Source organism: Sphingorhabdus sp. (assembly GCF_023910635.1).
In the GTDB taxonomy this organism is placed as follows: domain Bacteria; phylum Pseudomonadota; class Alphaproteobacteria; order Sphingomonadales; family Sphingomonadaceae; genus Sphingorhabdus_B.
In genome coordinates, this window is the sequence record NZ_JAAVVZ010000003.1 from 112841 (window position 1) to 170042 (window position 57202).

A 57202-nucleotide genomic window follows, 5' to 3' on the forward strand; every position below is an offset into this window, starting at 1 on the left:
ATGATCGCTATGCACGTTTTGTTGCGACGCGCGCCAATACATTGGTCACCCCCATGAACGACAGCTTTGTCGATTTTGACCTGATTGGCCAAGTGGACGCCGAAAACTTCAAAGTGCGCAAATTAAGCTTCTATGCGGAGCTTATCTGGGACGCGCGCAAGGAACGCGCCAAGGCCGATGGCGTCACCATCGACTGGGTCGTGGTCCGCAACCGCCTGCACAATATGGAGGCGCGTAATCAGCAGCGCATGACCGATGCACTTGCCGAATTGTCCAAGCGCGTTGGTTTCCGTTCGGTGCCCGGCCTGAATGAACGCGTCATTTATCGTGAGCTGTTTCCGTCGGGCCTGACGTTGATCGACAAGGGCCATCTTGGCCAGTTGGCCACCGCACATATTGTCGCGCGACAGGAACTGCGTGAACTGGTCACTGGCCTCGCGCTGCCCGAAATACCGCAAGCAGCCTTGGTGTAATGACGTTTCTGGCCATCTTGGTCCTGCTTGCACTTGGCTGGGCCGTGTGGAAGGGCAAGCTGCAAAAGCAGCAATTGCCGCCTGTGTTGCTTGGGCTCGCCGGGGCGTTTCTCGCGTCGCGGGGAAGCCTGTTGATCGGCGTGGGTGCCATCGCCATAGCGGCGGCCTGGTATCACGGCCTGACATTGCGGCTGTTCGGTTCCGACGCCAAGCACGGCAAGACGTCGGATATTGACGATGCCCGCTTCTTGCTGGGCGTGTCGCGTTTCGACAATGCCGAACGCATTCGCGAACGTCATCGCACACTGATTGCACAAAACCATCCGGACACCGGCGGCAGCGCAGAACGCGCCGCCGAATTGAACAAAGCCCGCGATCTTTTGTTAGATGATTTGCATAATAAACGGCTGTAATGGCCAAGCTCTCTCCCGCAGTTACAGGACACTCCATGGCCCATCATTTCCACCCCACTTCGCTTCGTGAATATGACATTCGCGGCATTATCGGTGAAACATTAAGGGAGGCTGATGCCTATGCCATTGGCCGGGGGTTCGGCACCTGCCTTGTCCGCGCTGGCGGTAAAAAGGCGGCGGTAGGCTATGACGGGCGGGAAAGCTCGCCGATGCTTGAGGAAGCCTTGGTCAAGGGGCTAAACGACAGCAATGTGGATGTCGTGCGCATCGGCATGGGGCCAACCCCCATGCTATATTATGCTGAGGCCGTATTGGACGATGTCGATGGCGGCATAGAAATAACCGGCAGCCACAACCCCGCCAATTATAACGGCTTCAAGATGGTCCTTATGGGTAAACCGTTTTTCGGGGCCGATATCCAAAAAATTGGCCGCATGGCGTCGGCCGAGGATTGGGTAAACGGTACTGGCGTTTCGGAACAACTCGACATCCTTGACCAATATGTGGCCCGCGTGGCGCAAGCCGCACCACAAAAGGCATTTCGCATCGGTTGGGATGCAGGTAATGGCGCGGCAGGACCAGCAATTGAAAAGCTGGTCAAGATGTTACCAGGAGAGCACCATCTCTTATTTATGGAAGTGGATGGCCAATTTCCCAATCATCACCCTGATCCCACCGACCCAGCCAATCTGGTCGATTTGCAGCGGCTTGTCGCGGAAAAGAAACTCGATTTTGGAGTAGCTTTTGACGGCGATGGCGACCGCATCGGCGCAATTGATGGCGAAGGCCGCGTAATCTGGGGCGATCAATTGTTGCAAATCTATGCTGCCGATGTGCTGGGCGAAGTCCCCGGAGCGACGATTATCGCCGATGTAAAGGCATCTCAGGCATTGTTCGACCGCGTCAGCGCATTGGGCGGTCAGCCGCTGATGTGGAAAACTGGCCACAGCCTCATTAAGTCCAAAATGAAAGAGACCGGATCGCCGCTCGCAGGTGAAATGAGCGGGCATATTTTCTTCAAGCATGAATATTATGGTTTTGACGATGCCATTTATGCCGCCGTCCGGCTGATGGCGGCGTCGGCCAAGCTGGGCAAAAGCGTGACGGAGTTGCGCAGCGAAATGCCCGAGATGATCAATACCCCCGAAATGCGTTTCCAAGTCGACGAGAGCCGCAAATTCGCCGTGATCGACGAAGTGCTTGCACGGTTGTCGGCAGATGGTGCGGATGTGAACAACACCGACGGTGCACGCGTCAATACGCCTGATGGCTGGTGGCTGTTGCGCGCATCGAACACGCAAGACGTGCTCGTCGCCCGCGCCGAGGCCTCTAGCGAAGAGGGCCTAGAACGGCTGATGGCGCAAATTGATGCGCAATTGGCGGCATCGGGGCTGGAACGCGGGGAAACTGTCGGGCATTAAGTCCGTTGTGAACTTACCCCCTATCATTCTCGACTGGTTCGCCGAACGCGGATGGCAGCCGCGACGGCATCAGTTGGAGATGCTCGACGCGGCGGGTGCTGGACGGCATGCCCTGCTGGTGGCCGCGACGGGTGCGGGTAAGACGCTTGCCGGATTTTTGCCGACTTTGTGCGCGTTGATATCAGAAACGCGTGCCCCGGCGAAGGCCGGGGTCCAGACCCAATCAAAAAACGCCCAGACCCAACCAAAAAACGCTTCGGAGGCTGGATCCCGGCCTGCGCCGGGACACACATTAGAACCCGTGGTGGGCCTGCACACGCTCTACATCTCCCCGCTAAAGGCATTGGCCACTGACGTTCGCCGCAATCTGCTGATCCCGATCGCGGAAATGGGCTTGCCAATCCGCGTTGAGGCCCGGACGGGCGACACGCCGTCCGACCGCAAGGCACGGCAGCGGGTCAAGCCACCACATATATTGTTGACCACACCTGAATCTTTGTCGTTGCTGCTCAGCCATGAAGACAGCGTGCACATGTTCGCCACGCTGAAACGCGTCATCGTCGATGAGGTCCACGCCTTTGCCAATGGCAAGCGCGGTGATTTGCTCAGCCTGTCGCTCGCGCGGTTGCAGACGCTTGCGCCCGCCCTGCAACGCGTTGCCCTCTCTGCCACCGTGGCCGACCCCGATGACTATCGCGCGTGGCTCGCCCCCAATGGCGACATTGATCAGGTGCGCCTGGTGGAAGGGGAAGCAGCAGCCGAGCCTGACCTGACGATCCTGTTGCCACAGGGCCGCGTGCCATGGGCGGGGCATAGCGGGCAGCATGCAATCCCGCAGCTCATCGAAGAAATCGGGCGCAACAAAATCACCCTTATTTTCTGCAACACGCGTTTCCTCGCCGAGTTTATCTTTCAGAAATTATGGGACGCAAATGAACCCAAATATGCCATCGGCATTCACCACGGCTCCCTGTCGGTGGAGGCGCGGCGCAAGGTTGAGGGCGCCATGGCCGAAGGAAAGCTGCGCGCCTTGGTCTGCACCTCAAGCCTCGATTTAGGCGTCGACTGGGGCAATGTCGACTGCGTCATCCAAATGGGTGCACCCAAAGGGTCGTCCCGCTTGCTGCAACGTATTGGCCGGTCGAACCACCGCATGGACGCGCCCAGCAAGGCCATCCTCGTGCCCGGCAATCGTTTTGAATATCTTGAAACACAGGCCGCCTTTGACGCGGTGGCAGAGGGCGTGCGCGACGGCGAGACCTTCCGCCCCGGATGCTATGATGTCTTGGCGCAGCATGTCATGGGGCTAGCCTGCGCGGGGCCGTTTGACGAAGGCGAGCTGCTGGCCGAGGTGCAGTCTGCCTTGCCCTATTCGGCCCTAGACGCCGCGACCTTTGCGCGCGTCATCGCCTTTATCGCCACGGGCGGATATGCTCTGAAGGCTTACGACCGCTTCAAAAAGCTCGTCAAAGACCCCGATGGCCGGTGGCGCCTATCGCACCCGCAATTTGCCGCGCAGCATCGGTTTAATGCGGGCATCATTGTCGATGCGCCCATGCTGCAGGTCCGGTTCCGCAATGGCCGCAAATTGGGCAAGGTTGAGGAGTCCTTTGCCGCCACTTTAAGCCCCGGCAACTGTTTCACTTTTGCCGGCATGGCGCTTGAGGTCGAATCGATCAAAGACCTTGACCTCATCGTCCGCGCCGCGACCAAGCCAGCGGCCAATATCCCAAGCTATATGGGCGCACGGCTGCCGCTGACGACGCATCTGGCTGGGCGTGTGCGGCAGATGCTGACCGACAGGGCGGGCTGGGCGCGCTTTCCGGACGAAGTGCGCGAATGGTTGGAGATGCAGGCCTATCGCAGCCAAATGCCACAGGCCGGGCAGTTACTCGTCGAAACCTTCCCCCACGACAAACGATATTATATGGTCGCCTATCCGTTCGAAGGGTGGAACGCACATCAATCGCTGGGCATGCTCATCACGCGGCGGATGGAGAGCCGGGGCCTGATGCCCATGGGTTTTGTCGCGAGCGATTATGCCTTGGCCGTGTGGAGCCTAAAACCCATCACAGACCCGCGCCCCTTATTTTCTGCCGACATATTGGCGGATGAATTTGTTGACTGGGTGGAGTCGAGCTATTTGCTCAAACGCGCCTTTCGCGAAGTGGCGGTGATCAGCGGGCTTGTCGAACGCCAGCATCCCGGCAAGCGCAAGACGGGCAAGCAAGTTACCTTTTCCACCGACCTGATTTACGATGTCCTGCGCAAATATGAACCCGACCATCTGCTGCTGGAGGCCGCCTGGGCCGATGCGCGGACGCGGTTGACCGATGTCGGGCGGCTTGGCGATTTATTGGACCGCGCCGCCGACAATATGCTGCATGTCGATCTGGAGCGCGTCAGTCCGCTGGCGGTGCCCTTGCTGGTGATGATTGGCCGCGAGAGCGTGGCGCAAGGGTCGGTGGATGACGCGCTGCTGATGGAGGCAGAGAGCCTCGCCAGCGTGGCGATGACGCCTTAGGCCAATCGTTCCGGGGAAAACCGCCGTCGCACCAGCGCAGGCTGGGGGGGTGGAGGGGGCTGTCGGCCTCATGCGACATGGCAAGTGGAGAGCCCCCTCCGTCACTCGCTACGCGAGCGCCACCTCCCCGTTCCGGGGAGGAATTACCCCTCAAATCCTCCCCGTTCCGGGGAGGGGGACCATGCGAAGCATGGGGGAGGGGCACAGGCGAGTCCTCCTGACCTTCTGGCGTGGTGATACCCTGAACGTGCCCCTCCACCGTCTGCGACGGTCCCCCTCCCCATTCTGGGGAGGAAATCAGCGGACCGCAGCCTTGAAGCCACACGAAAAGAAGCGTATTGCTGTGCCACAGGAGAATTTGAAAATGCGTCGCGTTGCTTTTGGGTTCATTGGCTCTTTAACAGCCGCATCCGCGTTCTTAATTGCCGCATCCGCGGTGGCGCAGGACGTGCCGCAAGCCGAAACCAGCGCAGACGTCGCCGCGATCACCGAACAATTTGATATCGACCGCAGCGACCGTATGACCGTTCAAGTCCGCGTTAATGGCAGCGAAGCTGTGCCCTTCATCGTCGACACAGGGGCCGAACGCACCGTCATTGCCAATGACTTTGCCCGAAAGCTGGCGCTGGAGGCTGGCCCTATATTGACGCTGGCAACGATTTCGGGGCGGTATCAGGTCAATAGCTTCTTCATCGATTCGATTTCGACCGCGTCGGTCAATCTCTTGGGCATTGAGGCCCCCGGCCTTGAGCGGTCCAACCTGGGGGCTTTTGGATTGCTGGGTATCGACAGTCTTGAGGACAGCCGCGTCTATCTCGATTTTGCGCAACAGACGATGGATGTGCTGCCGTCGCAGAAATCGCGCGGGAAAACAAAGCTGGAAAACGGCATGATCGTCGTCCGGGCGCGGCGCAAGGCGGGGCGAATGATCCTGTCGAGCGCACAGATTGATGGTGTCAAGGTTGACATCATCTTGGACACTGGCGCGCAAAGCAGCATGGCCAATCTGGCACTGCGCGACAAGCTTCGCCGCCGCCATCGCAATTTTGATTTTATCCCTGTGAAATTGAGAAGCGTCACCGGCACCATATTGGAGGGCGATTATACGCAAATCCGCGAAATCGATATTGGCGGGCTTACCATCCGGGACATGCCCATGACCTTTGCCGATAATTACGCCTTTACCGCGCTGAACCTTGATGACCGGCCTGCGATATTGCTCGGGATGGATGCGCTGAAGCTGTTTGACCGCGTGTTGATTGATTTTGGCAATCGGCGCGTCGGGTTCGATCCGCCCAAGGGCGTGACGCGAGAACAAAAGGCGCGCCTCGCTTTCGCGCAGTAGTTCCTTGCGCACATCGCTTGCAGTGGCCAGCGACAGTGCGCATAGCCTGTGGCAATGGCACAAAGTTTCGAATTTGGTGGCGCGGCGTTTGAGGTGGCTGGACAGGCTGCCTTATATTGGCGCGCGCAAGATGCGTTATTGGTGTCCGACCTGCATCTGGAAAAGGCGAGCGCCTTTGCCTTAGTTGGCCAAATGCTGCCGCCCTATGACAGCGTCTCGACACTTGAGGAGATAGCCACGCTTTGCAGGACATATCGACCTGCCAAAATCATATCCCTTGGTGACAATTTCCACGATGATGACGGGGAACACCGATTGGCGCAAGATGCTGCGGCATTATTGGTCGATTTGGCCTGCAACACCGAATGGATCTGGATTACCGGGAACCATGACCGCGCGGTGTCGGGTATCTGGGGCGGCAAGGCGTTTGACGCATTGACATTGTCGGGCATCACGCTTCGGCATGAGGCGTTAAGTGGCGATCCCAATCCCGAAATCTCCGGCCATTTTCACCCGAAGTTCCGGCAAGTGCTGCGCGGGCGGATGGTAAAGCGGCGGTGCTTTGTGAAAACCCCGCGCAAGTTGATCATGCCTGCCTTTGGCGCGCTGACCGGTGGGCTGGATGTGCAGGATGCTGCTATATTAAAGGCCTGCGACCTTAACCATGGTGAAGGCGTTGAGGCTTTGGTCGCCACGCAAAGCGGCATTGCCCGATTTGCCTTAAATCATGCTGGGTCGTTCGCTAAATAAGGCGGTGCCAACGCGGATATAGGTCGCGCCCAGCATGATGGCGGTTTCAAAATCATCGGACATGCCCATGCTCAATTGTGCCAAGTTATGCCGCGCGGACAATTCGGCCAAAAGCGCAAAGAAAGGCGCGGCTTCGACGTCGGCGGGCGGAATGCACATCAACCCGGCGACCGGAATCCCTGCGTCCTGCGCTGCCTTCAACAGGTCGGGAAGCTCCATGAAGGAACACCCCCCCTTTTGCGCTTCAGCGCCAATATTGACTTGAATGAAGCAAGGCACCGCACGCCCCAGCCTCTGCATCGCCTTGCCCAGCGCCGTCACAAGCGACAGCCGATCAACCGAATGAATGACGTCAAACAACGCGACCGCTTCTTCGGCCTTGTTCGATTGCAACTGGCCAATGAGATGGAGCTCAACGCCGGGATGGCGCTCCTTCAGCGCTGGCCATTTACTGGCGGCCTCCTGAACACGGTTTTCACCGAACAGCCTTTGCCCCGCGAGAATGATTGGCGCGATGTCCTCCACCGACCGCGTTTTCGACACGGCGATAAGGTGGATGTCCTCGGCCGAACGTCGCGCCAATTTGGCGGCGGCGCCCATGCGCGTGCGGATGGCCGTCAAACGGTCGGCGGGTGTTTCTGGTGTCGCTTCCTGCATAGCGCGTCGCTATAGGCAGTTGCATGCCGCGAAGCCACCCCTTGCCGAAAATCTGGCTCATGACCGATGCGCGTTTTGGTGATGACCAGTTGCGCGCTATTCAACACCTACCGGCGCGATCAGGCGTGGTTTTCCGCCATTATGATTTGGCTACTCAGCAACGTCGCATATTGTTCGCCCAGGTGCTGCGCATTTGTCGTCGGCGCGGGCATATACTGCTGTTGGCGGGTGATGCGCGGACCGCTTTGCGCTGGCATGCCGACGGCTTTCATCAACGCAGCCGTGGCCACACAGGCTTGCTACACAGCGCCCCTGTTCATAATGCGCGTGAAATCGCAGACGTTAAACGCAGCCGCCCCGACCTGTTATTCCTCTCCCCGCTTTTCGATACCAACAGCCACCCCGGCGCGCGGCCACTCGGTCCGTTGATGTTTCTGCGGCTCGCAAAGCTTGCTGGCCCAAAACGCATCATCGCCTTGGGCGGCATGACCCGTCAGAGCGCAAACATGCTCGGCCCACGGATGATCCATGGTTGGGCGGCGATTGATGCTTTCAGGAAAAAGCCCGCTTAGAAGCGGATTTTGGTTCCGACATAGACCGCTTCGCTGTCCTTGCGGTTGTCGGGCAAAGGAAGAACGCGATCATTTTCACTGGCGTAACGGACGCCAGCGGTGACGTCGATCTTGCGGCTGATCGAGAAGCTGCCGCCGACATCGAGCTTATAATCGCCCGCAGCCGCGCTACCGCGTGCGGGCGGGGCCATTTCTTTATTCTGGTCGAGTTTAATATTGGTACTGAACTTGCTTGGTTTTTTCGCCGATTCATCCAACCGGAAGCCGCCCTTACCGACATCGCTCAGAGGCGTCTTTGCGGCACGTGCATGCGCCTTAGGCAAAGCAAAATCCTGCCAACCCTTGGAAGCCGTCAAACGATAGTCGGCCGCGGCCAAGCGCAGCCCCTTACCAGCGCCCACTTCGCTTGGTGCGATGACATTGCGAAGGGATACCGCGCCAGCGGTCAGACGTGAGTTCGCCCGCGCAGCGACGGTAATCGTGCGGTTGCGACCTTCATCGGCACTCGCCGGCGTGAAGGGGAACCGCGTATCAGGCGCAATTTGCGTAGCAGAGAATTTTTGGGCAAGCACACTGTCACCGCCAGCAGGCGTGAACATCGCAATCCACGAGGGCGCGGCTTTTTGTTCCGGACCGGATGACCTTGCGGCAAAGGCAGGCACAATCATCGGCGAAAGGGCAAGCGAACCGGTCGCAAGCATCACTGCTGCAAAGGTCGCATATTTTCCTTTCTGTACCCGCATCACGTCCATGGACCTTTTTCAAGCGATTCTTATTTAGAACGGTTGGCATACGCCTTATTTTAGCGATTCAAAAGAGGTGTAATTTCAGAATCATGCCCATAACACGTTTTATCCGCAGTTGTTGCATGATGTCCACAATCGGATAGCGCATGCAGTATGAATTGCGCGCCGTTCAGCCGCCAGAAAGCTTGCCCCCGGCAGCAAGCCACTATAGAGGTTTCCGATATTCTATTGTTCAAGGACATTTTATGCGCAATACTCGCCTGACACTCATCATTGCGACCAGCAGCTTAATTAGCTTAGGCCTGCTTTCCGGCTGCGGCGGCAGGGAACGTCCAAAGGCGGACCTCGCGGCCAGCCAGGTCACCAATATTGGCGTCAACAGCTATTTGTGGCGCGCATCGCTTGATGCCTTGTCGTTCATGCCGTTGGTACAGGCCGACTCGTCGGGCGGCGTCATCGTCACCGATTGGTATGTAAACCCGCAAAGCCCCGGCGAACGCGTGAAGCTTACCGTGTCGATTTTGGATCAAGACCTGCGCGCAGACGCCTTGCGCGTGGCCGGCAGCCGCGAAGTCTCGCAAAATGGCCAGTGGGTCGCGGCGCCATTGCGTGCCGCCACGGTGCAAAAGCTTGAAGCCGTCATCCTCACCAAGGCGCGTGACCTTCGTCGGTCGTCCATCACCGGGTAATTTCTATGTCCAACGAAGAGCGCTTTAACCCGCACGTTGCCGACGCGCGGTGGCAAAATATTTGGGAAGAACGCAGCAGCTTCGTCGCAGATGATAATTCGACTAAGCCGCGCGCTTATGTCCTTGAGATGTTTCCCTATCCGTCGGGCCGCATCCATATTGGCCATGTCCGCAATTACACCATGGGCGACGTGCTGGCGCGCTACAAACGGATGACGGGGCATGAGGTGTTGCATCCCATGGGTTGGGACGCCTTTGGCATGCCTGCCGAAAATGCGGCGATGGAGAAGAACGTCCACCCCGGCGGATGGACCCGCGACAATATCGCAAACATGAAGGCGCAGCTGAAGCGGCTTGGTTTTGCGATTGACTGGACGCGCGAGCTTGCGACCTGCGAGCCGGAATATTATGGCCATGAACAGGCCCTGTTCCTGAAACTATATGCCGCTGGCCTGGTCTATCGCAAGGAATCTGCGGTAAACTGGGACCCGGTTGACATGACCGTGCTCGCCAATGAACAAGTCATCGACGGCAAGGGCTGGCGCTCCGGCGCGCCGGTTGAACGCCGCAAGCTGAGCCAATGGTTTCTCAAAATCACCGACTTTGCAGATGAACTGCTCACCGGCCTTGGTTCGCTTGACCAATGGCCGGACAAGGTGCGCTTGATGCAGGAAAACTGGATCGGCAAATCGCAGGGCTTGAAATGCACCTTCCGTTTCCCCGGGGGGAATGGTGGCATCGACGTGTTTACAACGCGGCCTGATACGATGTTCGGCGCAAGCTTTGTTGCCATTGCCGCCGACCACCCCGTCGCGCAAAAGCTGGCTGCCAATGCCCCCGATTTGCAAGCGTTTATCGAGGAATGTCGCAAGGGCGGCACCACTGCTGCTGACATTGAAACCGCTGAAAAGCGGGGGTTTGATACAGGCTTGACCGTCGAACATCCGCTCGATGCAAGCTGGCATTTGCCGGTCTATGTCGCGAACTTCGTGTTGATGGACTATGGCACTGGCGCCGTCTTTGGCTGCCCCGCGCATGACCAGCGCGATCTTGATTTTGCCCGCAAATATGATTTGCCCGTCACCCGCGTTGTCGGCGATGGCGATTTGACCGATAGCAGCTTTGCCGGCGATATTGCTTTCACAGGCCCCGGCACAATCGTCAATTCGCGCTGGATGAACGGCATGACGATTGATCAGGCGAAGGCCGATGTCATCGCACGCGCACAGGCCGAAGGCTGGGGCATTGGCCAAACGCAATATCGCCTGCGCGACTGGGGCGTTTCGCGTCAGCGTTATTGGGGGACACCCATTCCCATCATCCATTGCCAGACCTGCGGCGCGGTGCCGGTGCCCGATGACCAATTGCCAGTAACCTTACCCGAAGATGTCAGTTTCGACATTCCCGGCAACCCGCTGGATCGGCACCCAAGCTTCAGCAAAGTCGATTGCCCAAGCTGTGGTCAGCCTGCACGGCGCGAAACCGACACGCTCGATACTTTTGTCGATTCAAGCTGGTATTTCATTCGCTTTGCCAGCCAGCCACATGACAAGCCATTTGATCGCACGGTTGCGGAAAAATGGCTTCCGGTGGACCAATATATTGGCGGCGTGGAACATGCCATTTTGCACTTGCTCTATGCCCGGTTCTGGACGCGCGCATTGAGCCATATTGGCTTGATCGATGTGAAGGAGCCATTTGCGTCTTTGTTCACGCAAGGCATGGTCACGCACCAAACCTATCAGGACGCAAAGGGCAGTTGGCTGAGCCCCGATCAGGTGCGACGCGAAGGCGACATCTGGACCATCATCGATAGCGGCGCGCAAGCGGTTGCTGGCCGTATCGAAAAAATGTCCAAGTCGAAAAAGAATGTCGTCGATCCCGATGATATTGTCGATCAATATGGCGCAGATGCCGTACGCTGGTTCATGCTGTCCGACAGCCCGCCCGAACGCGATCTGGAATGGTCCGAAGCAGGCATCGAGGGCTGCTGGCGCTTTGTGCAGCGGCTCTGGCGTCTGACAGCACAAGTCAGCGGTGCGGATGGCGCGGACAAGGCATTGGACCGCAAAACGCATCAGGTGATCGCTGGCGTCGGCGCAGATATCGAGGCGCTGGCCTTTAACAAAGCCGTGGCCAAGATTTACGACCTAGCCAACATTATTGAAAAAGCCGCGCCTTCGGCCAGCCGCGATTCTGCCATCCGCACGATCCTATTGCTGTCATCACCGATGGTCCCGCATTTGGCCGAAGAAGCCTGGACGCAGCTTGGCGCGGAACTGGGTGGTGGTCTCATCGCCGACGCCGCATGGCCCGCGGTTGACCCGGCCCTGCTTGAAGAGGACGAGGTTACCATCGCCATACAGGTCAGGGGCAAATTGCGTGACACGCTAACGGTCGCCAAGGGCTTGCCGCAGGCCGAAATGGAGGCACTTGCACTGGCCAGCCAAAAGGTTCAGATTGCCATCGACGGCAGCGATATTAAAAAAATCATCGTCGTTCCCGACAGGCTGGTCAACATCGTCTTATGAACCGTTTCTTCGCCCCCTTGATGCTTGCTTTCCTGCTGCCCGCGTGCAGTTTGCAGCCATTATATAGCGGTGGGTCAAAAGGGGCGGTGGCGCGCGCATTGGGGACCATCAGCGTCGCGCCAATCGAGGGCAAAAATGGTTGGCTGATGCGCAATGCATTGACCGACCGGCTTGGCGCTCAGAACAGCAATATTGCCCAGTTCCGCTTGGTTGTTGTCCTTGATGACCAAATTGAAGGTTTCGGCGTGCGCGCGGATGATACGGTCACGCGTGAACGTCGGACATTACGTGCGCGCTATCAGCTTATTTCCGTCGAGACGGGTGAGACTGTGCTCGATACGACCGCCGGATCGGACGCTGGCATCGACGTGGTCAGCTCGGAATATGCAACGATCGCTGGCGAAAACAGCGCGCTTGAAAATCTGACGCAAAAGGTTGCGGATCAGATTGTCACGCGGCTTTCCATTTACGCTCGTGGCGAATGAGTAGCGCAAAAGAACGTAGTTTTATCAGTGCTATAAGTGCACGTCCGGATGTCCGGATGTTTTTCATATTCGGGCCGGATGAATCGGCTGTCGCCGATGTCGCCGGGCAAATGTCGGCGCAATTAGCAGGCTCGGAACGCATTGATATCGACAGCGACCGGATCCGCAATGACCCGGCCTTGTTGGCAGATGAGGCGTCTGCACTCTCGCTGTTCGGTGACAAAAGACATATCCGGCTCAATTTCCGCCGCGAAGAGGGCTTAGCCGCAGTCGAAAATTTGCTATCACTGGACGGCGATGTAAACCCGGTTATCGCCACCGCCGGTAACCTGACCAAGGCCAGCAAATTGCGGAAGTTGGTGGAAGCGGATCCGCGCGCCATGGTGCATATCTGTTATGTGCCCGAAGAAGGCGACGCCGCCGCCGCAGTCATGGCCTTTGCGGCCACAACCGGGTTGAAGATCGATCGGCCACTTGCCGCACGTATTGCGCGCTACACTGGACAAGACCGCAAGCTAGCCCAAGCCGAAATTGAAAAGCTCGCGTTATATTATGATGCATCACCGCAGCGTCCCGCCACGGTCGAAATAGCAATATTCGAAGCTTTATCGGCGGAAACTGGTGAGGAAAATATCAACGGCCTCGTCCATGTCGTGATGGGCGGTGACTTGCGCGGTACGGGCCGCGAACTGACCGCTGCGCGCGACATGGGTGTTGATGCCATTCGCATCATCCGCGCCATGCAACGCCGCGCAACATTGCTCGCCGCGATGCGGACAAAAGTCGACAATGGCACAAGTCCCGGCGCAGTGGTTAAGGCAACGCGTTCGATATTCTGGAAAGATGCCGACAGCTACGCACAGCAGCTTATGCGCTGGCCATCGGTTCGGCTTGCAGGGCTAAACAGCCATTTGCTTGAGGTTGAGTCAAAGTTGATGCACGTCCGCGACGGGCTTGCCATGATCATATTGGAAGAAGAGCTCGTCCGCATTGCCCGTGCCGCAGCACGTCGCGGCTGACCACCGCGCGCGACTTGCGCAGATTTCAAGAAATCACGCGTACGCCCGCACCTTGAACCGCTTTGCCGCTGCCCCCACATCATCCTCACGAAAGGTACCTTTTCATGGAAAAAATTATCAAATCCGATGCGGAATGGCGGGCCGTATTGGACCCCGTTCAATATCATGTCCTGCGGGAGGCCGGCACTGAACGCGCCTTTGCGGGCGCGCTGACCGATGAAAAGCGCGAAGGCGAATTTCGCTGCGCCGGCTGTGAGACTGCCCTGTTTGCTTCGGACACGAAATTTGACAGCGGTTCGGGCTGGCCAAGCTTTACCGCGCCCGCAGACAATGATGCTGTTGAAGAGCACCGCGATACATCGCACGGCATGGTCCGCATTGAAGTGCGCTGTGCCGCATGTGAGGGGCATTTGGGCCATGTCTTCCCCGATGGGCCTGGACCGACTGGCCTGCGTTACTGCATCAACAGCGCCGCGCTTGCGTTCGATCCTGAATAACAAGGCGCTTGTCGGCGGTTACGGGACTGGGTAACACTCGGGCCATGGCACGCGCGCGCAAGATTTCGAAAGAACGTGGCCCAATGGGGCCATGGATGCTGCGCATTGTCAAAGCGGGCGTCATCGCGGCGTTGCTGGGCGTCATGGTTCTGGGCATTTTTGTCGCGATTGCACGCAGCGAAATTGACAGTTTTGAAGATCTAAAAGCCTCCCCTAACGGGCAAATGATCCGCATCCGTGCGGCAGACGGTACTGTCATTCAATCGCTTGGCCCGAGTTTCGGACGTTGGCTGACCATCGACCAATTGCCGTCCGAAATGAAGGACGCGATGGTCGCCGTCGAAGACCGCCGTTATTATATGCACCCCGGTGTCGACCCCATTGGGATTACGCGGTCCGTGTATGTGCGGGCCGTTGAAGGTCGCTGGACGCAAGGCGGTTCGACAATCACGCAACAATTGGCACGCAACATATATCTGAACAGCAACAAGGAGTTTGGCCGCAAAATTCGCGAGGTCATTCTTGCTTTGGCCATGGAAACCAAATTCTCCAAGGACCAGATCCTCGAACTCTATCTGAATAAAGTATATTTCGGTGGCGGCGCTTATGGGGTCGATGCCGCAAGTCGCCGTTTCTTTGACCATGGTGCAGAGGATATCAGCCTTGCCGAGGCGGCGATTATCGCAGGTCTTGTGAAGGCCCCCTCACGCTATGCGCCCACTGCCGATGCACAGGCCGCCTTGGACCGGGCAAAGGTGGTGGTTGCAGTCATGCAGGATGCAGGGATGATTACCGCAGCTGAGGCCGCCACCGTCGAACCGGCCGGCGTGCGCTTGGCCGCTGAAGCGCCTCAAGACAGCGTGCGTTACTTCACGGATTGGGTTTTGCCGCAGTTGGACGGCCTTATAGATGAAACTGAAAAGCCAATTGATGTCTGGACGACGCTGGACCTGAAAATGCAGCGCGCCGCGACCTCAGCGATTTCCGCAAATTCCCCGCGCGGCGCACAAGGCGCATTGGTATCGATTGACCGCGACGGCGCGGTGAAGGCCATGGTGGGCGGTACCGATTATGTTACCAGCAATTACAATCGCGCGGTTTCCGCGGTTCGCCAACCGGGCTCGGCTTGGAAGTTATTTGTTTATCTCGCCGCGTTGGAAGCAGGTTACCGCCCTGAAGACATGGTGGAAGACAAGCCCGTCGAAATCGAAGGCTGGCAGCCTAAAAACAGCGGTGGGAATTTTGCTGGCGCGATTTCGCTTCGTACCGCTTTTGCATATTCCAAAAACACCGTCGCTGCCCAAATCGGGCAAGACGTCGGCACCAGCAGTATTGCCAATATGGCGCGCAGGTTCGGGATCACCACCCCTGTCAACACGCTGCCGTCGATGGTGCTGGGCACATCAGACACGCGCGTTATCGATATGACTCAGGCGTTCGCGGCGGTCGCGGCCGGTGGACGCAATGTCACCCCTTATGGCATTAAAAAGGTCACTACGATTGACGGTGAACTTCTATATGCGGCAAAGCCGTCAAGCTCGGTGCAATTGGTTGATGATTGGGTTGCAGGCGCAATGACCGATTTGTTGCAAACCGCCGTCGCCACTGGCACCGGGCGGGCCGCAAATATTGGCCGACCCGTCGCGGGCAAAACGGGGACAACGTCAAGCAACAAGGACGGATGGTTCCTGGGCTTCTCCAGCGGCCTTACAACCGGCGTGTGGATGGGTCGCGACGATGCTAGGTCAATTGGTGGCCTTGAAGGTGGTCGCGCCCCTGCGCAGGCTTGGGCAGCCTATATGCGCGTAGCTGTGGCAGGACGCCCCGTGGAGAAATTCGCCACTGAGGTGACGTTCCCGGAGGCCCTTGAGGGTGAAGAGCCATTAGTTGGCGCAGATGAAATGCTGCTGTTCGATGAAAATGGCATGCCGATTGAAGCCGACCCCGTAATGGATGACCCCAATCTTGCGCCGACGACAGAGCCGGAGCCGCTGGATGATGCATTTATCGAGCGCGCGCTTGGCGGCAGACGCGATCAACGGCCAACGTCAGATGAAGAAGGGCCGCGCGGACAGCCCCGTCCATTTTAGGCCGTGAACGCCTAAAAAAGCCTATAGCGCATGCCCGGTCCGGCTTTTCTTGGTTTCAAGATAATAAGCGTTGTGTGGATTGGCAGCGATCTTAAGCGGTAGCCGCTCCGCAACCATGATGCCGGCATTTTGTAAGCCGTCCACCTTTTCAGGATTGTTGGTCAACAGGCGCACCCGTTCCACACCGAGCAATTCCAGCATCCGTGCCGCGACTGAAAAGTCGCGCGCATCAATGGCGAAACCCAACCGGGTATTGGCATCGACGGTATCAAATCCCTGATCCTGAAGCGCGTAGGCGCGAAGTTTGTTGATCAAGCCAATGCCGCGCCCCTCTTGTCGCAAATATAACAATATCCCCCAATTTGCGTCCGAAATCTGTTGCAGCGCTTCGTGTAATTGCGGGCCGCAATCGCATTTCAGGCTGCCAAGAACATCGCCCGTCAGGCATTCACTGTGCAACCGAACAACTGGCGGGGAGGAATCGCGCGTACCCATCAGCAACGCCACATGGTCGGACGCATCTACGGCTGTCCGGAACGCGACAATTTCGGCATCGGCATTGGCGGCAACGGGAAGCTTGGCCCGCGCGGCAATGCGCAAGGCACCGCTGTCGTCAAAGGCAGCGACATCTTGCGGGCTAAAGAAAGCGGGGTTCTCGCCTGCGCCCTTCAACACCAGAAAGGCAGGAAGCAAACCTGCCAATCGCGCAAGCTCAATAGCCGCCGACGCCGAGGGCCCATCATCCAATGGCAGCGCGGCAAAAGGCCCCTTCATCGGATAAGCAAGGTCAAGGCTAGGGTCGGCCACCGCCAGAGCCAGCCTGAGGTCCAAGTCGGACGGCGCCTTAATGAGCACCGGAAGGTCGCCATCTGCCGCCGCACGCTGGTTGGTTAATTTCAGTGTCGCCGCACGATTTGCCGAGAGCAATATCGCATGCGCGCCGGAAACATCTCGCGCTGTTTCGACCGCCAATAAAGTGAGCGATTGCCCAATATGCTGCACATTAACTGGCCAACCACGACGCAGGGCATCAATCGCCATCGCTGCGCGGCGTGAGTCTCCCAACGCTGCGCTCGCCCCGATCAAAAGGTGAATTCCGTGACGATCGGCGCATGGTCGGATGGCTTGCCCCAGCCGCGCACATGTTTGTGCACGATATGCGCCTTCGCCTTTTCTTTCAGATCAGGGGTGACCCACATATGATCAAGTCGACGTCCGCGGTCGGACGTCTCCCAATCCTGCGCGCGATAGCTCCACCATGTATATAATTTCTTTGACGGCTCGACAAAATGCCGCGCGACATCCACCCAGTCTGCCGCTGCCTGAATTTCCGCCAGATGTTCAATTTCGATGCGGGTATGGCTGACGACATTGACCAATTGTTTGTGGCTCCAGACATCTTGCTCAAGCGGCGCAACGTTGAAGTCCCCCGTGAGGACTGTCGGTTGCGTGACGTTACGCGACCATTCGGCCATACGTTTTAGGAAAGCAAGTTTCTGTCCGAATTTTGAATTGACCTCGCTGTCGGGGACTTCGCCCCCGGCAGGAATGTAGACATTGTCGATCCGCACGCCCTTGGCTGCGTCGATATTTAACTCTGCGCCAACATGGCGCGCCTCGCCATTGGCCTGCCAATCCTCCACCCTGCGGTTGATCAACGGCAGTTTGCTGACGATTGCAACGCCATGATGCATGGGCATGCCGTTGACGACGAAGTGACGGTAACCCAACTGCCGGAACAATCCTTCGGGAAAAAGGCTGTCGATGACTTTGGTTTCCTGAAGGCATAAAACGTCGGGCGCTTCTTCCTTCAAATAGCGTTCGACAATGTCGATACGGGCGCGGACCGAGTTTATATTCCACGAGGCGATGCGAATGGTCTGAGACATAAGACCAAAGCCCTAGATGCCTGAAGCGTCAGGAGCAAGCCGGTGAAGACATTTGCTTCAAAAAAGCAAAGCCCTCATCCCGGGGGCATTTGGGATGAGGGCTAAGCTTGCGTTCGTCACGCGGATATCAGCGATGAGTAAAGTCGTGGGCAACAGGGGGAAAACCACACGAACGTTCAGCCACTGATATAACATTGTATACCGTGCCCTTCCTGTCGTTCAGATGAACAACATTAGCGCACGCCGCAACTTGTCGGTGGTGCGCTTCCGTTCATCGCCGGATGTTAGGATTTTCGCCTGACCGGCCGCGGATCTTTCCATGTGAACGCGTTTTTTGCGATCGTGCCATTATAGGTAATATTGTTGAGTCGAATGGTGGTGCGGTTGTTTTTGGAATCCAGCGCGACCCAGCCATTCAAAGTCAATCCGCCCGGCGCGCCGGGTTTGTCCACAAATATCATCGTGATGGTGCCATATTCGGGGCGCTTGGGATCGCGGACTTCGACACTGACAACGGCGTTAGTTGAGGTGGGCAGTATCTTGCCAAAGCGCGCAAGATCCTGACCGGGGTCAAGGAGGGCAGCCAGGGGACTGTTGCGGATCGGCCAGCGCTGGACTTGCTTCACCTCATAATCCACCATCGTCAGCGCACGCCCGTCGGCGACAATCAACAGGGGCACGTCTTTCTGATACTCAAACCGCACCTGCCCAGGCCGCTTCAACAGCAACTTGCCGGTCAGCGTCCCACCGCTCCGGTCTGTCTGCGTGAAATTCGCGGACATTGTGCCCACAGCCTTCATATGCTGCACAACCCGCGCCATCTGCTCGGACGAAGACTGGGCGGGGCTAGGCGTCGTTGCCACGAGCGCAACTGGCGCGAACAACATGGCGTATTTTGAAAAAGTCATCTTTGTTTCCTTGGGATGGGTGGCGGCGATCACTATCCGGACTGCCTTGAACCCCGTCTTAATGGCTAAACCGGGTCGCCGTTGCGGTCGCGCAGCACTTCGCGGCGGCCAATATGGTTCGGCGTGCTGACGAAGCCGTCTTCTTCCATCCGGTCAATTAACCGTGCCGCGCTGTTGTAACCGATGCGCAATTGCCGTTGAATCCAGCTTGTCGAGGCCTTCTGGCTTTCGAACACGATCTGGCACGCTTTGCGATATTGGGAATCTTCTTCGCTGTCGTCGCCGCCCATCCCGCCAAAGTCAAAACCCCCGTCTTCGGGTTCTTCGGTCACGGCTTGAATATATTCAGGCTGCCCTTGGCCACGCCAATGGTCGGCAACGCGGCGCACTTCATCGTCGGAGACAAAAGGTCCGTGAATACGCGTCAATCCTCGGCCACCTGCCATATAGAGCATGTCGCCCTTGCCCAGAAGCTGTTCTGCGCCTTGTTCCCCAAGAATGGTGCGGCTGTCGATTTTTGACGTAACATGGAAGGAAATCCGGGTGGGCAGGTTTGCCTTGATGACGCCAGTGATAACATCGACCGACGGCCGCTGGGTTGCCATGATCAGGTGAATCCCCGCGGCTCGCGCCTTTTGCGCCAGACGCTGGATCAGGAATTCGACTTCTTTACCCGCCGTCATCATCAAGTCCGCCAACTCATCAACGATGATGACAATCTGCGGCATGGGTTCGTAAGCGAGGCTCTCTTCCTCATATTGTGGCTGGCCAGTCATCGGGTCATAACCGATTTGCACCTTGCGGCCCAATGGCGCACCCTTTGCTTTTGCACCGCGCACCTTTTCGTTGAAGTTCGCAAGGTTACGCACGCCAAGCGAGGACATCATACGGTAGCGCTCCTCCATCTGCTCAACTGCCCATTTTAGCGCACGGATGGCCTTCGCAGGCTCAGTCACCACAGGTGACAGCAGATGCGGAATGTCGTCATAGCTGCTCAATTCCAGCATCTTGGGATCGATCATGATCATCCGGCACTGGTCAGGTGTCAGGCGATAGAGCAGCGACAAGATCATGCAGTTCAGGCCAACCGATTTACCCGACCCGGTTGTCCCTGCGACCAACAGATGTGGCATGGGCGCAAGGTCAGCAATAACGGGATCGCCGGAGATATTCTTACCCAAGATTATCGGCAACGCGCCCTTTTGCTCCGCAAAAGCGTCCGAGCCCACCATCTCCTGAAATACAACAGCCTCCCGATGTGCATTGGGAAGCTCGATGCCCATCACCGTCCGGCCCGGGATGGTCGAGACGCGCGCGGACAGCGCGGACATGTTGCGCGCGATATCTTCGGCCAACTGAACGACGCGGCTGGATTTGATACCCGCCGCCGGCTCAAGCTCGTACATCGTCACGACAGGGCCAGGGCGAACAGCGACAATCTGTCCCTTTACATGGAAGTCATCCAGCACCGACTCCAGCAGCCGTGCATTGGCTTCCAACGCCGCCTTGTCGAGTTTAGGCACTGAAATCGTAGGTGGCGGATCGAGCAACTCAAGCGATGGCAAGGTAAAGCTGCCAAAGAAGTCACCCTGCCGCGCGCCAGTCGAAAAAGCGGCTTTTTTGGGCGCGAGCGTGCGGTCCTCAATCACCGGCGGCTTGCGTTGATCTGGTTCCACGGCCTTGCGTGGCGGCTTGGGCTCGACAATCTGCGGAGCAGGCAAATCGTCGCCCGTAAAGGCCGACAGGCCAATGCTGGCGTTACCAAATTTGGGCAACGTCAGGGTCGGAATGCGTAACAGTGGTCGTTCCAACTGAAGCGATCGAATGACGAACACCACCCCACCTGCCAACGCCCCGAATATTAAGAACACGCGCAGTAAAGTGCCTAAACCACCCTTAATCTGGCTGACAAGGGCGCTGGCGGCATTGTCGAATAGCAAGGCAATCGCCCCACCCCACCCCGCCGGGCGGCCAATGTCGCTGCCATGTTGCCAATAGGCCATGCCAAAGCCAATCAATAGCATGCCGATGAGGCATAAAGACAATTGTCGTTTCCACTGCGGCTGCGGAACACCACGCCACAATCGCCGCGCGAAAACCAAAAGCAGCGGCAACAAGAAATATGCTGGCACGCCGAACACAAACAGCATGGCGTCCGCCACATACGCGCCGCTTTGTCCCATCCAGTTGTGCTGCACATCTGCCGCTGCGCTGTTAAATGCAGCGTCGCCTGCGGAATAGCTGAGCAGCGCCAGTCCGTAGAATATTGCAAACAGGCCCAAAGCCGCCGCGACAAACAGCGCGCCGCTGCGAATCAATGACGCGCGCATCATCTGACGCCAATTGGCGAGGTTCGATTTCGGGCTAAATTTTGAAACGCGCAAGGCCATGTTACGAATGCCGATATGTATGAAGTCGCAAAGGACCGAATGCGACCCTTTTCGGCGTCAGCGGACTCCTCGTCAAGTATTACAGGGCAAAAGGGGAGCCTGAATATTTTTATACGGTCAAAATCCTCCTTTGAATCCCGCGCTGTGTTGCGGCATAAGGACGATATGAAAAACAAGGCAGATGTAATCATCATTGGTGGCGGCCTCATTGGTCTCACGCAAGCTCTGGCGCTCGCGTCACAAGGCATTACGAGCCATGTCATTGACCGCGCAGACCAGGCCAACATGTTAGAGGCGGGCTTTGACGGCAGGACCTTTGCGATCTCAAGCTCCAGCTACAAATTATTTGAAGCGATGGGCCTTGGCGATGCTTTAGCCGGCAAAGGCTGCCTTATTAAAAAGATATGGGTAAGCGACGGGCTAAAACCGGGATCACTCGATTTTGCGCCAGCCGAAAATGATGGGTTTTTAGGCCAAATGTTTGAAAGCCGTTATTTGCGCGCTGTGCTTTACAAGGCGGCGCAACAACATGCCGCAATTCAATTGCACATGCCCGCAAACATCATCAGTAAGTCGCGTGATGCTGGCGCAGCGACCGTAACGCTTGAAGGTGGAACACTGTTGACCGCAGACCTGATGATCGTTGCCGAAGGCCGCAAGAGCGAAACCCGCGAAGAGGCCGGAATCCACATTGCGCATTGGCAATATGCGCATCACGCAATTGTTGGCGCGATTTATCATGAACGGCCGCACAACAATATTGCCTATGAAATTTTTTACCCTACGGGGCCCTTTGCCGTTCTGCCTATGTTGGATGACGAACATGGCCGCCACCGTTCGGCGCTTGTCTGGTCCGTTGAATCGAAAGATGCTGCTGGCTACCTAAAGCTATCGCCACGCGGTTACGCTACTGAACTTGAAAAGGGCATGGGCGGATTGTTAGGCAAGGTCGAATTGTCGGCGCCTTTGTCGTCTTATAAATTGGGTTTCCACCATGCGGCGTCGATTACGGCGGAACGCATGGTGCTGATCGGTGATAGTGCGCACGGCATTCACCCCATTGCGGGGCAAGGGCTGAATTTGGGCCTGCGCGATGTCGCGGCGTTAACTGAGGTGCTCGTGGACGGCATGCGGCTTGGTCTCGACTTTGGCGATGCACAGTTGCTGGATCGTTATGGCCGGTGGCGCAGTATCGACACGTTGTTGATTGCGGTTTCGACAGACGGGCTGAACCGGTTGTTTTCCATACCCGGCAAAACGGCATCGGCGGTCCGGCGTTTCGGGATGGCAATGGTGCAACGCGCGGCCCCGGCCAAGGCCTTTTTCATGGCCGAGGCGCGAGGCGAAAGCGGCGCGTTGCCCAAAATGCTACAAGGTGTTGCGGTCTAAAACTCAAATATACTTACGTTACCGGAACAAGTCGGATTTCAACGCGGCGGTTGGCCGAACGCCCCGCTGCATCAAGGTTGCTCGCCTTTGGCTGGCTCTCGCCATAACCACGGGTTGCCAAGCGCGCGGATTGCACACCGCGTGAAGACAAATAATCGGCAACTGCAGATGCACGGCGTTCGGACAGCGCCTGATTATAGGCGTCCGACCCGGTGGAATCGGTGTGGCCCATGACATCGACATAGGTTTTTTCATATTGTTTCAGTGTCAAAGACACCTGATCAAGCGTATTCCGGAAGCCCGGATCGATGTTCGAGCTATCGACACCAAAGGTAATTTCTGATGGCATATCAAGGACAAGATTGTCGCCGTCACGAATGACATTGACGCCTGTGCCAGCGGTCTGCTGACGCAGCTTTTTTTCTTGTTCGTCCATATAATAGCCGACGCCGGCACCCGCCACTGCGCCAATTCCAGCGCCCACGATCTTTTCCGTGCGGTCACGGCGTCCACCGATCAGGTCACCAAGCAGATAGCCGCCCAATGCCCCACCAACTCCGCCAATAGCGGCTTTAGAAATGGTGCGTTTCCCGGTTTCAGGATCCGTCACACAGGCAGACAATGGAAGCAAAGCCGTCAGCAGTATAAGCGAAATCGTCTGATTCTTTTTCATTATATTCCCTTTCAACTAGGGCACCGTTTAAACAGCACCCATGATGAACCTGCGATGATTATTTCTGTCGGGTGCATCATCTCATCATAACGCATTTTTGCGCATTTTGTTGCCAAACACCCATTTTGGGCATTATGGCACAAACGTCCATATGGAACCTCTTGACCCTTTCCCGTGGTTTGATGCCGCAACGATATTGGCGCTCATCGCCTTAAACGGTGTGTTCGCCATGTCGGAACTCGCCATTGTGTCCGCACGCACAGCCAAGTTAAAAGCCATGGCCGAAGACGGCAAGCGCGGCGCGTCGGCGGCGCTGAGGTTGGGGCGCGACCCCGGAAAATTCCTGTCCACAGTGCAAATCGGTATCACGCTGATCGGCATTATAAATGGCGCATATTCAGGGGCTACCTTGGGCACGCCAATTGCCGAACGCATTGCCTTGTTGGGCATTGACCCTGAATGGTCCGAAACCCTGGGCTTTGGCATTGTTATCAGCATCACAACTTATGCATCCTTGGTTGTGGGCGAGCTGGTGCCAAAGCAATTTGCGCTTATCGCGCCGGAGCGAATCGCCGTTATCATGGCTGGCCCGATGGAGGTGCTTGCGCGAATCACTGCGCCAATAGTGTGGACTCTCGACAAATCGAGCGCGACCATCTTTCGCGCGCTTGGGCTGCGCCGCGATACCCGCGACGCGCTGAGTGCCGAAGAATTGCGCATGGTCTTTGCTGAAGCCACGCATGCAGGCATCATTGAGGAGCATGAGCATAAGGTTATTGCGGGTGTTGTCCGTCTTGCCGACCGGCCGGTGCGTGAAGTGATGACGCCGCGCACCGACGTGGACCGTATTTCCGCTGATGCTTCCGAAGAAGCAGTGCGCGATTCGCTTTTGAATTCGCTTCATACGCGGCTGCCGGTGACGGGCGAAGACGGCGATGACATTATTGGTGTCGTCCAATCACGCGATATCGTCGCAGCGCAAATTCGCGGCGAAGTGCTCGACATCCGCAGTTTGATGCGCCGAGCCGAGATCATTCCGGATCAGTTGGATGCCATGGACGCGCTTGAAATTTTGCGTTCATCCGATGTGCCAATGCTTTTGGTGCATGATGAATATGGTCATTTCGAAGGTATCGTGACGCCAAATGACCTTTTGGCGGCGATTGCGGGCGAATTCGCGTCGGACCAAGCACAGGGCAGTGCACCCAATATCATAACGCTAGATGATGGATCGATGCTGGTATCTGGCTCAATGTCCGCTGACGCAATGGCCGAGGCATTGTCCATCGACCTGCCAGAAGATCGGGATTACGCGACGGCGGCCGGGCACGTTTTGCACATATTGCGGCATTTGCCTTCGGAAGGGGAGGCATTCACCGATCAAGGCTGGCGCTTTGAAGTGGTGGATATGGATGGCCGCAAAATTGACAAGCTGCGCGTGCGACTTGCAGAAAAGGCAACCCGAGAAGACGCAGTTGAGGGCTTGTGATTGCTTAATCGCTTGGTTAGGGCAATTGCTGACACGGATTACTAAGTTGTTAGCGTCCACAGGATATTGATATGGCCGATTTCTTTCTTCCCAAGAACAGCAAAGTCCAGAAGGGCGCTGTGCATGCCGCAAAAACCGGCGGCAAGACCAAAAAATTCAAGGTGTATCGCTATGATCCCGATAGCGGGGAGAACCCACGTTACGACACGTTTGAGGTGGATACCGACAATTGCGGCCCAATGGTGCTCGACGCGCTGATCAAGATGAAGGGTGAGCAGGATTCGTCGCTGACCTTCCGTCGGTCGTGCCGCGAAGGTATTTGCGGTTCCTGCTCAATGAACATCGACGGCAAAAACGGCCTTGCCTGCACCACCGCGATTGAAGATTGCAAAAGCGAGGTTACCATCACCCCGCTGCCGCATATGGAAGTCATCAAGGACCTTGTTCCTGACTTCACGCATTTCTACGCGCAATATGCGTCGATCAAACCTTGGCTGCAAACGGTAACGCCCGAACCATCGGGCAAGGAGCGCCTGCAATCACCAGAGGACCGCGCGAAGCTTGACGGCCTATATGAGTGCATCTTGTGTGCATGTTGCTCGACTAGCTGCCCTTCTTATTGGTGGAATAGCGACAAGTTTTTAGGGCCAGCCATTTTGCTGCAAGCCTATCGCTGGTTGGCCGACAGCCGCGATGAAATGACGGGTGAGCGCCTCGACGAACTGGAAGATCCTTTTCGCCTCTATCGTTGCCACACGATCATGAACTGCGCCAACGCCTGCCCCAAGGGCCTGAACCCGGCAAAGGCCATTGCAGAAACGAAAAAGATGGTAGCTGAACGCCACCTATAAGCGTTTCAATGCACCTCAAGGCTCTTATCGGTTAGGATTGCCGTTGGATACACCCGCTTTTGACAGCAGCCCTGACCCCGATAATCCGGGCTGGCTGAACTGGCAGATGACTGACGCCAGCCGTTACAACGGCACGGTGCTTGGTAAAATGCTTGTCCGCAGCGCGGGTGATAACAAAGCGCGCTTGCGTATGTATCCCGAGCATCGGCACAGCAATTTGCGCAACGCGGTGCATGGCGGGGTCACTCTGGGCTTTATCGACGTAGCCATGTTCGGCGCGTCCCGAATGTTCGGCCTGATTGAGGCTGGCGCAGCGGTCACTTTAGACCTCTCCGTGCAATTCATTGGCGCGGGCGTCATAAACGAACCGCTTGAAGCAGAAGTTGAGCTCCTCAAGGAAACCGGCCGACTATTGTTCATGCGCGGTATCGTGTCGCAAGGCGATTCACGCATCGCCGCATTTTCTGGCACCATCCGCAAACCGACGCAAAGATGATTTTGGATCACGCAGAGGCGCAAAGGACGCGGAGTGGACAGGCTACTCGGAAACTCTGCGTCCTCTGCGTCTCTGCGTGATCCAAAATGGTGCGGCTCATGGTTAATGTCACCGATCAATATCACGCCTTGGTTGCCGCAGGCGAACTAAAGGCGGATGCCGATCAAGCGCGTGCAATCGTCGCGCTTGCCAGGGTGCAAATCGAGCTGGAAGCGGTTCCACCGCGTGGAAGCACGATTTGGCGGTTCTTGAGACGCAAGCCCGATCCGGCACGGGGACTCTATTTATGGGGCGGTGTTGGACGCGGTAAATCGATGCTGATGGACCTGTTTTTCGAAAATGTGGGTATCAACCGAAAACGCCGCGCGCATTTCCACGAATTCATGCTCGACATTCATGCGCGGCTAAAAGCCGAGCGTGCGAAGAAAAAAGGCGACCCGATCCCCCCTATCGTCGCGGCGCTGGCCGACGAAGCGCGGTTGCTGTGCTTTGATGAGATGGTCGTGAACAATATGGCGGACGCGGCGATCATGTCGCGGCTCTTTTCCGGCTTGATTGCGGCTGGTGTTACCGTTGTAACCACGTCGAACCGCCACCCTGATGATCTGTATAAAGATGGCCTGAACCGGCAATTGTTTCTGCCCTTCATCGCGCTGGTGAAGGAAAGCCTCGATATCATCGCGCTGGATGGCCCAACCGATTACCGACGCGATCGATTGGGGAGCGCTCAAATCTGGCTCGTGCCCAATGGTCCTGCGGCAACGGCGGCCTTGTCCGAAACCTTTTTCCGCATGACCGACTATCCACCCGAAGACCGCGCGCATGTGCCGACCTTGGAAATGGACGTCGGCGGTGGACGTATGTTGCATGTGCCCAAGGCGCTTAAAGGCGTGGCGGTATTTTCGTTCAAGCGCCTTTGTGCGCAAGCACGCGGGGCGGCAGATTATCTTGCTATCGCCCGGCGATTTCACACGGTCATCATGGTCGGCATACCCGTTTTGGGACCCCATAATCGAAATGAAGCCGCGCGCTTTGTGACGTTGATCGATGCGTTGTACGAATATCGCGTGAAGTTTCTGGCGAGCGCTGATGCGGAGCCCGACCATTTATACCCGCAAGGCGACGGGCGGTTTGAATTTGACCGCACCGTATCCCGCCTGATGGAAATGCAGTCGGAGGATTATCTGGCGGAAGGGCATGGCCCGCGTTAGCATAGCGCAAAAGGGAGAGAGATGATGGGACCGAAGGCTGTATTATTTGCTGGCTTATTGGCGCTAACCACACCGGCAAACGCGCAAGCGCCAAGTGCGCAGCAGACCGCCGAACGTGATTTGTTCGCTAAGATTGTTGAAATTCCCACTGTGGAAGGACGGCCCGCAGAATTCAAAAAGCTGACAGCCCTGTTATCCTCAGAATTCCGCAAGGCGGGCATCAGTAATGTCATCGTCAAAGATCATGACAATACCCAGACATTGATTGCGCGCTGGCCCGCAGCCAAACCGTCGGGCAAAAAGCCTATATTGCTGATGGCGCATATGGATGTCGTTGCGGCCAAGGCAAGCGATTGGAAATATCCGCCGTTCCAGTTCCGCGAAGAAGGCGGCTATTATCTTGGTCGTGGTTCGAATGATAATAAAGCTGCGCTGACGGGCATTGTCCTTGCCCTGCAATATTTGCACGCGGAAAAATTTGCGCCAACGCGCGACATCATAATCCTTTTTACCGGGGACGAAGAAACGGTCGGCAATGGAGCCCGGCGGGCGGCGGGCGAATGGCGTGACCTGATTGACGCCGAATATGCGTTGAATGGTGATGCAGGCGGCGGGTCAGTATTTCCCGATGGCCGCGTTGAAGGTTTCGGCATTCAGATTGCGGAGAAAACCTATGCCGATTTCCGACTGACCGCCATAAACCGTGGTGGGCACAGCAGCGCGCCGCGTCCTGATAACGCGATCTATGCGCTTGCCAATGCCTTGACGGCGGTTGAACGGCACCGTTTTCCGGCGATGATCAACGACGCCACCCGTGCCAGTTACGAGATGCTGGCTAAGGGCGACAGCGGCCAATATGGTGAACTGGTCCGCCGATTTCTGGCCGACCCCCAAGACCGCGAAACGGCGGATCACTTGGAGGCAATGGACCCCGGCAGCACACGCACCCGCTGCGTCGCGACCATGCTGTCGGGCGGGCATGCGTCAAATGCCTTGCCGCAAAAGGCCGAAGCCAATGTGAACTGCCGCATTTTTCCCAGTGTGAAGATCGAAGACGTCCGGCAGCAATTGCAGGCGCTATCGGGACCTGACGTCACTGTTACTGCAGTCGAAGGATCACAAACCCCCGAAACCGCCCCGTCGCCCATGCGCGACGACATAACGCAGGCCTATCGGGCGGCGGTTGCCACACGCTTCCCCGATGCGCCCGTTCTGCCGTTCCAGTCCGCTGGCGCAACCGATGGCGCATTTTTGCGCGCCGCCGGTATCCCCGTTTATGGCTTTGGCGGCCTATGGGGCATAGTCGGTCAGCGGGAAGGCGCACATGGGTTGGATGAACGCGTCTGGGCGGAGGGTTTTCACGGTCAAGTGCCCATCTGGATGGAGATGTTGCGGCGGGTAGCTGGCACCTGACGGCGGCACTTTTATTCACTAACGCTATTGCGAACTGTTATCACAAAAACCCTTTGCTTTGACCCTTTATTGGGTTGTTATCCACAACGATTCGGCGTAACGCGGCGATAATTCCGCTATAAAGCCCTAAGGGAAGGACAGTTTTTTCATGGCTCGCAAGAAAATTGCACTCATTGGCGCCGGTAATATCGGCGGCACCCTCGCCCATCTCGCAGCATTAAAGGGCCTTGGCGACATCGTCCTTTTCGACGTTGTTGAAGGCGTTCCCCAAGGCAAGGCGCTGGATCTGTCGCAATGCGGCCCGGTTGAAGGTTTTGACGCCACAATCACTGGCACCAATGACTATGCCGATATCGCAGGCGCTGACGTCATCATCGTAACCGCTGGCGTCGCGCGCAAGCCTGGCATGAGCCGCGACGATCTGCTCGGCATCAACCTGAAGGTGATGAAGGCCGTGGGCGAAGGCATTGCGGCCAACGCGCCGAACGCTTTTGTGATCTGCATCACCAACCCGCTCGACGCGATGGTATGGGCCTTGCGCGAATTTTCGGGCCTGCCGCACCATATGGTCGTCGGAATGGCCGGCGTTCTCGATTCGTCACGCTTCAGCCATTTCCTGGCCGATGAATTCAACGTGTCGGTGAAGGACGTAACGAGCTTCGTGCTCGGTGGTCATGGCGACACGATGGTGCCTGTCATTCAATATTCAACCGTCTCCGGCATTCCGGTGCCTGACCTGATCGCTATGGGCATGTCGACGCAAGAACGCATTGACGCCATCGTCCAACGCACCCGCAGCGGCGGCGGTGAAATCGTTGCCTTGCTGAAAACCGGATCGGCTTATTACGCACCCGCCACCAGCGGCATCGCAATGGCCGAAGCCTATCTCTACGACCAAAAACGCGTCCTTCCTGCGGCAGTCCATTTGACTGGCCAATATGGCGTCGACAATCTCTATGTCGGTGTTCCGGTCATGATCGGCGCAGGTGGCGTTGAGAAGATTGTCGAGATTGCTCTGGATGACGAAGCCAAATCCAACCTTGCCGTAAGCGTGGATGCCGTGAAAGAATTGCTGGTGGCGTGTAAAGCCATCGACCCGTCGCTGAACTAAGCGCAACCCAAGATTTCAGGAGACGTTTGTGAGCATCCTCGTCAATAAACACACCAAGATCATCACGCAGGGCATGACCGGCGCGACGGGTACATTCCATACCGAACAGGCGCTGGCTTATGGATCGCAGATGGTTGGTGGCGTGACCCCCGGCAAGGGCGGAACGACGCATATAGGACTGCCGATGTTCGATACGGTGCTTGAGGCGAAGCAAGCGACCGGAGCGGATGCGTCGGTTGTGTATGTACCGCCGCCCTTTGCTGCCGACTCGATCCTTGAAGCCATCGACGCGGAAATCCCGCTGATCGTCTGCATCACTGAAGGCATTCCGGTGCTCGACATGGTGAAGGTAAAGCGCGCGCTTTCGGGTTCAAAATCGCGCCTGATCGGTCCAAACTGCCCCGGCGTTTTGACACCTGGCGAGTGCAAAATCGGCATCATGCCCGGCAGCATTTTCTCGGCAGGGTCGGTGGGCGTTGTGTCGCGTTCGGGCACATTAACCTATGAAGCCGTGTTCCAGACCACAGCCGAAGGGCTTGGCCAGACCACTGCGGTCGGCATTGGCGGCGACCCTGTCAATGGCACCAACTTCATTGATTGCCTTGAATTGTTCTTGGCTGATGATGCCACCAAGTCGATCATCATGATCGGTGAAATCGGCGGCAGCGCAGAAGAAGAAGCAGCGCAATTCTTGATCGACGAAGCCAAGAAGGGCCGTAAAAAGCCAATGGCGGGCTTTATCGCCGGACGCACTGCGCCTCCAGGCCGCCGTATGGGCCATGCAGGCGCAATCGTTTCGGGTGGCAAGGGCGACGCCGAAAGCAAGATTGCAGCAATGGAGGCCGCGGGCATCCGCGTGTCGCCATCGCCATCCTTGCTCGGCAAGACATTGGTCGAAGTGTTGAAGGGTTAAGAATTAATGCGCCTAACGAAACTCTCCTGTGTTCCCCGGCGCAGGCCGGGGTCCAGCCGAGTAGAGAAGGCGATGTTGTTTGGTTTTTGTAGTTTTGGCTCTGGGCCCCAGCCTTCGCTGGGGCACGCAGGGGTTTAACAAAAGATGGATCAGCCGGGTTATGTTTACATCATGGCCAACAAGCGGAACGGCACGATCTATCTCGGTGCCACGAGCCAGTTACAACAAAGGTGCTTTCAGCATCGCAACGGCTTGATTGATGGCTTTACCAAGCAATATGGGTGCAAAATACTTGTTTGGTATCAGCGGTTTGAAAATTTGCACGATGCACGGCGGCGCGAAGTGCAGATGAAAAGTTGGAAGCGGCTCTGGAAGCTGCATGAAATTGAAAAGATGAAACCCGATTGGGCTGATCTGTACGAGTCATTAGTTTAAGGCTGGACCCCGGCATTCGCCGGGGCACACGAGGTGTTTTATGGGCGTAGAAAACCAGGATTTCGAAATAGAGCGCGGGCCGAGCTGGGAACGTGCCAACTGGCCATTGTCGGCGACCGACGATTTGACCGCGTCGCTTGACCCCACGCAGATGGCGGTCGAAGTAAAGGCGGCGGCAAAGGCGGCGGGCAAGCCGATGGCGGAGGCCGATGCAGTGGCTGCTGCGAGCGATTCCATCCGCGCAATGATGTTGGTGCGCACGTACCGCGTCCGTGGTCATCTGGCCGCCAATCTTGACCCGCTTGGCCTGTCGAAGCAGGAAATACCTGCTGATCTGACGCCCGAATATCATGGCTTTTCCGGCGCCGACCTCGACAAGCGTGTCTATGTTGGCGGCACACTTGGCCTTGAATGGACCACGGTCCGCGAGCTCGTCGATACGCTGCGCGCCAATTATTGTGGACCGGTCGGCCTTGAATATATGCATATTTCCGATGTCGAAGAGCGCCGGTTTCTGCAAGAACGGATGGAAGGCAAGGATGCCGCTATCCAGTTCACGCCAGAGGGCAAGAAGGCCATTCTCGGCAAGGTCATCGAAGCCGAGCAATATGAGAAATTCCTTGGCCGCAAATATGTCGGCACGAAGCGTTTCGGTCTTGATGGCGGCGAATCGATGATACCGGCGCTGGAAGCTGTTATCAAATATGGCGGTCAGCTTGGCGTGCGTGAAATCGTCTATGGTATGCCACATCGTGGCCGCTTGAACGTGCTCGCCAATGTGCTGGCCAAGCCATATCGCATCATCTTCCACGAATTTTCGGGCGGCAGCGCCAACCCCGATGATGTCGGTGGCTCGGGCGATGTAAAATACCATCTTGGCACCAGCACCGACCGCGAATTTGACGGTATCAAGGTGCATATGAGCCTTGTGCCGAACCCGTCGCACCTTGAGGCCGTAAACCCCGTCGTCTTGGGCAAAGTGCGCGCCAACCAGACGGCGCGCGACGACTTGGGCAAGCATGAGCAAGTGTTGCCCGTACTGCTGCACGGCGATGCCGCCTTTGCTGGGCAGGGCATTGTGTGGGAATGCCTGGGCTTCTCCGGCATTCGTGGTTATAATACCGGTGGTTGCTTGCACTTCATCGTCAACAACCAGGTCGGCTTTACCACTAGCCCGCAATATGCGCGGTCGTCGCCTTACCCTTCCGACGTTGCAAAGGGTGTTCAGGCGCCGATTTTCCACGTCAATGGCGATGATCCCGAAGCGGTGACGTTCGCGTGCAAGATTGCCATCGAATTCCGCCAAACATTCCACCGCGACATCGTGATCGACATGTGGTGCTATCGCCGCTTTGGCCATAATGAAGGCGATGAGCCCAGTTTCACGCAGCCATTGATGTACAAAGTCATCAAGAACCACCCGGCCGTAAGTGCTCTTTACGCGCAGCGCCTTCAAGCCGAAGGCGTAATCGACGCCAATTGGTCAAATGAACATGCGATGCGCTTTGTCCAGGCGCTTGAGCAGGAATTTGCCAGTGCAGTAGACTATAAGGCGAATGCTGCCGATTGGTTTGGTGGCCGTTGGTCAGGCCTATCCAAGCCCGCTGATCCCGAAACGGCTCGGCGTAACGTGCCAACGGGCATGACGCGCAAATTGTTCGACAGCCTTGGCCGCACGCTTACGACCGTGCCCGAAGGCCACAACATCCACCCGACGTTGAACCGTGTGCTGGATGCCAAGAAAACGATGTTCACCTCTGGCGAAAATTTCGATTGGGCAACGGGCGAAGCGCTTGCGTTCGGGTCGCTGCTTTCCGAAGGTTACGGCGTGCGTTTGTCGGGCCAGGATTCAGGCCGCGGCACATTCAGCCAGCGGCACGGTGTTTGGGTCGATCAGACAACCGAAGAAAAATATGTGCCGCTTTCGACCTTACCACATGGGCGGTTTGAAATTCTCGACAGCCCCTTGTCCGAATTTGGCGTGTTGGGCTTCGAATATGGCTATGCCGGTGCGGAGCCCAAAACTTTGGTCCTTTGGGAAGCGCAGTTTGGCGATTTCGTGAATGGCGCACAGACGATGATCGACCAGTTTATTGCGTCGGGTGAAGCCAAATGGCTCCGCGCCAATGGTCTGGTGATGCTGTTGCCGCATGGGTATGAAGGCCAAGGCCCAGAGCATAGCTCCGCACGGTTGGAGCGTTTCCTGCAATTATGTGCAGAGGACAATATCCAGGTCGCCAATTGCACCACGCCAGCCAATTATTTCCACTTGCTGCGCCGTCAAATGGTGCGGCCATTCCGCAAGCCGCTTATCGTCATGACGCCAAAGTCGCTTTTGCGGCATAAGCTCGCGGTTTCCAAGGCAGAGGATTTCCAGGGCGAAAGCCACTTCATGCGGATATTGTCCGATACGCATGCCCCTGCCGACACGGACGTGAAGCGACTGATATTATGCTCAGGAAAGGTCGCCTATGACCTGATGGAAGCCCGCGACGCATCAGGTGACAAGAATACCAGCATCGTGCGGATTGAACAGCTGTATCCGTTTCCGACAGAGCCGTTGATCGTGCGCCTGAAGCGTATGACCAATTTGGAAGAACTGGTTTGGGCACAGGAAGAACCGCGCAACGCCGGAAGCTGGTCGTTCGTCGATCCTTATCTGGAAGAATGCCTTGCCGAAGCCGATGTTGGCCCCACCCGCGCACGTTACGCCGGACGCAGGGCCGCGGCCGCGACAGCGACCGGTCTTGCAAAGCGCCACCAGGCCGAACAAGCCGCATTGGTTGCTGAAGCGTTAGGTCATAATGTCCGCGAAGAAATCCGCCGCCAGCGTTCAGGCGGCACCAAACCAATCACCCCTCCATCCGCGTGAGGATTAGATTATGAGCACACAAGTTAAAGTCCCCGTATTGGGCGAGTCCATCACTGAAGCGACGCTTGGTCAATGGTTGAAGAAACCGGGCGAAGCGGTAGCTATCGATGAACCGATTGCCAGCCTTGAAACTGACAAGGTTGCGGTCGAAGTGCCGTCGCCCGTTGCAGGCATCATGGGTGCCTATGCCGTCGAAGAAGGCGCGACCGTTAATGTAGGCGCAGTGATCGGATCAATCGATGCCGGAACCGCCGTTGCGGCCGCGCCTGTTGCCGCCCCTGCCCCCAGTGCGGCTGCAGCAGCAGTCGCGCCAGCGGTGACAACCACTGCTGCGCCTGCAGCCGAAGCAGAAAATAGCGACCTACCGCTTTCGCCCGCTGTGCGCCGCCTTGTGTTGGAACTTGGCATTGATCCAAGCAAGATCAAAGGCACGGGCAAAGACGGTCGCCTGACAAAGGAAGATGTTGTGGCCGCCGCCAAGGGCGCGCCTGCCCCCTCTGCCGACGCAACCGTTACAGCTGCGCCAACAACACAAGCAACAGGCGCCCGTCAGGAAGAGCGCGTGAAGATGACGCGTCTACGCCAGACAATCGCCAAGCGCCTGAAGTCCGCGCAAGACACAGCCGCCCTGCTGACGACGTTCAACGATGTCGATATGTCAGCGGTGATGGAAGCGCGTGCGACCTACAAAGATCTGTTTGAAAAGAAGCATGGAGTCCGCTTGGGCTTCATGGGCTTCTTCACCAAAGCCGTAGCCTTGGCCGCACGCGATGTCCCGTCGGTCAATGCGAAGATTGAAGGCGATGAAATCGTCTATCACAATTACCTCGATGTATCGGTCGCAGTCAGCGCACCCAACGGGCTTGTGGTACCTGTCGTGCGCAATGCCGACGCCATGAGCTTCGCGCAAATTGAAAAGGCCATCGGCGACTTTGGCGCAAAGGCGAAGGCCGGCACCTTGACGATGGACGATATGTCCGGCGGCACCTTCACCATTTCAAATGGCGGTGTATTCGGCAGCCTGATGTCGACGCCGATCATCAACCCCCCGCAATCGGCAGTGCTTGGCCTACACCGTATTGAAGACCGCGCCGTTGTGCGCGACGGACAGGTCGTGGTGCGCCCCATGATGTATGTGGCGTTAAGCTATGACCACCGCCTCATCGATGGCCGCGAAGCTGTTACCTTCCTAAAGATCGTCAAAGAGGCGATCGAAGACCCGACCCGGTTGTTGATCGACCTTTAAGGAGCCTGAGCCATGGCAGAACATGATTATGACCTGATCGTTATTGGCGCAGGCCCGGGCGGCTATATCGCCGCAATCCGCGCTGCACAATTGGGGCTGAAGACCGCATGCGTGGAAAGCCGCGAAACATTGGGCGGCACTTGCCTGAACGTCGGATGCATTCCATCCAAGGCGTTGCTGCATGCCTCCGAAATGTTTCATGCGGCGCAATCGGGCTCGCTAGCGAAATTCGGTATCGATTTTTCGGGCGTATCGCTCAACCTCGACCAAATGCATGCCGAAAAGGCGAAGGCGGTTGGCGAGCTGACCGGCGGCATCGAATTTCTGTTCAAGAAAAACAAGGTCGATTGGCTGAAGGGCCATGCGACGTTTAATTCCGCTAACAGCGTGGACGTTGCGGGCAAAAGCTACACCGCGAAGAATATCATGATCGCAACGGGTTCCTCGGTAACGCCATTACCAGGCGTCAAGATTGACCACAAAGTCATCGTCGATTCCACTGGCGCGCTTGCCTTGCCGAAGGTGCCGAAACATTTGGTGGTGATCGGCGGCGGAGTTATTGGCCTTGAGCTTGGCAGCGTATGGCTGCGCCTTGGCGCACAAGTCACCGTGGTTGAATATCTTGACCAGATTTTGCCCGGCATGGACGGCGAGGTCCGCAAGGAAGCGGCCAAGATTTTCAAGAAGCAGGGCTTCAACATCCGCACGGGTACAAAGGTGACTGGCGCGACCGTTAAGGGCAACACGGCCACGCTGACCGTTGAACCCGCTGCGGGCGGTGCCAGTGAAACCATCGAAGCCGATTGCGTCCTAGTCGCCATTGGTCGCCGCGCAAATACCGATGGCCTTGCACTGGACAAGGCAGGGCTCACCGTTAACGCGCGCGGCCAGATTGAGATCGGCCATGATTTCCAGACACATGTTCCGGGCATCTATGCCGTGGGCGATGTTTGCCCCGGCCCAATGCTTGCGCACAAGGCGGAGGACGAAGGCATTGCGGCAGCGGAATTTGTCGCTGGCCTAACCGGCATCATCAACCATGACGTCATTCCGGGCGTGGTCTATACCTATCCTGAAATCGCGAGCGTTGGCTTGACCGAAGAAGAAGCTAAGGAAAAAGCGGCTGCGTCGGGCGGAGAGGTTAAAGTTGGCAAATTCCCAATGATGGCAAATAGCCGGGCAAAGACCAACCGCGACACCGACGGTTTTGTGAAGGTCATTGCAGATGCGAAGACCGACCGTGTTTTGGGCGTCCACATCATTGCGTCGATTGCTGGAGCCATGATTGCCGAAGCGTGCACTGCGATGGAATTTGGCGCAACGTCGGAAGATATTGCTTATACATGCCACGCGCACCCGACGCATGCCGAGGCATTGAAGGAAGCGGCCATGGCGGTGACTGGCAAGCCGATCCATATGTAATGGTGACGCAAACGGTCCAGATTGCGCCCGCCTTGATTTCAGGGCTCGACCTATTTGGTATCGCGGTTTTTGCGGCATCTGGTGCGCTGGCAGCGGCGCAGCGGCAACAGACGTTGGTGACTTTTTCATTCTTCGCACTCATTACGGGTGTGGGTGGGGGAACCGTGCGCGACTTGTTAATAGGCGCGCCGGTATTTTGGGTACAGGATTGGCGCTTTGCCGCCACCTGTCTCATCACCGCAGGGCTGGTCTGGGTCACACCGCGCACTGTCTGGAACGCCCGCGCGCTCGACTGGTTCGACGCTGTTGGTATCGCGATTTACGCTGTGTTTGGCACTTGGAAATCGCTTACTCTTGGCGTGCCTTTGTTGCCCGCAATGATGATGGGCGTCATCACCGCTTGTGTTGGCGGCATCATCCGTGATGTCTTGGCGGGTGAGCCTTCCATTCTGCTTAAGCCTGAAATTTACGTGACTGCTGCCGCTTTGGCGGCGGGGTTGTTCGGCTCGCTGTTATGGGTCGGCCTGCCTATTTTGCCTGCTGCAATCATCAGCGCCTGTGCTGGATTTACGCTTCGCGCCATGGCGATTTTAAAGGGTTGGGCGATACCGGCTTACAAGAACTAAGCCCGTTCGTCCTTAGACGAATCCATGACGATATAGGATATGATGCTCGACACTTGCGGAAGCGTGCCCAGCACTTCGGTGTGAAAATATTTATACGCCGCCAAATCCCGCGCCTCAATGCGCAACAGATATTCGACGGTGCCTGTGATGTTGTGGCATTCCCGCACTTCGGGCGCGGAGGCGATTGCGGTTTCAAAGCCCAGTTGTGAATCTTTGGTATGTTTCGACAAGCCAACGAGCACATATGCGATAAAATGGATACCCATTGCTTGCGGGGACAGCACCGCGCGGTAACCGCTAATTACCCCTGCCCGCTCCAGCTCTTGCACACGCCGTAAACAAGCCGAGGGCGAGAGCCCGACTTCATGCGCAAGGTCAACATTACTCATTCGGCCGTCGCGGGTCAAAGCACGCAATATTTTTGCGCTTATGATGTCAATATCCGTCATTTGTTGCAAATTTTGGCGAAATACGCGCAATAACGCAAGGACATTCGGCCCATATTTCGCTATTTTGCCGATTATGATGACAACCGAAATTTTCACCGCACTTGCAATTTTTGCGCTTGTATCCTCGATTACCCCGGGACCGAACAACCTGATGTTAATGACATCGGGTATCAATTTCGGTTTGCGCCGGACGGCGCCGCACATGCTTGGCGTCGCTGGCGGTTTCACAGTTATGATCATTTTGATCGGACTTGGCATCATGCAGGTTATCGAAGCCGTGCCGGGATCTATGACCTTTATCACGATCCTAAGCGGACTGTACCTGCTGTATATGGCATGGAAAATCGCAACGACGGATACGTCGCTAGCCCGAGATTACGCCGCGACAGCAAAGTCAAAACCGTTCACCTTTTTGCAGGCTGCGCTGTTTCAATGGGTGAACCCAAAAGCATGGACAATGGCGCTGACGGCTATCTCGGCGTATGCGCCAAAATCGCAGGGCTGGATTGGCGTGTTGATGGTGGCCGCTGTGTTTGGAGCGATCAACTTACCGGCCACAGGCACTTGGGCCGTCATGGGTGCAAAAATGCGCAGGTTTTTTGGCGATCCCGTGCGATTGAAAACATTCAACATCATCGCCGCTATTTTACTGGTTGCGTCGCTCTATCCAATGGTCGCTGGACTGCTGGCAAAATAGTTAGCGATAATATTCCGGAAACAGCTTTTTAAGATTGGTGATTTTTGGCTTATCCCATTGGACAATATAGGGATGCCTCGGATTTTTCGCCATGAAGTCCTGATGATAGTTTTCGGCAGGAAAGAAGCTGAAAGGCTCAAGCGTTGTGACGATAGGCTTCTGCCAATACGCCGCCTTATCCAATTGCGCGATGTAGGCGCGCGCCGCATTTCGCTGCGCAGCATTGGCGGGGAAGATGGCCGTGCGATATTGTGTGCCTCGGTCCGGCCCCTGGCGGTTCAATTGCGTTGGATCATGCGCCACCGAAAAGAATATATGCAGCAAATCATTATAGCTCACGCGCGCCGGGTCATAATAAATCCGCACTGACTCCGCGTGTTTCGTCTGCCCTGCACTGACCAGATCATAATCGGCTGTCGCTTTGGTGTCACCTGAATAGCCGGACTCAACGCGGGTGACGCCCTTCACACGCTCAAATACAGCCTCAATGCCCCAAAAGCAGCCACCAGCAAATATAGCGACCTGTTGGGTTTTAGGCTCGACAATGCGGGCGGCAGGTGCAGCTATACGAATGCCCTCAGCGGCAACTGCGCTGCCAATTGGTGTTCCAACGTCGGATCCACATGCAGTGACAAGGCCAAGCAGCAGCGCCGCATTCAGCATGTGCATTATGCGTTTAGCGGTGCGGTGCTGGCTTTTCATGATGCGCCGATGGTAATGGAATGCGTGGTTTCAACCGCCTTATGGCTGGCGATGGCAGGCTTTACCAACGTCAGCCCCGCCACACCAAGGGCAAATCCACCCAAGAGGCTCAGGAACAGGTCCGACCGCAGAAAGTTGAAAATGCCGTCCATCTCTTATCTCTCTTTTCAGGTGCCCAATTTAGAAACTGCAGCAGATACGCACTAGAGCTCGCAAAGGTTTCAAGCAGAGGGCGGATTAAACGCAGCTTAACGCGTTCCATTTCCCCTATTTGGCGCGCTTAGGTCAGGGCGGCGCAGGCGGTTTGAATACGCAGACATGCTTCCTTCAAAATGTCCGCCGATGTGGCATAAGAAATCCGGAAACCTGGGGACAAACCAAAGGCCCCACCATGCACCGCCGCAACGCGATATTCGTCGAGGAAATAATCGATGAGATCAGCGTCGGTTTGAATGATTTTACCCTGCGGTGTTTTCTTACCCATCACGCCCGTTGCGTCTGGATAGACGTAGAAGGCACCTTCGGGGGTAGGGCAGCTGAGCCCTGGCGCATCGTTCAACATCGCCACCACAAGGTCCCTGCGTTCGCGGAAGGCGATGTTACGTTCGCGCAGGAAATCTTGTGGGCCGTTCAACGCCGCCAACACGGCATATTGGCTGATCGAGCAAGGGTTGCTGGTCGACTGCGACTGCAAATCGGCCATGGCTTTAATGAGCCACGCTGGCCCCCCTGCATAGCCAATCCGCCAACCCGTCATCGCATAAGATTTGGATGCGCCATTCATGGTCAGCGTGCGGTCATACAAGTCTGGACAGACTTGAAGCATCGTCGCAAACGGCTTGGGCGCGTACCAGATATGCTCATACATATCGTCGGACAGCAGCATGACATGTGGATGTTTCAGCAGCACTTCACCAAGCGCTTTGAGTTCCTCCGCATCATAAGCCGCACCGGTCGGGTTCGATGGCGAATTCAAGATGAGCCAGCGCGTTTTTGGCGTGATTGCAGCATCAAGCTGCTCCGGCGTGATTTTGTAATCCTGCGCGGCCGTTGCCATGACGATAACAGGCGTACCGCCGGCAAATTGCACAATGTCGGGATAGCTCACCCAATATGGCGCGGGGATGATGACTTCGTCACCGACATCAATGGTGGCGACAAGTGCGTTGAACAAGGTGTGCTTACCGCCTGAGTTTACGGTGATTTGCTTTGGCGTATAATCGATATCGTTGTCGCGCTTGAACTTGGCGATGATCGCCTGCTTAAGCGGCGCGATGCCGTCGACGGCAGTATATTTCGTCATGCCGTCACGGATCGCCTGAATGGCGGCATCCTTGACGAAGTCTGGCGTGTCAAAATCGGGCTCTCCTGCGGACAGGCCGATGACATCAATACCTTGCGATTTCAGGTCAATCACGCGACCCGACATGGCTAGCGTCGCAGATGGAGCAATCCGCCCGAGGGCAGCCGACAGATGGTCAATCATCATCATACTTTCGCGGAATTATTGAGCTGAAACTGCGTGACTGCCCCTAATGGCTCGTCAAAATTTACGCAACCCTATTAGGGTCAGGACCACTAGCTCTTATCAATCCGCGCACGCTGTTACCGACCCAGAATCCATCAGACAGGTCCTCTATCCTCAGGTCGGCTTCTTCCGCCTTGCCAGCCTCAAGCAGTTCACGACGCAATATGGAGGGTAGCAGCCCGGTTTCCAGTCGCGGGGTCAGCAACTTACCATCGCGCTCGACAAATATAGCGGTAATGCTCCCTTCGGTCAGCAAGCCGTCGCGGCGCACAAAAACCACTTCATCGCAATCTGGCCGTGATGTGCGCGCATCATCGTAAAAGGCGCGGTCGGAAATTTTATGCCGCAGCCGGAAATCACCCGCATCGACGGGCAACGGCACCACAGCAACCCGCCACTCAGTTACATCTTCCAACGGCCGAATCTCAACTGCCTGTGCGCCATGCCGCGATACCATCAGGCGGATTTTGGAGAGACGGTCGAGATAGAAAATACTTGCATGTAAGCGGTTACGCAGTTCGTGCCGGTCAAATTCGAAGCCAAAGGACGCCGCGCTGGATTTCATCCGTTCAAGATGATCCTCTAGCCGCAAGATACCCGCCATGGGTTCAAACCGCATCGTTTCGATAAGGTCAAAACCATGATTCTCCACTTTGGCGAAATCCCCCTTGGCCAAACACTCGGCCCATTCATCTGCTTCTATGGAATCGGCTACCACGCCAGATCCTAAGCCAAGCGAGAGGGACTGCGCTTCTTCACACACCGTAAAAGTACGAATAGCAACGTTGAATGCGGCGTCGCCATTGTCATCTATCCGGCCAATGGAGCCGCAATATATGCCACGTGGCGCAGCTTCGACCTCTTCGACCACTTGCATGGCGCGGATTTTCGGTGCCCCGGTGATGGAGCCACAGGGAAATAACGCCTGTATGACGTCAACGGCATCATGGCCCTCGGCTAGAGCGCCGGTGACCGTAGAGGTCATCTGGTGCACCGTGGGATAGCTTTCAACGTGGAAAAGTTCCGGTACCTTTACGCTGCCCGCCGTGCAGACGCGCGATAAGTCATTACGCAACAGATCAACAATCATCAGATTCTCGGCCCGTTGCTTTGGGTCCATACGCAAATGCGCGGCGGCCCGTGTATCGGCCATCGGATCGGTCGACCGCTGCGCCGTCCCCTTCATGGGCTTGGTCGTTATCCGGTTGTCTTTCAACGCAAAAAACAGCTCCGGAGAGAAAGACAGATAATGTGTCTGCCCGGTCCAGATCACGCCCCCATAGCCAGCGCGGGCCCGCGCGCGCAACGCGGCGTATAAAGCCAAGGGATCGCCAGCGTAATCAGCCGTCAGCGGGAATGTCAGATTGGCCTGATAGATATCGCCGGCGCGGATATATTCCTGCACCGTGGTAAAGGCCCGGCTATAGTCGTCGCGCGATATGCTCGGACGCAGTTCAGACAGCCATGTGCCAACAGGGTCGGGTAACAGTGACGTCACGACGTCTGTGTCTATAGTACTGACATTATTGAATAATCCAAACCATGCCCGCAATCCCGATGGCGCAGGCGTCAGGCCAGGCAAGAGGTGAGCGCCAGCCTCATAGCCGAAAAATCCGGCCGCATGCAGGCCGTCTTGCTGCGCTTGCCGAAGCGAAACGAGGAGCGCGCTGAACCCGTCAGCATCATGGGCTGTCAGGACTGCAACCGGATTTATATAAAGCCTTGCAGGTGATGCACCTTGGGTCCGCGCATCGTCAAGCAGAACAAAAGGCCCCTGCGTAGGGATCATGCGGTGATTGTCGTTGGAGCGGGTGAGGGGAATCGAACCCCCGTATTCAGCTTGGGAAGCTGCTGCTCTACCATTGAGCTACACCCGCGCAACATTCGGCATTTTACCCTGCCAGATAGGATTTTGCCAATGCCCAAAATCCTAGCCTTTCAAGCGCTCAGCATGCCAAGTAAGATGTTGGCCCATGAAGGTCGAGATGAAATAATAGCTGTGGTCATATCCTAGCTGCATGCGGATGGTCGCTGGCTGCCCCACGGCGGCACACTGCTCGGTAAGCAAATGCGTTTTGAGTTGTGCCTCCAAGAAATTGTCATCACTCCCTTGGTCAACCAGAAGGTCAGGTAAGCGCGCGCCGTCTGCAATCAACGCAACGCTGTCATAGGCGCGCCATTGGGCCCGGTCTTGCCCGATATAACCGCCCAGCGCCTTTTCACCCCATGGGCAGCTCAAGGGCGACACGATCGGCGCGAGTGCGGACGTTGAACGGAACCGCCCCGGGTTCCGCAAGCTGATGGTCAACGCGCCATGTCCGCCCATCGAATGCCCCATAATCGCTTGCCGTTGCATATCGGCGGGAAAATGCGCTGCGATGATGGCGGGTAGTTCATTTTCGATATAATTGCGCATGCGGTAATGCTGATCGAATGGCTTTTGTGTGGCATCAACGTAAAAGCCCGCGCCAAGGCCGAAATCATAAGCGGCTTGCGGATCGTCGGGAACGCCCTCACCACGCGGGCTGGTGTCCGGCGCGATAAAGATCAAACCCAATTCCGCACACGTACGCCGAAATTCACCCTTCTCGGTCACATTGGCATGGGTGCACGTCAGGCCCGACAGAAACCAGACGATTGGAAGCTTTGCGCCCTCTTTATGTGGAGGTACATAGACCGAAAATGTCATGTCGGTGCCCGTTGCCGCCGATGCGTGGCGATACACGCCTTGAACGCCGCCAAAAGCAACGTTGGTGGACACAGTTTCTATGGTCATGCTGGCTCCAATATCGGGATAGTTTTGATCAAGGGTGGGTGGTGCCAAAAGGTCAGCGCCCGGACAAGGTCATCGGGCGCAAGGCCAAGGGTCGCACTGTTGCGCAGCGGGTGACAATTGATAAGCCCCGCTGCCATCAACGATGCGTCAAGAACGAAGTGCACTTCGCCAGCAGCATCATTGATCGCGGCCAAGGCGGTTACGGAACCGGGCGTGATGCCCAGCAAGCGTTCCATATCCTCCGCCTTGCCAAAGCTGACGCGGCCGCACCCAACCGCCGCAGGCAACGCCTTTAGATCGACGCGCGCTTCTGCCGGAACGGTCACGAGATAATAATCCCCCGCCTTGTCTTTCAGGAACAGGTTCTTGGTATGCGCACCGGGAATTGCATCATTATGCGCGGCACTCTCGGCCACGGTAAACACCGCCGGATGTTCATGGACTTTATAGGCGACGCCGAGCGCAGCTAGGTCTGTATAAAGCTGCGCTTCGGCATCGGTCATAGCGTTGAGTCTTATCAGTCCGTGACGCGGTGCAAGGCGCATAGCTTGTTGCCATCGGGGTCGCGCAAATAAGCAAGGTACATTTTCATGCCATTGCCTTCGCGAATGCCGGGCGCATCTTCAATCGCCTCACCGCCATTGTCGACGCCAGCCTGATGCCATGCATTGGCTTGGTCCGGGGTCATAGCAAAACCGACCGTGGAGCCATTGCCATGCGTTGCCGGGTTGCCGTCGATTGGCGGTGTGACAAGAAACAGCGATCCATTGTGCATATAGATCAAACGGCCTTTAGGATCCTGTATGCCGGGCTTCCCGCCCATGGCGGCAAAGGTTGCATCGTAGAATTTCTTTGAACGGGCAATATCATTGCTGCCGACCATCATGTGACTAAACATATTCGTTTCTCCCTTCGATTAAAACACTACCACGCTGCGGATGCTTTTGCCCGCATGCATTAATTCAAACGCTTTGTTAATGTCTTCCAGACCCATGACATGCGTGATCATCGGGTCAATCTCGATCTTGCCGGTCATATACATATCGACAATCTTGGGCACATCGGTCCGGCCCTTGGCCCCGCCAAAGGCCGTGCCGCGCCAGTTGCGGCCCGTCACCAACTGAAACGGACGCGTCGCAATTTCCTTACCCGCCTCGGCCACACCAATGATGATGCTCGTGCCCCAACCGCGATGGCAGGCCTCCAGCGCGGTGCGCATGACTTCGGTATTGCCCGTGGCGTCAAAGGTATAATCTGCGCCACCGTCGGTCATCTGAACGATTGCGGCGACCACATCTTCACGGCTCATCCCCTTGGAATTGAGGAACGCCGTCATCCCGAATTTGCGGCCCCATTCTTCGCGGTCTGGGTTGATATCGACGCCGATAATCATGCCAGCCCCGGCCAGACGCGCGCCCTGAATCACGTTGAGGCCAATACCACCAAGGCCAAACACAACGATGTTATCGCCGACCTGCACCTTGGCCGTGTTTACAACCGCGCCTACACCCGTCGTGACACCGCAACCAATATAGCAGCTTGACTGAAACGGCGCGTCTTCGCGGATTTTGGCAACCGCAATCTCTGGTAAAACCGTAAAGTTCGAAAAGGTAGAGCAACCCATATAATGAAATATCGTCTGGCCCTTATACGAGAAACGCGACGTGCCATCGGGCATCAGCCCCTTGCCTTGCGTCGCACGGATCGCGGTGCACAGGTTGGTCTTGCCCGAAAGGCAGCTTTTGCACTGGCGGCATTCCGGCGTGTATAATGGTATCACATGATCGCCCGCCTTGACGCTGGTCACGCCTGCGCCAACCTCACGCACAACCCCTGCGCCTTCATGGCCAAGAACCGATGGAAAAATGCCCTCGCTGTCCAAACCATCCAACGTATAGGCATCGGTATGGCAAATGCCCGTCGCCATAATCTCCACCAACACTTCGCCTGCCTTTGGACCTTCCAAATCCAGCTCGACAATCTCCAATGGCTTCTTGGCTTCAAATGCAACGGCTGCGCGGGTCTTCATATTGATTGGGTATCCTTTTTATCCATCACCGGCCTTTCCATTAACAGCGCGGCCGCGCAAGCTTAGGGTCAGGACCACTTAAATCCACCTTCGCGGCGTCAAAATGGCAAAGATATCGAAGGAAAATGTCCGCCGCAGGCAGTCATTCTGCCTGCAAGGGCATTTTGTTTCGAGATCGAAGCCATTTTGGCGTCCTTCGGATTTGACCCATACTGTCCATTGCCACGTTGGCAAGCTTGGACTTAGAACCACTAAGCCCTGCGCTTGCCGCCTTGCACTGAACAGTATGGCCTCAAACCGCGAAGGTGGATTTAAGTGGTCCTGACCCTAGATTCCGGCATAATATTCATAGTCGCCGACATCCTCCCAATATCCGCCCTTTCCACCATGGAATTTGGACAAGTCATCGGTCGCCTCAATGCGCATGACATATTTGGCATGCTTATACCCCAACTGCCGTTCGACCCGCAACCGAACGGGTGCGCCATATTTTACCGGCAATGTTTCGCCATTCATGCCCCATGCCAATATGGTCTGCGGATGAAAGGCATCAATCAGGTCAATCGATTCATAATATGGGCGTGCGCCGTAGTTATCGGCACAATGAAAGACGATATATTTTGCGCGCGTCGACAATCGGGCCTGCTGCAGCAAAAGGCGCAGCGGCGTGCCTTGCCATTGTGCAATCGCGCTCCACCCCTCAACACAATCATGCCGCGTGATTTGGGTGCGCGCGGGCATCGCCCTTAGCGCCTCCAACCCAATGTTGATTGGATTGGCCACCATGCCATCAATACGCAACCGCCAGTCTGCGAAGTTGTTTTGAAGATGCGCAAGATAATCCGTCGATGTCCCCGTCAGCGAACCATTGGTTTTGAACACAGGCGAAATGTCCGATAGCGCAAATTCGGGCGCCAATGTCGCCCGGTCAGTGAGCGTGCGGTGCGTCGCCTGATTGAGCTTTTCCGCCGCGCGTAATGCCGACCGGAAAGTTGCATTCTCATTCATAGCGTCGCAACCACCGAGAATCAGCGCGCTGCTGCCCAAGGTCACGCCGCGCAACACATCGCGGCGGCGCAATGTTGCGCGATCCTCTGTCATGGCAGCTTCCCTCCCTGATCCGGTTTCGACACGGTCATAGGCCGCCCTGTAATCATCGAACGGATGCCGTTAATCGGGCCAGAGAGCAGAACCATGATCAGGTGCACCACCACAAACAGCGCCAGCAAAAAGGCCGCGATAAAATGCAGCGACCGTGCCGACTGCCGCCCACCGAAGAGATCAAGCAACCATGGCCAAGCCGCGTTCATCGCGGGCGACATGGTGATACCTGTCAGGATTAACAGCGGCAGCAATAGGAATATCACGCCAATATAACTGAATTTTTGTATTATATTATAATTACTTAAGCCATTTCCTGGTCCTAAACGCAGCCGGGCATGATTTTTGATATCCGTCCAAATGGCAGAAAAGCTCCATTCCGCGCGGCGAACGTGCAAGTCCTTGCGGATATGTCCGTTGAACAGCGAAGCGAGCATAAACGCCGTCAAACCCAACGCGAAAGCCCAAGCAAAGGCAAAATGCCACCGCCGCGCGGCAGCCAAATCATAACCGGTCGGGATGGTTGCCCAGCCAGGAAAGGCGACCCGCCGAACATTGTCATTTGTGCCCAAGGAAAGCCCAAATACGCCTGTTGTTTCGACCCGCACGCTTCCAATTCTTACAAAGCCAGTGGTGCGCGTATCGTCAATTTGCAGCCATGCATAATCTTCGCGGGAGCCAAAATCGCCCCAATATAGATGTGGATGGGCGTTGAAGATCATAAGGCCGCTCATCAGCAAAATCGTCGCGACAAACGCATTCAACCAATGCCAGAGTCGCGTCGACAGACGGTGTCGCTTGGCCACATTCTGTGTCATGTCTTGCGTTGCATCCATACATCGCTCCCACGGAAAGCCAATGCGGCTATCGGAGGGCTAAAACTTCTCGCCCGTGAGCCGCTGACACAGCATGTCCAACTGGTCCAAGCTGCCATATTCAAACGTCACTGCGCCCGCGCCCGTGTCATTCTTTTGTGCGATCCGCACCTTCAGCCCCAAAAGATCGCCAAGATGTGACTCCACGGCACGGATGTCGGCGTTTTCCGGCACATTTGCCTCAGCCGCGCTGCGACTTTTCGCCTTTGGCGCGCGCTCTTGCTGCACCAGTGCTTCGGTTGCGCGAACCGAAAGGCCATTTTTAATGACCAGCATGGCAAGCTGGACCGCATTGTCACTGCCTAGCAACGCACGGGCATGGCCCATGCTTAGTCTTTCTTCGATGACGAGGTCACGAAGCGTATGCGGCAAATCCAGCAAGCGCATCATATTTGCGACATGGCTGCGCGACTTGTGCACCAGCTCCGCCAATTCGGCAGCGCTGTGACCAAAAAGTTCGGTCAGTTTTTTATAGGCTTCCGCCTCTTCAATAGGATTCAGGTCTTGGCGCTGTATATTTTCAAGCAGCGCGATCTCAACCGTTTCCGTGTCGTCAAAATTTCGAATGATCGCGGGTAAATCGTGCAATTGGGCGCGCTGGGCCGCACGCCAACGGCGCTCGCCTGCTACAATTTGGTATCCGCCCTGATAGGGCCGGACGACGATGGGTTGGATAATCCCGTGCCGCGCAATACTTGCCGCCAATTCATCCAGTTTCTCATCGGAAAAATGCCGCCGTGGCTGATTGGGATTGGGACGAATGTCGATGACCGACAAGCTTGTCACGCCTTGGCTGCGCGCGTCTCGATCTGCCGAGAAATTCGCAGAGTGGCTGTCGCCCCGCAACGCTTCGCCCAACAAGGCATCCAAGCCGCGGCCAAGGCCCATTTTCTTCTTCAAGGGTGACTTTTCGGACGGATTATCATTGCTCACGCTGCTAACTCCCGGACCGGCAGGCGGCCGATCAATTCTCGTGCAAGTTTCATATAGGCTTCGGAACCCGCGCAGCGATGGTCATACACCAACGCAGGAAGCCCATGGCTGGGGGCTTCTGACAATCGGACATTGCGCGGAATCACGGTATCAAACACAAGATCGCCCAAGCAACGGCGCACATCATCGGCCACTTGTTCCGTCAACCGGTTTCGCTTGTCATACATGGTGAGCGCTACGCCCAAGATAGACAGCGCCGGATTAAATCGACCCTGGATACGCTCCACCGTCTGTAATAATTGGCTTAAGCCTTCAAGCGCGAAAAATTCACACTGTAGCGGGACGAGAAGCGAATCGACGGCGACCAGCGCATTAACAGTAACCAGCCCAAGCGAAGGGGGGCAGTCGATGAGGCAGATGTCCCAATGCGCATCGGATTTGTCAAACGCCGCCTTCAGTCGCCCTGTGCGATCTTCATATTCGACAAGCTCGATTTCGGCACCGGACAGATCGACGGTTGCTGGCACGATATCCAGGTTCGGGATAATCGTGGGAATGGCGGCATCCTTTAAAGATGCATCGCCGAGCAACAAATCATAGCTGCTATGCACCCGTTGCGCCTGCTGCAGGCCAAGCCCGGTGGAAGCATTTCCTTGCGGATCGAGATCAACCAATACACAGCGCCAACCACTTGCAGCGAATGCAGTGGCAAGATTGATGGCTGTGGTCGTTTTTCCGACACCGCCTTTCTGATTGGCTATCGCTATCCGGATCATTTCTCTTGCCCCTGTGTTTCGAAGATAGCGCGCGCTTTGCGTTTCCCCGACAATGTGCCGACGAGAATGCCAGCCTCTTGGTCTGTTACACTGTCCATGATGCGGAAATCTCCGCGCCATTGTGCTTGCGCGCCGTCCCACTCCGCTTGTGCATTACGCCCCTTTGGCAATAGCCACAAAGTGTTATTTGTGGCGAAGCGCGCGGCAAGATCAAACAATTTCGGCAAAGGCGCAAAGGCACGGGCACTTATGACCGCATAGGGCGCGGTTTCCAGGCGCTCCAATGTCACGCCCGCCACGCGTGCGCGGTGCGTCAGGTCCAACATTTCGACCGCTCTTTGCAGATAATCAATTCGGCGTGCACGCGATTCGACTAAGGTCACATTATAATTGGTTAGTAAGGCAATGACCAAGCCCGGGAAGCCGGCACCAGATCCAAGGTCCAGCCAATTATTCTGTCGCGCCGATGCATCGGTAAACAGCAGCAACTGCGCACTATCGACGATATGGCGCGACCAAATATGGTCTAATGTTGAGGCCGATATCAAATTCTGGCTTTCGGCTTCGCGCTTTAGAAATGCTACGAATGTTTCGAGCGCATCCAATGTTTCACGTGAAACATTTAGGTGGGCCTTCAACCAAGCAACGGCTTCGGTCTGCGTCATGCGGCTTGCGCGACAGCAGTTTTGGCGCGCTTGGCGTGCACGAGAATGGCTGCCAGCGCAGCGGGGGTAATGCCCCTGATCCGTGACGCAGCGGCCAGATTTTCGGGCATCGACGCCTCAAGCCGCTCAACCATTTCATGCGACAGTCCAGATATGGCCCGATAGTTCATCAACGCCGACAGTTGGATTTGTTCATTGGCAGCCATGTCGTTTATCTCTGCCTCTTGCCTTGCCAAATAGGGCGCATATCGCCCATCTTGTTCCAACTCCATGATCAGGTCCTGCGGCCAGGGTGCGTCATCCAATTCCAACAACTGGGCAAGCGATAGCTGGGGAAAGCGCAGCCAGTCAAACAACGACATTTTGCCAGCATCCTGCTTCACATCGATACCTTGTTTGATCAGGACATCGGCGCTGACTGTTTCTTGAAGCCTGCTTTGAAGTGCACTCTGCTGCAAAAGCCGGTCCTGAAAAGCGCCCGCACGTTCGCTGCCCACAGCGCCCACTGACATGGCCAGCGGCGTCAGCCGTGACGCCGCATTATCGGAGCGCAGGCGCAGGCGATACTCCGCGCGCGCCGTTAACATGCGATAGGGTTCAGTCACACCTTGCAGCGTTAGATCGTCGATCATCACCGCGATGTAGCTATTGGTCCGGTCAATGGGCGGCATGGGCTGCGCCAAAATCTTCGAAGCCGCGCCCATGCCGGCTAATAAGCCTTGGGCTGCTGCTTCCTCATAACCCGTGGTGCCGTTAATCTGTCCCGCGCAATACAGCCCCTCAAAGCCGCGCACCGCCAGACTGGAATCTAAACAGCGCGGGTCGATATAGTCATACTCAACGGCATAGCCTGGCACGACAATCTCGCATTGTTCAAGACCCGCCATGGACCGCACCATCGCGGCTTGAATATCCGTTGGAAGCGACGTTGAAATACCGTTGGGATATATCAGATGGCTGTCGATGCCTTCTGGCTCCAGAAATACCTGATGCCCTTCGCGATCGCCGAACCGAAAAATCTTGTCTTCAATCGACGGACAATAACGCGGTCCCCTCCCCTCAATATCGCCACCAAAAAGCGGCGAGCGATGGAGGCCAGCACGGATGATGTCGTGCGTTTGGGCATTGGTGCGTGACATCGCACAGAATAATTGCGGCACAGACCGGCGGGGGCGCATCGATGACATTGTCCAATCATCATCATCGGAGGGTTGCATTTCTAAACGCGACCAATCAATCGTGCGCCCGTCAAGCCGGGGCGGCGTACCCGTTTTCAATCGTGCGATGGGCAAGTCTGCGCCGCGCAATTGCTGCGCCAACAGCATGGCGGATGCTTCGCCCACGCGGCCGCCGTCGAGCCGCTCTTCGCCACGAAAAAGCTTGCCGCCGAGAAACGTTCCTGTGGCCAAGACCACTGCGGCCGATGTGATGATGGACCCTTCGCCCAGAACCAAGCCTGCAACGCGCGTGGGTGCATTCGGCAGAAAATGCAGCGCCGCCGCTTCGGCTTCAACAATCTGTACGTTCTCCAAACCCGCAAGCTGCGCTTGAATTGACGCCTTGAACAATTTGCGATCTGCTTGAATCCGAGGGCCCTGCACTGCCGCCCCTTTTGACGCGTTGAGCATGCGATAATGCACCGCAGCGTCATCGGCGGCGCGTCCAATCAGGCCATCAAACGCGTCAACCTCACGCACCAAATGCCCCTTGCCCAGGCCACCAATGGCTGGGTTGCAAGACATCGCACCGATCATATGCTTGTCAAAGCTGACCAAAGCGACCCGCAAACCCATGCGTGCAGCAACCGCCGCCGCCTCTGTCCCCGCGTGGCCACCACCCACAAGTATGATGTCGAAATCGGTCGTCATGCGTCGCGCATATACGAAGAATGTCCGCTGGTCAAAAAAGAGTGACGGCCTGTTTCACGTGAAACAGGCTATTTCCCTACGCAGAATTTTCCAAAGATGGTGTCGAGCAAGTCTTCGGTGTGCGCACGGCCCGTTAGGGCGTCGAGTGCGCGACGCGCTTGCCGCAAGTTTTCCGCGATAATCAACCAGTCTGCGGAATCACTGCATGCCGCGAGCGCAGTTGCGGCGTCCTCCAAATAGGCCCTTTGCCGCGCGTTGATGGCAAACTGGTCCGGCGGCGGCAGAAGCGTCTTGGCCCTTGCCGCCACTAGGTGGAGAAGCTCAGCTATGCCAGCACCCGTCTGAGCCGAGACGGTTATGGCGTCGGCAGACTTTTCGGCATTGACTATGATGTCGCATTTGGCGGCTATCTCAATAAGATTCGCGTGGGTGGGCCCTGCACCTTCCGCGCCAAGCCATAACAATATGTCCGCTTGCTGCATCGCGGCGTGACTTCGGTCGATGCCGATGCGTTCTATGACGTCGGCGCTATCGTCGCGAAGGCCTGCTGTATCGGTGAACAACAAAGCCACCCCCTCGACCGCCGCCGGCACTTCAATCATATCGCGCGTGGTTCCGGCAATATCAGAGACAATGGCTGCTTCCCGCCCGACCAGCGCATTTAACAAAGTCGATTTTCCGCTATTGGGTGGACCGGCCAAGACGACGCGTAACCCATCCTTTAACTTTTCGGCAGGCGGGCTGGCCAGTAATTGTAACATTTTTTGCCGTAATTCTTCACAAATATTTGTAATTGCTACATTATGTTGCGATTCTACGTCACCCTCATCCGAAAAATCTAGCTCCGCTTCGGTGCGCGCAGACAGTTGGAGCACGTCTTGCCGATAGTCTTCAATCGCTGTGCTGAATGCCCCGCCAAACATCTTGGCGGCGGCACGGCGCTGCCATTCGGTCTCTGCCGACAATAGGTCAGCCAAGCCTTCGGCTTCATTCAAATCCATTCGGCCGCTGGCAAAGGCACGACGGGTGAATTCTCCAGCTTCTGCGCGCCGGGCACCAGGTAAACTGGCAATGGCATTTTCAACGGCGCGCACCACGGCGCGGCCGCCATGGAGATGAAGCTCCACCAGATCTTCGCCTGTGGCCGTGTCTGGGCCGGGAAAGACGAGCACGAGCGCTTGATCTAATATTTCCTGCGTTTCTGGCGAATACAGGCTGCATAAGGACGCCCTTCGCGGTGACGGGACTCGTCCGGATAGGCCGCGCAAAATGTCAAAAGCCGCAGGTCCGCTGATCCGCATGATGGCAATAGCAGCCGGCGGCGCGCCGCTGGACAGCGCGAAAATCGTGTCAGCGGTTTTCATCACAAAGCTATTTTTTGTCGTTCTTGTTCAGGCCAGACATTGCCGCTTTTGCACCTGTTTCGATCAATTGCTGAAACAATTGCAGACCCATTTGCCCCATGGGCGCGATTTGCTTTCCCAGCTCCTGCAACTGGTCGATGCCGCCAGCTTTGTTCATAAGGCTGGTGACCTTCTCGACATAAGCCTCATTTGCTTTCGTGACATCGGGAAGTCCAAGAAACGCCCGGGCCTCTTCAGGGGAACAATCGATTTCAATGTTCATCTTCATGGGCCGCGCCCTCCTATTTACCGATAGGCATCACTATAAAGGCTAAGTCGAATCACGCAATTGCGGAGAATTTCCGCTAAGGAGCATAAAATGGGTGAATATGTGAAGATTGACGCGCTGGGTGAGGATGCCCTGTTTCCCGTCTATGTGGCCGCGCCATCGGGAAGTGCGCGTGCCGCGATTATCATCATTCCAGAAATATTCGGCGTGAATGCGGGCATTCGGCAGAAATGCGACCACTTGGCAGCTGCTGGTTATCTCGCGGTCGCACCCGATATCTTCTGGCGCTTTGCACCGGGGGTGGAATTGAACCCCGACGTCGAGGCCGAACTTCAGCAGGCATTTGGCTATTTCGGTCAATATGATGCCGATGACGGGGTGCGCGATATTGAGGCCGTGATTCACGCCGTCCGCTCAGGCCTGTCCGGCCAATCACCGATCGAAAAGGTCGGCTGTGTTGGATATTGTTTGGGCGGAAGGCTGGCGTACATGGCGGCAACGCGTACAGATATTAGCGCGTCGGTCGGCTATTATGGCGTGATGATTGACCAGATGCTGCAGGAAAGCCACGCCATCGCCAATCCCCTGATGCTGCACATCCCGACCGCTGACCATTTGGTTGGTCCAGAAGCACAGGCCAAAATTCACGCTGGCCTTGGCAATCACCCAAAGGTGACGCTGTATGACTATGAAGGTCTTGACCATGGCTTTGCGGCGGAAATGGGCAATCGCAGGAATGTGGAAGGCGCAGAGTTGGCGGACGGACGCACAGCCGCGTTTTTCGCCGCGCATTTGGGCTGAAACTATAAGGGCTCCCTGCGAAGGAGCCCTTATGCGTTATTACAAGCCTGCAAAACCCATAGCGTAAGGCTGCACTTCGCTCCAGCCTTCGACTATCATCTTAACCGCAACATAGACAATTACCACCAAGCCGACCCATGCGATCCAGCGATACCGCTCAATATATTGGGCAATGATATTGGCGGCGATCCCCATAAGGGCGACCGCGAAAATCAGGCCGACGATGAGGATTCCGGGATGTTCGCGCGCCGCGCCTGCGACCGCCAGAACATTGTCGAGGCTCATCGATACGTCCGCAACTGCAACGCCCCATGCGGCACCTGCAAAGGTTTTGGTCGACTTCAGACCCGAATGTTCGTCACCCACGATTTCGGGCGAGCCTGGCGATTCACCGGCATGCCCCCTAACATCGCGATACATGCGCCAGGCGACCCACAGCAGCAACAAGCCGCCTGCGAGCACCAGACCAACGATACCCAGCAACCATGTCACCATCAGCGCAAAGATGATGCGCAGCACCAAGGCCGCGAGGACACCGATGAGGATGACTTTCTTACGCTGATCCGCAGGCAGACCCGCCGCCAAAGCGCCCACAACAATCGCATTGTCGCCCGCAAGCACCAGATCGATCAACAACACCTGCATAAAGGCCGCAAAGGCCGCAGGTTCGGTAATGTTGGAAAAATCCTTGACGATGGCAGCCCAAATATCAGCGGGCCCACCCAGATTAGTGACGGTCGAGGCGACCATGAGAAAATCAATCACAACATAACTCCGAAATACCTGGCTTACTGGTTCATCGAGTCAAAGAAGTCTTCGTTGGTCTTCGAATCCTTCATCTTGTCGAGCAGGAATTCCATTGCGTCGATCGTGCCCATTTGCATGAGGATGCGACGAAGCACCCACATTTTCTTGAGTTTGCTTTCCTCGACCAACAACTCTTCCTTACGCGTACCGGATTTGCCGACATCCAATGCTGGGAAGATGCGCTTGTCAGCGACCTTACGATCCAGCACGATTTCGGAGTTGCCCGTACCCTTAAACTCTTCAAAAATAACTTCGTCCATGCGGCTACCGGTATCGATCAAAGCCGTGGCGATGATAGACAAGGACCCACCTTCTTCGATGTTCCGTGCCGCGCCGAAGAAGCGCTTTGGACGTTGCAAGGCGTTGGCGTCGACACCGCCGGTAAGCACCTTGCCCGATGACGGAACGACGGTGTTATAGGCGCGGCCAAGGCGGGTGATGGAATCGAGCAAGATGACAACATCATGCTTATGTTCAACCAAACGCTTTGCCTTTTCGATTACCATTTCAGCAACTTGAACGTGGCGCGTTGCGGGTTCATCAAAGGTGGAAGATACAACCTCCCCCTTTACCGACCGCTGCATATCGGTCACTTCCTCGGGCCGTTCGTCGATTAGAAGAACGATCAAGAACACCTCAGGATGGTTTTCTGTAATTGCGCGCGCAATATTTTGCAGCAGCACAGTTTTACCCGTGCGGGGCGGCGCAACAATCAGTGCGCGCTGGCCCTTGCCCTGCGGGCTGACGATGTCGATGACGCGCGCTGACTTATCCTTGACCGTCGGGTCAAGCGAATCGAGCGTGAGCTTTGAATCTGGATAAAGCGGCGTAAGATTATCGAAGTTAACGCGATGGCGGACGACATCGGGATCGTCGAAATTGATCTTCAATACCTTGGTCAGGGCAAAATAACGCTCGCCGTCTTTTGGTGCGCGAATTTCGCCTTCGACGGTGTCACCTGTGCGCAAACCAAATTGGCGCACCATGTTAGGCGACACATAAATATCGTCCGGACCTGCCAAATAATTGGCCTCTGGCGAACGCAAGAAACCGAAACTGTCCGGCAAAACCTCAATCGTGCCAAGGCCCATGATCTGCTCGCCATCTTCAGCAAGCTCTTTCAGAATCGCAAACATCAAATCCTGCTTACGCAAGGTAGACGCGCCCTCAACACCCAGCTCTTCAGCCATCGATACAAGGTCAGCGGGGTTTTTGCTTTTCAGCTCTTTCAAATGCATAGATAATTCCGTTGGATGGACCATAAGTCCGCATTGTGGATGGGCATATCGCCCGATGGTATGACCGGTTTGTAAAAAGCCAACCGGTTAAATAATGAAAAGTTGATGGCGCGTATTGTGAAGGTCGCGCCGCATGCCCAGGACGGGCTTGAGCTGCTAAATACTCGCGCATGGGCGCAACGTCAACTCTTCTCAAAAAATGCCTGCAAAGAGACGTTAAAACGGCTTAGCGACGACTAATATCACAATGATCGCGGACGCAATACCGGGGACTTCGTTGAACAACCGTAATTGCTTACCCGTTAGCCGCCGTTCGCCACGCGCCAGTTTCTTGGCGTAGCCGACGGCCCAGCCATGATAAGCCGACAGCCCCAACACAAACAGCAATTTGGCGTGAAACCAGCCATCGGCCATTGCGCCAATATTCCATGCCAGAACGAGCCCCAACACCCAGACCACAATGATGGAAGGATTCAAGATGATTTTGATTAGCTTGGATTCGCGGTCCACCCATTTGGCGGCCTCTTCGGATCCTTCCGCGCTTTCCTGATGATAGACAAAGAAGCGCGGGATCATGAATAATCCCGCCATCCAGAAAATGACAAAAATAATGTGAGCGGATTTGAGCCAGATATACAACACAGATAGAGTTTCCGTCATAAAAACGGCCTTTATGGGCTAAGCCTTGCGGACCAGATTAAGAAGCAGTTCAACATTTTCGATTGGGGTATCCGGCAGGATACCATGACCAAGATTGAAGATATGTGGCCGGTCTTCAA

Annotated in this window: 56 protein-coding genes and 1 tRNA gene (2 of these 57 cut by a window edge); 28 read left to right on the forward strand and 29 right to left on the reverse strand. The window is 56.4% G+C overall.

Translation table 11 applies throughout. From position 1 onward, the window contains the following. The 6 genes from HEQ34_RS02405 to pdeM all read left to right on the forward strand — a co-directional run. Positions 1 to 473: the 3' portion of a division plane positioning ATPase MipZ gene (locus HEQ34_RS02405; protein WP_296196874.1), read on the forward strand. Its footprint begins 310 nt before the window's first position; only the last 473 of its 783 coding nucleotides appear in the window; its start codon lies off the left edge, out of view; the stop codon is at positions 471 to 473. Continuing rightward, the gene (locus HEQ34_RS02410) at positions 473 to 886 is read left to right on the forward strand and encodes a molecular chaperone DnaJ (RefSeq protein ID WP_296196875.1); all 414 of its coding nucleotides are present in this window, start codon (positions 473 to 475) and stop codon (positions 884 to 886) included. The genes HEQ34_RS02405 and HEQ34_RS02410 overlap by 1 nt, the downstream gene beginning before the upstream one ends. A 35-nt stretch (positions 887 to 921) precedes the next feature. Continuing rightward, positions 922 to 2307 (forward strand): phosphoglucomutase/phosphomannomutase PgmG, encoded by a 1386-nt coding sequence (gene pgmG / locus HEQ34_RS02415; RefSeq protein WP_296197156.1) that lies wholly within the window; start codon positions 922 to 924, stop codon positions 2305 to 2307. Further along, the gene (locus HEQ34_RS02420) at positions 2255 to 4831 is read left to right on the forward strand and encodes a ligase-associated DNA damage response DEXH box helicase (RefSeq protein WP_296196877.1); all 2577 of its coding nucleotides are present in this window, start codon (positions 2255 to 2257) and stop codon (positions 4829 to 4831) included. Before pgmG ends, HEQ34_RS02420 begins: the two co-directional genes overlap by 53 nt. A 364-nt stretch (positions 4832 to 5195) precedes the next feature. Further along, the gene (locus HEQ34_RS02425) at positions 5196 to 6176 is read left to right on the forward strand and encodes a retroviral-like aspartic protease family protein (protein ID WP_296196880.1); all 981 of its coding nucleotides are present in this window, start codon (positions 5196 to 5198) and stop codon (positions 6174 to 6176) included. A 54-nt stretch (positions 6177 to 6230) separates the two neighbouring features. After that, a complete protein-coding gene (pdeM, locus tag HEQ34_RS02430) occupies positions 6231 to 6926 on the forward strand; it encodes a ligase-associated DNA damage response endonuclease PdeM (protein ID WP_296196882.1) in 696 nt (231 codons plus the stop codon). Here the strand turns inward: pdeM and HEQ34_RS02435 are convergent. After that, positions 6897 to 7583, reverse strand: a complete 687-nt coding sequence (locus tag HEQ34_RS02435) for a YggS family pyridoxal phosphate-dependent enzyme (protein WP_296196885.1) — start codon at positions 7581 to 7583, stop codon at positions 6897 to 6899. The two genes, pdeM and HEQ34_RS02435, sit on opposite strands and share 30 nt — an antisense overlap. A gap of 23 nt (positions 7584 to 7606) precedes the next feature. Here HEQ34_RS02435 and HEQ34_RS02440 point away from each other — a divergent pair, with 23 nt between their 5' ends. Further along, on the forward strand, positions 7607 to 8155 hold the full coding sequence (locus HEQ34_RS02440; RefSeq protein WP_296196887.1) for a thiamine phosphate synthase: 549 nt from the start codon (positions 7607 to 7609) through the stop codon (positions 8153 to 8155). On the opposite strand, the gene HEQ34_RS02445 is transcribed toward HEQ34_RS02440, so the two are convergent. Continuing rightward, positions 8152 to 8898, reverse strand: a complete 747-nt coding sequence (locus tag HEQ34_RS02445) for a hypothetical protein (RefSeq protein WP_296196890.1) — start codon at positions 8896 to 8898, stop codon at positions 8152 to 8154. The genes HEQ34_RS02440 and HEQ34_RS02445 overlap by 4 nt on opposite strands. A 248-nt stretch (positions 8899 to 9146) precedes the next feature. On the opposite strand from HEQ34_RS02445, the gene HEQ34_RS02450 reads away from it, so the two are divergent. From HEQ34_RS02450 to HEQ34_RS02475, 6 genes are all read left to right on the forward strand, one after another. Beyond that, a complete protein-coding gene (locus tag HEQ34_RS02450) occupies positions 9147 to 9590 on the forward strand; it encodes a DUF3576 domain-containing protein (protein ID WP_296196891.1) in 444 nt (147 codons plus the stop codon). A gap of 5 nt (positions 9591 to 9595) precedes the next feature. Continuing rightward, positions 9596 to 12121, forward strand: coding sequence for a leucine--tRNA ligase (leuS, locus tag HEQ34_RS02455; RefSeq protein WP_296196893.1), 2526 nt, complete (start codon positions 9596 to 9598; stop codon positions 12119 to 12121). Next, positions 12118 to 12606 carry an LPS assembly lipoprotein LptE gene (gene lptE, locus HEQ34_RS02460; RefSeq protein WP_296196897.1) on the forward strand — a complete coding sequence of 163 codons (489 nt, stop codon included), beginning with the start codon at positions 12118 to 12120 and terminating at the stop codon, positions 12604 to 12606. Before leuS ends, lptE begins: the two co-directional genes overlap by 4 nt. Next, complete coding sequence (gene holA / locus HEQ34_RS02465) at positions 12603 to 13625, forward strand: DNA polymerase III subunit delta (RefSeq protein ID WP_296196900.1); 1023 nt, start codon at positions 12603 to 12605, stop codon at positions 13623 to 13625. The genes lptE and holA overlap by 4 nt, the downstream gene beginning before the upstream one ends. 104 nt (positions 13626 to 13729) lie before the next feature. Further along, on the forward strand, positions 13730 to 14122 hold the full coding sequence (gene msrB, locus HEQ34_RS02470) for a peptide-methionine (R)-S-oxide reductase MsrB (protein WP_296196903.1): 393 nt from the start codon (positions 13730 to 13732) through the stop codon (positions 14120 to 14122). 44 nt (positions 14123 to 14166) lie between these two features. Next, positions 14167 to 16212, forward strand: a complete 2046-nt coding sequence (locus tag HEQ34_RS02475; RefSeq protein WP_296196905.1) for a transglycosylase domain-containing protein — start codon at positions 14167 to 14169, stop codon at positions 16210 to 16212. Between the two features lie 21 nt (positions 16213 to 16233). Here HEQ34_RS02475 and ribA read toward each other — a convergent pair whose 3' ends face one another. From ribA to HEQ34_RS02495, 4 genes are all read right to left on the reverse strand, one after another. Beyond that, positions 16234 to 17253 (reverse strand): GTP cyclohydrolase II, encoded by a 1020-nt coding sequence (ribA, locus tag HEQ34_RS02480; protein WP_296197159.1) that lies wholly within the window; start codon positions 17251 to 17253, stop codon positions 16234 to 16236. A gap of 41 nt (positions 17254 to 17294) precedes the next feature. Next, entirely contained in the window at positions 17295 to 18101 is an 807-nt protein-coding gene (gene xth / locus HEQ34_RS02485; protein WP_296196908.1) for an exodeoxyribonuclease III, read from the reverse strand. A 284-nt stretch (positions 18102 to 18385) separates the two neighbouring features. Beyond that, on the reverse strand, positions 18386 to 19009 hold the full coding sequence (locus tag HEQ34_RS02490) for an outer membrane lipoprotein carrier protein LolA (RefSeq protein ID WP_296196911.1): 624 nt from the start codon (positions 19007 to 19009) through the stop codon (positions 18386 to 18388). Positions 19010 to 19074: 65 nt separating this feature from the next. Beyond that, the gene (locus HEQ34_RS02495; protein WP_296196914.1) at positions 19075 to 21399 is read right to left on the reverse strand and encodes a DNA translocase FtsK; all 2325 of its coding nucleotides are present in this window, start codon (positions 21397 to 21399) and stop codon (positions 19075 to 19077) included. A 165-nt stretch (positions 21400 to 21564) separates the two neighbouring features. Here HEQ34_RS02495 and HEQ34_RS02500 point away from each other — a divergent pair, with 165 nt between their 5' ends. Further along, positions 21565 to 22788, forward strand: coding sequence for an FAD-dependent monooxygenase (locus HEQ34_RS02500; protein ID WP_296196918.1), 1224 nt, complete (start codon positions 21565 to 21567; stop codon positions 22786 to 22788). 13 nt (positions 22789 to 22801) lie between these two features. On the opposite strand, the gene HEQ34_RS02505 is transcribed toward HEQ34_RS02500, so the two are convergent. Next, positions 22802 to 23461 carry an OmpA family protein gene (locus tag HEQ34_RS02505; protein ID WP_296196921.1) on the reverse strand — a complete coding sequence of 220 codons (660 nt, stop codon included), beginning with the start codon at positions 23459 to 23461 and terminating at the stop codon, positions 22802 to 22804. Positions 23462 to 23612: 151 nt separating this feature from the next. Between HEQ34_RS02505 and HEQ34_RS02510 the strand changes: the two genes are divergently transcribed. From HEQ34_RS02510 to HEQ34_RS02565, 12 genes are all read left to right on the forward strand, one after another. Continuing rightward, the gene (locus tag HEQ34_RS02510; RefSeq protein WP_296196925.1) at positions 23613 to 24950 is read left to right on the forward strand and encodes a hemolysin family protein; all 1338 of its coding nucleotides are present in this window, start codon (positions 23613 to 23615) and stop codon (positions 24948 to 24950) included. Positions 24951 to 25021: 71 nt separating this feature from the next. Beyond that, positions 25022 to 25801 (forward strand): succinate dehydrogenase iron-sulfur subunit, encoded by a 780-nt coding sequence (locus HEQ34_RS02515; RefSeq protein WP_296196927.1) that lies wholly within the window; start codon positions 25022 to 25024, stop codon positions 25799 to 25801. Between the two features lie 43 nt (positions 25802 to 25844). Beyond that, positions 25845 to 26297, forward strand: coding sequence for a PaaI family thioesterase (locus tag HEQ34_RS02520; RefSeq protein ID WP_296196930.1), 453 nt, complete (start codon positions 25845 to 25847; stop codon positions 26295 to 26297). A gap of 98 nt (positions 26298 to 26395) precedes the next feature. Continuing rightward, complete coding sequence (gene zapE / locus HEQ34_RS02525; protein ID WP_296196932.1) at positions 26396 to 27508, forward strand: cell division protein ZapE; 1113 nt, start codon at positions 26396 to 26398, stop codon at positions 27506 to 27508. Between the two features lie 21 nt (positions 27509 to 27529). Next, a complete protein-coding gene (locus HEQ34_RS02530; RefSeq protein ID WP_296196934.1) occupies positions 27530 to 28921 on the forward strand; it encodes a M20/M25/M40 family metallo-hydrolase in 1392 nt (463 codons plus the stop codon). A gap of 148 nt (positions 28922 to 29069) precedes the next feature. After that, the gene (mdh, locus tag HEQ34_RS02535; protein ID WP_296196936.1) at positions 29070 to 30032 is read left to right on the forward strand and encodes a malate dehydrogenase; all 963 of its coding nucleotides are present in this window, start codon (positions 29070 to 29072) and stop codon (positions 30030 to 30032) included. Positions 30033 to 30060: 28 nt separating this feature from the next. Next, the gene (sucD, locus tag HEQ34_RS02540) at positions 30061 to 30945 is read left to right on the forward strand and encodes a succinate--CoA ligase subunit alpha (RefSeq protein ID WP_296196938.1); all 885 of its coding nucleotides are present in this window, start codon (positions 30061 to 30063) and stop codon (positions 30943 to 30945) included. 144 nt (positions 30946 to 31089) lie between these two features. Beyond that, complete coding sequence (locus HEQ34_RS02545; RefSeq protein WP_296196941.1) at positions 31090 to 31380, forward strand: GIY-YIG nuclease family protein; 291 nt, start codon at positions 31090 to 31092, stop codon at positions 31378 to 31380. Positions 31381 to 31420: 40 nt separating this feature from the next. Next, a complete protein-coding gene (locus HEQ34_RS02550) occupies positions 31421 to 34252 on the forward strand; it encodes a 2-oxoglutarate dehydrogenase E1 component (RefSeq protein WP_296196943.1) in 2832 nt (943 codons plus the stop codon). A 10-nt stretch (positions 34253 to 34262) separates the two neighbouring features. Then, the gene (gene odhB / locus HEQ34_RS02555) at positions 34263 to 35498 is read left to right on the forward strand and encodes a 2-oxoglutarate dehydrogenase complex dihydrolipoyllysine-residue succinyltransferase (RefSeq protein ID WP_296196946.1); all 1236 of its coding nucleotides are present in this window, start codon (positions 34263 to 34265) and stop codon (positions 35496 to 35498) included. 12 nt (positions 35499 to 35510) lie between these two features. After that, positions 35511 to 36920: a dihydrolipoyl dehydrogenase gene (gene lpdA, locus HEQ34_RS02560; protein WP_296196949.1), complete on the forward strand. Its 1410-nt coding sequence runs from the start codon at positions 35511 to 35513 to the stop codon at positions 36918 to 36920. Beyond that, positions 36920 to 37546 (forward strand): trimeric intracellular cation channel family protein, encoded by a 627-nt coding sequence (locus HEQ34_RS02565; RefSeq protein ID WP_296196952.1) that lies wholly within the window; start codon positions 36920 to 36922, stop codon positions 37544 to 37546. Before lpdA ends, HEQ34_RS02565 begins: the two co-directional genes overlap by 1 nt. Here the strand turns inward: HEQ34_RS02565 and HEQ34_RS02570 are convergent. After that, entirely contained in the window at positions 37543 to 37995 is a 453-nt protein-coding gene (locus HEQ34_RS02570) for an Lrp/AsnC family transcriptional regulator (RefSeq protein ID WP_296196955.1), read from the reverse strand. The two genes, HEQ34_RS02565 and HEQ34_RS02570, sit on opposite strands and share 4 nt — an antisense overlap. A gap of 73 nt (positions 37996 to 38068) precedes the next feature. Here HEQ34_RS02570 and HEQ34_RS02575 point away from each other — a divergent pair, with 73 nt between their 5' ends. Further along, the gene (locus tag HEQ34_RS02575) at positions 38069 to 38692 is read left to right on the forward strand and encodes a LysE family translocator (RefSeq protein ID WP_296196958.1); all 624 of its coding nucleotides are present in this window, start codon (positions 38069 to 38071) and stop codon (positions 38690 to 38692) included. Here the strand turns inward: HEQ34_RS02575 and msrA are convergent, their stop codons facing one another. The 17 genes from msrA to HEQ34_RS02660 all read right to left on the reverse strand — a co-directional run bounded on the left by msrA (position 38693) and on the right by HEQ34_RS02660 (position 53577). After that, a complete protein-coding gene (gene msrA, locus HEQ34_RS02580; protein WP_296196959.1) occupies positions 38693 to 39394 on the reverse strand; it encodes a peptide-methionine (S)-S-oxide reductase MsrA in 702 nt (233 codons plus the stop codon). Next, complete coding sequence (locus HEQ34_RS02585) at positions 39391 to 39546, reverse strand: hypothetical protein (protein ID WP_296196962.1); 156 nt, start codon at positions 39544 to 39546, stop codon at positions 39391 to 39393. Before HEQ34_RS02585 ends, msrA begins: the two co-directional genes overlap by 4 nt. Before the next feature lie 128 nt (positions 39547 to 39674). After that, positions 39675 to 40877, reverse strand: a complete 1203-nt coding sequence (locus HEQ34_RS02590) for a pyridoxal phosphate-dependent aminotransferase (protein ID WP_296197161.1) — start codon at positions 40875 to 40877, stop codon at positions 39675 to 39677. A 67-nt stretch (positions 40878 to 40944) separates the two neighbouring features. After that, positions 40945 to 42711, reverse strand: coding sequence for an aminodeoxychorismate synthase component I (gene pabB, locus HEQ34_RS02595; RefSeq protein ID WP_296196965.1), 1767 nt, complete (start codon positions 42709 to 42711; stop codon positions 40945 to 40947). 14 nt (positions 42712 to 42725) lie between these two features. Continuing rightward, positions 42726 to 42799 (reverse strand) — tRNA-Gly (locus tag HEQ34_RS02600). Positions 42800 to 42852: 53 nt separating this feature from the next. Next, a complete protein-coding gene (gene fghA / locus HEQ34_RS02605) occupies positions 42853 to 43698 on the reverse strand; it encodes an S-formylglutathione hydrolase (protein WP_296196967.1) in 846 nt (281 codons plus the stop codon). Beyond that, a complete protein-coding gene (locus HEQ34_RS02610) occupies positions 43695 to 44201 on the reverse strand; it encodes a prolyl-tRNA synthetase associated domain-containing protein (RefSeq protein WP_296196970.1) in 507 nt (168 codons plus the stop codon). The genes fghA and HEQ34_RS02610 overlap by 4 nt, the downstream gene beginning before the upstream one ends. Before the next feature lie 14 nt (positions 44202 to 44215). Then, positions 44216 to 44596 (reverse strand): VOC family protein, encoded by a 381-nt coding sequence (locus HEQ34_RS02615; RefSeq protein WP_296196971.1) that lies wholly within the window; start codon positions 44594 to 44596, stop codon positions 44216 to 44218. 18 nt (positions 44597 to 44614) lie between these two features. Next, entirely contained in the window at positions 44615 to 45727 is a 1113-nt protein-coding gene (locus tag HEQ34_RS02620) for an S-(hydroxymethyl)glutathione dehydrogenase/class III alcohol dehydrogenase (RefSeq protein WP_296196975.1), read from the reverse strand. A gap of 327 nt (positions 45728 to 46054) precedes the next feature. After that, a complete protein-coding gene (locus HEQ34_RS02625) occupies positions 46055 to 46828 on the reverse strand; it encodes a molybdopterin-dependent oxidoreductase (protein ID WP_296196979.1) in 774 nt (257 codons plus the stop codon). Beyond that, positions 46825 to 47664, reverse strand: a complete 840-nt coding sequence (locus HEQ34_RS02630; RefSeq protein WP_296196982.1) for a cytochrome b/b6 domain-containing protein — start codon at positions 47662 to 47664, stop codon at positions 46825 to 46827. The genes HEQ34_RS02625 and HEQ34_RS02630 overlap by 4 nt, the downstream gene beginning before the upstream one ends. Positions 47665 to 47703: 39 nt before the next feature. Continuing rightward, positions 47704 to 48636, reverse strand: coding sequence for a ParB/RepB/Spo0J family partition protein (locus HEQ34_RS02635; protein ID WP_296196984.1), 933 nt, complete (start codon positions 48634 to 48636; stop codon positions 47704 to 47706). Then, on the reverse strand, positions 48633 to 49412 hold the full coding sequence (locus HEQ34_RS02640; RefSeq protein ID WP_296196987.1) for an AAA family ATPase: 780 nt from the start codon (positions 49410 to 49412) through the stop codon (positions 48633 to 48635). The genes HEQ34_RS02635 and HEQ34_RS02640 overlap by 4 nt, the downstream gene beginning before the upstream one ends. After that, entirely contained in the window at positions 49409 to 50077 is a 669-nt protein-coding gene (rsmG, locus tag HEQ34_RS02645) for a 16S rRNA (guanine(527)-N(7))-methyltransferase RsmG (RefSeq protein WP_296196990.1), read from the reverse strand. Before rsmG ends, HEQ34_RS02640 begins: the two co-directional genes overlap by 4 nt. Continuing rightward, complete coding sequence (gene mnmG, locus HEQ34_RS02650; protein ID WP_296196992.1) at positions 50074 to 51945, reverse strand: tRNA uridine-5-carboxymethylaminomethyl(34) synthesis enzyme MnmG; 1872 nt, start codon at positions 51943 to 51945, stop codon at positions 50074 to 50076. Before mnmG ends, rsmG begins: the two co-directional genes overlap by 4 nt. A gap of 68 nt (positions 51946 to 52013) precedes the next feature. Continuing rightward, a complete protein-coding gene (gene mnmE / locus HEQ34_RS02655) occupies positions 52014 to 53309 on the reverse strand; it encodes a tRNA uridine-5-carboxymethylaminomethyl(34) synthesis GTPase MnmE (protein WP_296196996.1) in 1296 nt (431 codons plus the stop codon). Positions 53310 to 53316: 7 nt separating this feature from the next. Continuing rightward, positions 53317 to 53577, reverse strand: coding sequence for a DUF6489 family protein (locus HEQ34_RS02660; RefSeq protein WP_296196999.1), 261 nt, complete (start codon positions 53575 to 53577; stop codon positions 53317 to 53319). A gap of 90 nt (positions 53578 to 53667) precedes the next feature. Here HEQ34_RS02660 and HEQ34_RS02665 point away from each other — a divergent pair, with 90 nt between their 5' ends. Further along, complete coding sequence (locus HEQ34_RS02665) at positions 53668 to 54378, forward strand: dienelactone hydrolase family protein (protein ID WP_296197001.1); 711 nt, start codon at positions 53668 to 53670, stop codon at positions 54376 to 54378. A 39-nt stretch (positions 54379 to 54417) separates the two neighbouring features. Here the strand turns inward: HEQ34_RS02665 and HEQ34_RS02670 are convergent, their stop codons facing one another. The 4 genes from HEQ34_RS02670 to hemE form a co-directional block, all read right to left on the reverse strand. Next, entirely contained in the window at positions 54418 to 55128 is a 711-nt protein-coding gene (locus HEQ34_RS02670; protein ID WP_296197164.1) for a YjbE family putative metal transport protein, read from the reverse strand. Between the two features lie 38 nt (positions 55129 to 55166). Then, positions 55167 to 56423 (reverse strand): transcription termination factor Rho, encoded by a 1257-nt coding sequence (rho, locus tag HEQ34_RS02675; protein ID WP_296197004.1) that lies wholly within the window; start codon positions 56421 to 56423, stop codon positions 55167 to 55169. A gap of 216 nt (positions 56424 to 56639) precedes the next feature. Further along, positions 56640 to 57083 (reverse strand): CopD family protein, encoded by a 444-nt coding sequence (locus HEQ34_RS02680; protein ID WP_296197007.1) that lies wholly within the window; start codon positions 57081 to 57083, stop codon positions 56640 to 56642. Positions 57084 to 57101: 18 nt separating this feature from the next. Continuing rightward, on the reverse strand, positions 57102 to 57202 hold the 3' end of the coding sequence (hemE, locus tag HEQ34_RS02685) for a uroporphyrinogen decarboxylase (RefSeq protein ID WP_296197009.1). The gene runs 931 nt beyond the window's last position; 101 of the gene's 1032 nt are visible here — the last part of the coding sequence; the start codon falls outside the window, past its right edge; its stop codon occupies positions 57102 to 57104.

Bases quoted from the DNA above. Each gene is read 5' to 3' on its own strand.
- HEQ34_RS02665 (WP_296197001.1), top strand. From the start codon at position 53,668: ATGGGTGAATATGTGAAGATTGACGCGCTGGGTGAGGATGCCCTGTTT.
- mnmG (WP_296196992.1), bottom strand. From the start codon at position 51,945: ATGACGACCGATTTCGACATCATACTTGTGGGTGGTGGCCACGCGGGG.
- HEQ34_RS02505 (WP_296196921.1), bottom strand. From the start codon at position 23,461: ATGAAAAAGAATCAGACGATTTCGCTTATACTGCTGACGGCTTTGCTT.
- HEQ34_RS02670 (WP_296197164.1), bottom strand. From the start codon at position 55,128: ATGGTCGCCTCGACCGTCACTAATCTGGGTGGGCCCGCTGATATTTGG.
- rho (WP_296197004.1), bottom strand. From the start codon at position 56,423: ATGCATTTGAAAGAGCTGAAAAGCAAAAACCCCGCTGACCTTGTATCG.
- HEQ34_RS02575 (WP_296196958.1), top strand. From the start codon at position 38,069: ATGATGACAACCGAAATTTTCACCGCACTTGCAATTTTTGCGCTTGTA.
- HEQ34_RS02640 (WP_296196987.1), bottom strand. From the start codon at position 49,412: ATGATCCGGATAGCGATAGCCAATCAGAAAGGCGGTGTCGGAAAAACG.
- lptE (WP_296196897.1), top strand. From the start codon at position 12,118: ATGAACCGTTTCTTCGCCCCCTTGATGCTTGCTTTCCTGCTGCCCGCG.
- HEQ34_RS02510 (WP_296196925.1), top strand. From the start codon at position 23,613: ATGGAACCTCTTGACCCTTTCCCGTGGTTTGATGCCGCAACGATATTG.
- HEQ34_RS02585 (WP_296196962.1), bottom strand. From the start codon at position 39,546: ATGGACGGCATTTTCAACTTTCTGCGGTCGGACCTGTTCCTGAGCCTC.
- HEQ34_RS02450 (WP_296196891.1), top strand. From the start codon at position 9,147: ATGCGCAATACTCGCCTGACACTCATCATTGCGACCAGCAGCTTAATT.
- HEQ34_RS02545 (WP_296196941.1), top strand. From the start codon at position 31,090: ATGGATCAGCCGGGTTATGTTTACATCATGGCCAACAAGCGGAACGGC.
- HEQ34_RS02410 (WP_296196875.1), top strand. From the start codon at position 473: ATGACGTTTCTGGCCATCTTGGTCCTGCTTGCACTTGGCTGGGCCGTG.
- HEQ34_RS02615 (WP_296196971.1), bottom strand. From the start codon at position 44,596: ATGTTTAGTCACATGATGGTCGGCAGCAATGATATTGCCCGTTCAAAG.
- HEQ34_RS02565 (WP_296196952.1), top strand. From the start codon at position 36,920: ATGGTGACGCAAACGGTCCAGATTGCGCCCGCCTTGATTTCAGGGCTC.
- HEQ34_RS02445 (WP_296196890.1), bottom strand. From the start codon at position 8,898: ATGCGGGTACAGAAAGGAAAATATGCGACCTTTGCAGCAGTGATGCTT.
- HEQ34_RS02435 (WP_296196885.1), bottom strand. From the start codon at position 7,583: ATGCAGGAAGCGACACCAGAAACACCCGCCGACCGTTTGACGGCCATC.
- lpdA (WP_296196949.1), top strand. From the start codon at position 35,511: ATGGCAGAACATGATTATGACCTGATCGTTATTGGCGCAGGCCCGGGC.
- HEQ34_RS02660 (WP_296196999.1), bottom strand. From the start codon at position 53,577: ATGAAGATGAACATTGAAATCGATTGTTCCCCTGAAGAGGCCCGGGCG.
- HEQ34_RS02630 (WP_296196982.1), bottom strand. From the start codon at position 47,664: ATGGATGCAACGCAAGACATGACACAGAATGTGGCCAAGCGACACCGT.
- fghA (WP_296196967.1), bottom strand. From the start codon at position 43,698: ATGACCATAGAAACTGTGTCCACCAACGTTGCTTTTGGCGGCGTTCAA.
- HEQ34_RS02495 (WP_296196914.1), bottom strand. From the start codon at position 21,399: ATGGCCTTGCGCGTTTCAAAATTTAGCCCGAAATCGAACCTCGCCAAT.
- leuS (WP_296196893.1), top strand. From the start codon at position 9,596: ATGTCCAACGAAGAGCGCTTTAACCCGCACGTTGCCGACGCGCGGTGG.
- HEQ34_RS02620 (WP_296196975.1), bottom strand. From the start codon at position 45,727: ATGAAGACCCGCGCAGCCGTTGCATTTGAAGCCAAGAAGCCATTGGAG.
- HEQ34_RS02530 (WP_296196934.1), top strand. From the start codon at position 27,530: ATGATGGGACCGAAGGCTGTATTATTTGCTGGCTTATTGGCGCTAACC.
- pdeM (WP_296196882.1), top strand. From the start codon at position 6,231: ATGGCACAAAGTTTCGAATTTGGTGGCGCGGCGTTTGAGGTGGCTGGA.
- HEQ34_RS02490 (WP_296196911.1), bottom strand. From the start codon at position 19,009: ATGACTTTTTCAAAATACGCCATGTTGTTCGCGCCAGTTGCGCTCGTG.
- HEQ34_RS02610 (WP_296196970.1), bottom strand. From the start codon at position 44,201: ATGACCGATGCCGAAGCGCAGCTTTATACAGACCTAGCTGCGCTCGGC.
- HEQ34_RS02500 (WP_296196918.1), top strand. From the start codon at position 21,565: ATGAAAAACAAGGCAGATGTAATCATCATTGGTGGCGGCCTCATTGGT.
- HEQ34_RS02420 (WP_296196877.1), top strand. From the start codon at position 2,255: ATGCGCAATTGGCGGCATCGGGGCTGGAACGCGGGGAAACTGTCGGGC.
- msrB (WP_296196903.1), top strand. From the start codon at position 13,730: ATGGAAAAAATTATCAAATCCGATGCGGAATGGCGGGCCGTATTGGAC.
- rsmG (WP_296196990.1), bottom strand. From the start codon at position 50,077: ATGACGCAGACCGAAGCCGTTGCTTGGTTGAAGGCCCACCTAAATGTT.
- pabB (WP_296196965.1), bottom strand. From the start codon at position 42,711: ATGATCCCTACGCAGGGGCCTTTTGTTCTGCTTGACGATGCGCGGACC.
- HEQ34_RS02680 (WP_296197007.1), bottom strand. From the start codon at position 57,083: ATGACGGAAACTCTATCTGTGTTGTATATCTGGCTCAAATCCGCTCAC.
- HEQ34_RS02425 (WP_296196880.1), top strand. From the start codon at position 5,196: ATGCGTCGCGTTGCTTTTGGGTTCATTGGCTCTTTAACAGCCGCATCC.
- HEQ34_RS02440 (WP_296196887.1), top strand. From the start codon at position 7,607: ATGCCGCGAAGCCACCCCTTGCCGAAAATCTGGCTCATGACCGATGCG.
- zapE (WP_296196932.1), top strand. From the start codon at position 26,396: ATGGTTAATGTCACCGATCAATATCACGCCTTGGTTGCCGCAGGCGAA.
- HEQ34_RS02550 (WP_296196943.1), top strand. From the start codon at position 31,421: ATGGGCGTAGAAAACCAGGATTTCGAAATAGAGCGCGGGCCGAGCTGG.
- holA (WP_296196900.1), top strand. From the start codon at position 12,603: ATGAGTAGCGCAAAAGAACGTAGTTTTATCAGTGCTATAAGTGCACGT.
- pgmG (WP_296197156.1), top strand. From the start codon at position 922: ATGGCCCATCATTTCCACCCCACTTCGCTTCGTGAATATGACATTCGC.
- odhB (WP_296196946.1), top strand. From the start codon at position 34,263: ATGAGCACACAAGTTAAAGTCCCCGTATTGGGCGAGTCCATCACTGAA.
- xth (WP_296196908.1), bottom strand. From the start codon at position 18,101: ATGTCTCAGACCATTCGCATCGCCTCGTGGAATATAAACTCGGTCCGC.
- HEQ34_RS02515 (WP_296196927.1), top strand. From the start codon at position 25,022: ATGGCCGATTTCTTTCTTCCCAAGAACAGCAAAGTCCAGAAGGGCGCT.
- HEQ34_RS02625 (WP_296196979.1), bottom strand. From the start codon at position 46,828: ATGACAGAGGATCGCGCAACATTGCGCCGCCGCGATGTGTTGCGCGGC.
- mdh (WP_296196936.1), top strand. From the start codon at position 29,070: ATGGCTCGCAAGAAAATTGCACTCATTGGCGCCGGTAATATCGGCGGC.
- HEQ34_RS02475 (WP_296196905.1), top strand. From the start codon at position 14,167: ATGGCACGCGCGCGCAAGATTTCGAAAGAACGTGGCCCAATGGGGCCA.
- mnmE (WP_296196996.1), bottom strand. From the start codon at position 53,309: ATGAAAACCGCTGACACGATTTTCGCGCTGTCCAGCGGCGCGCCGCCG.
- ribA (WP_296197159.1), bottom strand. From the start codon at position 17,253: ATGGCGATTGATGCCCTGCGTCGTGGTTGGCCAGTTAATGTGCAGCAT.
- HEQ34_RS02570 (WP_296196955.1), bottom strand. From the start codon at position 37,995: ATGACGGATATTGACATCATAAGCGCAAAAATATTGCGTGCTTTGACC.
- msrA (WP_296196959.1), bottom strand. From the start codon at position 39,394: ATGAAAAGCCAGCACCGCACCGCTAAACGCATAATGCACATGCTGAAT.